The sequence below is a fragment of the Leptospira meyeri genome (assembly GCF_004368965.1).
In the GTDB taxonomy this organism is placed as follows: domain Bacteria; phylum Spirochaetota; class Leptospiria; order Leptospirales; family Leptospiraceae; genus Leptospira_A; species Leptospira_A meyeri.
In genome coordinates this window covers 1-57,671 of sequence record NZ_SORO01000002.1, presented here as the reverse complement: position 1 = coordinate 57,671, position 57,671 = coordinate 1, and the positions used below count along the sequence as shown (strand labels likewise).

The window sequence follows — 57,671 nt, the reverse complement described above, 5'->3', positions numbered from 1 at the left end:
TGGAAATATTGATGGTCATATTCGAGAGTTCAAAAGTCGCTCTCTTCTGTTCTTCCGTGGACTGTTGGATGGATTCTACAAGAGAGGTAATCTCTTCTATTTCCGCATAAATTTGGTCTGTCCTGGATTTTTGGTCTTGAATGAGAGGAACAATATCCTTTGCTTTTTCGAAAATGACAGAAACTTCTTTTATGATTTCCCGTAACAAATCGATGAGGTTTGTGACTTGGGTCCCTCCGTTTTGAATGGAATCCAATGCCTCACCAGATAGAGTATTGATTTGTGAAACCGACTCTGCTGCCTGAGAGGCAAGTTTTGAAATTTCTTCTGCTACTACTGCAAATCCTCTACCTGATTCCCCAGCCCGTGCCGCTTCAATTGCAGCATTTAACGCAAGTAAACTTGTCTTCTCGGAAATATTAGATATGACATCGGAAAATTCCGTGATAGCCAAAGATTTTTCTTGGATTTCTTCAATTGCTTTGGATGTGAGGCCGGCCATATTCCGTCCTTCTTCCGCTTTTTGATTTGCGGCGACTGCAATTTCTCCAAATGATTCCACTTCTATTGTGATATTTTGTACGAGCGTTTGGATAGCCTGTAGTGAATTGTGAATGGATTTGGAATTGTTTACTGCTTGTTCTACGTTGGTATTGATAGTTTCCGAAGAGGCGTTTAATTCTTCTACTGTGGCACTTGCTTCTTCAGAAGATGCAGCCTGGCTTTGCGCCAAGTCAGATAGTTCAATGATGGTGTTTTCCATAAATCTGGAAGTTTCCGTTAGATCCGAACCTGAAGTTTGAGCCACACTTAAGATATGTCGAATGTTTTCAATCATCGAACCCACAGCTTCCACTAAATGACTGATTTCGTCTTTATGATTGTCATTAATTTCTTTAGTTAGGTTTCCACTGGCAGCCTCTTTTGTGTAAGCAATCAAATTTTGTAGTCGGCTATCAACTAGTTTACGGAAGATAATGATATTAGCCAAAGTAGAAAATAAAATTCCAGTGATTCCTAATACTAAAGCGATCCAAAAAATAAATTGGATTTCATTTGTAATTTTTCCTTGAGGGTAAGAAACACGCAAAGCCCAAGGCGCTGTATTTTCAACGAGTTGGATGGGCAAACTGACATGAAAGTATTCAGAGTCAGAATAACTTTGTCTTTGTTTGGAAGACATGGCAAGGTTTACATAAACATCTTCTGAATCTTTCCATTCGGTTTCTTTTTTTTCTGGATGGAGCCCATTAAAAAGCACATACCCATTGCTTGCCACTAGAGTGATTTTTACAGTGCCTTCTAGGATTTTTAAATTTTGAAGATAGGTTCGAATGGTTTCTAAAGAAAGGTCAGCCCCTGCAATCCCTAAGAAGGTTTGGTTTCGTAACACTGGATATACAAGGGAGATCATCGTTACATCTTTGCCATCTACTTTATAATCAAAGGGAGGAATGAGCTCTACCTTCCGATTCTTTTTGGGAAGCTGGTAGAAGTCGGATTCAGGAAGATCAAATCCAACCACAGGTTCAATGATGATTTTCCCATTGGATTTCACAGAATAGGGAATCATTCGGCCTGAAAAATCATGGTTTTTTAAATTTCGATAGTTTGCATCTTTACCATCAAATGCATTTGGCTCAAATACAACATAGGTACCAAGAATGGATTCGTTTGAGGCGGTCATCACATTCAAAATTTTGAAAACACGTTCTCGATCCAAAATGTTTGATTCTTGCAGAATTTGTTTTAGTAAATATGCTTCACCCAGAGGTGCCGAGAGATAGTCACTGACATCGAGAGAAATTTTATCTGCAAGGATTGATATATTTTCCAAAGCATCTACTTTGGCATTTTTGTATATGACATAAGAGATTAATGTAAGGATTACACCAAATGAAAAAAGGGTAATGATGGATGAACCTAAGGCTAACTTTTGTTTAATGCTCATTCTCTCTCAGTTTACTTTCCTAAGTGAATGTTACCTTAAGTTTTTGATTTCTTTTCTCAACACATTTCTAATTTAGAAGGAGTTTTTCTGGATATTTGCTTACTCCTAAAAGATTTGATTCATGATCCAAAAAGTATACAGTATAATCCGTTTGGTCCTGGATTTTGGCTTGGTTTAAAAATTGAATCCATTCAGATCTTTTCGTTTCCTCCCATTGGAAAACAAGTGCACGGGGGGATTTTTTTTCTCCTTCTTCTAACATCAAAATGATGGAACCGAAATCGATCCATATGGAACGTACTGACCCAGTTTCATAATAAAATTCCTGTACTTTCTTTGCTCCTGGAATTTGGAGGTAAAACTCTGCTAAATTGGAAGGGTTCGGTGTTCCGATGGCAATGTGGTGGATCATTTTTTTGTTTTCAAATCCCTTTCTAAAAAAGAAGTTATCATGAAATCTATGTATCGGAGTTTTTCATGAAAAAATCCCTCATCCTTGTGCTCGCTCTCGGGCTTTTTTTGGCTAATTGTAAATCCAAAGTGTATACCCAAGAAGAGTGTGAGTCTGCTCTCGCTAGCACATTCACTCAAATTGAAGAAGAAGCTAAAAAGAATCCAGCAGCAGCACCAGTTCTCGCAGGATTACAACAAGGTAAACAAAAAATGATCGACCAGTGTATGGAAGGAAAATTTGATCCTAACTGTTTGAAAAATGCACCAGGTTTTGCTGGCATTATGGGTTGTGTAAAAAAATAATTTTACAAGTCTTACCGGGAGCGGTCGTTCCCGGTTTTTCCATCCTCTAAACTTTCAAACCCACCCGGTTCTGCATAACATCCATGCGATCTGTAGGGACCATCTTCAAAAAACCGAATTTCTTGTGCATATCGTTTCCCTTCCCGCAAACATTGTTTGCAAATGAATGGGCGAATGGCCCAGTCTTCGCATTCTTCTGGTCGGAAACTTGGGAACACCCGAAGGAAGGGTTTGGAAATTTCTTCTTCCGGTGTTGCTAAGAGAACAAAACAAAAAACCGCACTGAGGCCGAGAACTAAACTTAGTTTCATTCAATAAAACTATCGGAAATATCTTCGTTTTTCAGGATGGACTTTAGTGAAAGAAAATGTGAGTACAGAATGGAAAGGGGTGGTGCTTGTTCTCATTGGAGCCCTTTTATTTAGCGCAAAAGCTGTTGTTGTCAAATTGACATACCGTTATGAAATTTCGGCAATTGGGTCACTTTTTTTTCGAATGTTATTTGCATTTCCGTTTCTTGTTTGGATTGCTTGGAAAGCGGAACGAATGGAAGGAAAAACAGATCTTACCAAAAAAGATTTGGTGTACGTTCTTCTGATGGGAGTTGTGGGTTATTACCTGGCAAGTCTTTTTGATTTTCTCGGCCTTAAATACATCAGTGCTGGTTTGGAGCGAATCATACTTTTTATTTATCCAACTCTAGTTGTTCTTCTTTCCTTTTTGTTTTTAAAAAAGAAAATCCATTTGCGAGAAGTGTTTTCTTTGGGCCTGACTTATACCGGAGTTTTTTTAGCTTATGGACAGGATGTCCAATTAGGTTCTGCTAAGGATGTGAGTCTCGGTGCTTTTTTCATTTTACTTTCAGCACTCACATACGCAATTTATTTGATGGGAAGTGGTTCCATTATACCAAAGTTAGGTGCTAAAAAGTTTACTGCCTGGGCACTTATTATATCTTCGTTCGCCGTTTTCATTCATTTTGCAATTTTTGGAACATACAAAGAACTAATCCAACCATTCTCATTTTATGCACTGGCTTTTGTTATGGGGACTGTGAACACAGTGGTACCTGCGATATTTGTTTCAGAAGGAATCAAACGTGTTGGTAGCAAAACAGCTGCTATTGTAGGTTCGGTTGGACCTATGTCGACTCTTTTCCTTGCGTATTGGTTGCTTGATGAGCCCATCACTTTGCTACATGGGATTGGTACATTATTCGTACTCACTGGAGTTTTTTGGATTAGTACGGCAAAAAAAGCAAAAGAAGTGTCTGTTTAAGAGAGAATTTTTCTTTCCAATTGTTGAAAATGAGTAGAGAATACGGATCTATATGAAATTACGCAACCTCCTGCTTTTATTAGTATTTGTCACAACAGTCTCGCAATCGGAACTGTACGCACAATTTACTTGTGAAGGTTCAGCCTGTAGTTTTTTACCACCAGCATTGACAGAAGCTGGGAATGGTTCCTTAAAAAAATTTGAAACAGGTTACTTAAACGAAGTCCTTAAAACAAACTTAGAGGCTGGTTTTCTTGCCAATGTTGGTACAAGTAATATCGGCACAGGAACAGTTCGCAGAATTCAATTTGGTGTCAGTGCCTCTGCCGCTGGATATAAAAAAGATGACATCCAAATCCAAGACAACTTAATCAAATACCCGAAACTACCAAACGTTGGTGGTGCGGTCATTCCATCCTTTCATTTGGATTTTAATCCTGGTTGGTTGTTAGGAACATCAGAAGGAGGTTACATCCGTCGGATTGGAATTTTTCTTCATGGTATGAATGTCGCAGTGACGGAAGATCAAATCCAAGCTGCTTCTAATAATAAAAACTACGAGGGACGTATCGCCGTACGCTCGTACGGTGGGATGGTCCGTTACCAACTAGTGGAGAAAGAAGGTTTTTTAATGAACCTAATCACTTGGAATGGAATCAACGTAGGAGTGGGGCATCATGTGATGGAACAAAACATGAGCCTTAGTTATTTAGAAGGAAAGGCTTCTCAAATTGAGTTCCAAGGTGTAAAAGGAAAATGGGGTGGGGACACAAACTTCATTTTTAATACAAAAGTACAAACGACGAATGTGGATTTGCGGACAGGTCTTGGGTTGTTTTGGATTGCCAATGTGATTGTGGGTGGGGGTTATAGTTGGAACTCTGGGCATAACTCTGCCTCTCTCTCCAGACGAGGTCCTTTTCTCATTACTTTGAACGATTCTCTCCCTTTGGAACTTCCTAGAGAATACCAAGCAGCGCTCGACAAGGAACTCCTCGCCCAAAGCCCCAATGCCACTTTGGGATTTCGTGCTGGTGGAGAATCCAATTCCAAACGCGGGATTGGCTACGGAATTGTTGGTTTAGAATTGGATCTTTATTTATTGAAGGTCATTGCGGAAGGATTGTATGGTGGGAAAGACCTGTATTCCGCCAATCTAGGGGTGAAACTCTCTTTTTAGGAAAACTTCGGGGAAATCCATAAAACCTTGCCGTACGGATTGCGAAATTTACCCTACGTCTTAGGTCTAAGTTTCAATGAAGTTATACAAACGCTATGCTCGCGCTTTCACACTCGCCTCCCAAGTTTTTTCTTTGGGGATTGTGGTTCCCATCGGAATTGCTCTCATTCTTTTCTATGTTGATTTAAGTCCCACTCAGATCAAAACATTCATTGGAGCAACCATTGCAGCTGCTCTCGTGAGTTTACTCCTGCCATCGTTTATTTTTCCGAAAAAACTAAAAGCCATTAAACAAGGGCTCTTACGACTGGAGTCTCAAACAGAAAAAGATCCAAAAACCTATGTAGAAGTTTGGAACCTCATTGCAAAGATGCCGGTGATTGGAGCATCTGTCGGGAGTGCACAGTGGATTTTGGCACTTCCGATTGTCATTGGCCCTCTTTTATATCTTCCTGAAACAAGTAAATCGGATTCATTTTATATCGTTTGTGTTCTGATTTTAACGGCACTTCTCAATGTTGTATTTTCTTTTATCCTTTTGGAAAAAGCGTCTCATTTGGTTTTGGAAGATGATATTTTCCAAGCAGAACTAAAAGAAAGAATTTCTCCTTACTACAGAAACCTTCGAAGTACTGTTCCCATTATGTTTTCTCTTATGGTCATGGTTCTTTCTATTTTTCTTTTGATTTATGCCTTCAATGTCAATGCCAAGTCTTTAGAAAAAGCATTCTCAAACCAGTTGTATAATTTTAACCAAAGTAATGAAGCTGGGATCAATGTATATTTTGAATCGGTCGAAACCAATTTGAAAGAAATCAGTGGATTGCCTGTTGTAAGAAATGCGCTTGAAACAAAGAATTATAAACTGGCAGAGCCGATTCTTGCCAAAGTATTAGATGATTCTCAATTATTATTAGAAAATGCTTTTATCGCCTCCTTTGCGGAAGGTGTTCCCATCGTTGCTTCTGGTCTACCAAACGGGGCTAGTGTCGGTTATTCTTTAGCTTCTAACCCTGATGTTCTTGAAAATATCAATGCTGCCAAAGAGGGAAAAAACCACGTTGGGGTGGCTGTTAAGTCACCATTTAACGGGAATATTGTGATCATGGTGACAAGTCCTGTGAAAAGTGCAAATGGAACTGTGATTGGAATGGCTGGGATGCCGTTTCTTGTGGGAAAGGCGATGGAGTCTTTTCTAAAAAATGTAAAAATTGGAACTACGGGTTATTCTTTTCTTTTGGACAAACAATCCACCATGGTATACCACCCCAATCCGAAATACTTAATGCACAGCTTTAAAAACACGGAGTTTGAAGAACTGGCAAAAAACGCAGGGGAATCTGATTCCTTTCGCAATCCTTGGGAAGGTTCCACCTTTTTACTTAGAAGAAAGGTAAGTGAAAAATACGGTTTACAGTTTTTTTCTACGATCGATTTAAAAGAAATTGAGGTAGAAAGTCTTTCTTCCTTACGTGGGTTAACAATCATTAGTATTGTTGGAGCAGTTTTGATTGCTATCGCAATTTATCTTCTTTTTACTGCTAGGTTCAAACCAATGAAAACCATTGGGAAAATTTTGCAAGATATCGAAGTGGGAGACCTTCGACACAATGCAAAAATGGAATCTTCTGACGAGTTCGCAAGGCTTGCTCGTGGTCTCAATGCAACTTTAAAGCAGATTTCTGAAGTTGTAGGATCTAACCAAATCTTTTCGGAAGATCTGGCATCTTCCGCCGAACAAATGTCAGCTTCTCTTAATATGTTATCTTCTAATGCCCAAACACAAGCTGCCTCGGCGGAAGAAATTTCGGCATCCATTGAAGAAATTTCTGCTGCAGTTCAAAACGTAGATGCTCAGGCAGAAGATCAGTTCCGCAAAGTTGATTTTTTGAAATTAAAGATGGCAGAACTTTCTACTTTAATTGAAGCAACGGGTAGGCAAGTGGGTAAAGCTTCCAAAGATGTTACTTTAATTTCAGAAGAAGCAAAATCGGGACAGGCTTCATTGGACTCGATGAGGAATTCTATATCAAAAATTAGCAACAGTTCCCAAGAAATTGGAAGTGTGATTGAGATTATCAATAATATTTCGGAACAGATCAACTTACTTGCGTTAAATGCTGCGATTGAGGCGGCTAGGGCCGGGGTTTATGGAAGGGGATTTGCCGTTGTTGCTGATGAAATTGGAAAGTTAGCCGAAAAAACTGCCATTTCCATTAACGACATTGGGGAACTCATCCAAGCCAATGAAAAAGAAATTGAAAATGGTCGCGAGAATATTGAAACTACGATTTCTCTCATCCAAAGGATCATCCAAGGGGTTAGTTCTTTTAACGAAATGACAGATACCATTGAAGCCAGTACCCGGGACCAGCTCATCATCAACCAAAAGGTGGGAGAAGAGGTTGATAAGGTAAACCAAATCAGCCAAGCCATCCGCCTTTCTATGGAAGAACAAAAAAATGCGATTGGGGAAGTGGCTCAGGCAATTTTCAGCATCAATGATTTGACCCAAGGGACGGCCGCAGGCCTTGAGGAGATGACTGCCACCTCCAATGGGATCGCCAATTTAGCAGAAACGTTAAAGAAGAAGATTAATTTCTTTAAAATCTCCTAACCACGCCTTTTTTAGCCAGTCCAACCCAGAGCAGGCTAAAAAAACGCTTGCCGGGATCTACATATCAAGATTTCTTGATATGTAGATATCTTGGATATGCAGACCGAAACACTTTCTCAGTCTAGGCCCTCTGGTCATTTGCTTTCCGCAACCAAAGCCATTTCCGATGAAACTCGGGTTCGGATCCTCCATATCCTCAGTTTTGGGGCTTTTTCCGTGAATGAAGTGGTGGAGATTCTGGGGATGGGCCAATCTCGGATTTCTCGTCATTTGAAAATCTTAACAGAAGCTGGGCTGATTGGTTCACGCCGCGAAGGGAGTCTTGTTTATAGTTTTCTCCTTTCGGAAGAGGATCCCGGTTTAAAATTCCCGTTAGAACTCACCAAATTATTGTTATCATATAAAGAAGATCTACCTTCGCGAGAGAGAGACCAAAGAATGGTCCACCAAATCTTAGAAAATAGAGAAAAGAAATCGAAATCCTTTTTTGATGGAGTTGCAGAAAGTTGGGAAAAATTACAAGAAGAGACACTTCATCCCAAACTTTATCGCTCCTGGATTTTACAAGAGCTTCCAGCTTGTGAGAAGATTTTAGATTTAGGTTGTGGTCCAGGGGGTCTCATCCCTTTTCTTCTCAACAAATCAAAACATGTGATTGGAGTGGATAACTCCTCTAAGATGATTGAAAATGCATCATCACACTACGGCAAAAACCCGAGTGTCAGTCTCATCCAAACTCCTATGGAACATCTACCTCTTGCAGATAACTCTTGTGATGCGGTAGTTGCATCCATGGTGATGCACCATATTTCTCATCCACCTACGGTTTTGGAAGAGGTGGCAAGGGTACTAAAACCAGGTGGGGTTTTGTGTATTGTTGATTTGGGAAAACACAATGCAGAGTTTATGAGGGATAACTTTGCGGACCTTTGGCTTGGGTTTGAACCAGAACTTTTTGAGTCATGGCTTTCCAATGCAGGGTTTCGCGTTGGCTCAATGAATGAGATCCAAACAGAATCAAGTTTTAAAATTTTAACTATCAAAGCAACAAAGGAAGAAGGAGGACACTATGTCCACAGCAACTGAAACAAAATCGGAAAGATTGCCATTTAAAGTGAAGGATATCTCTCTTGCAGAATGGGGAAGAGAAGAGATCATTTTGGCAGAAAAAGAAATGCCGGGCCTTATGGCTCTTCGTAAAGAATTCGGAACTTCTAAGCCACTCAAAGGTGCTAGAATTTGTGGATCTCTTCACATGACAATCCAAACAGCGGTTTTAATTGAAACCTTGGCTGCATTAGGTGCTGACATTCGTTGGTCCTCTTGTAACATTTTTTCAACACAAGACCATGCAGCAGCGGCCATTGCAAAAGCAGGTATACCTGTATTTGCTTGGAAAGGCGAAACAGAAGAAGAATACTGGTGGTGTATTGAGCAAACGTTATTTTTTGACGGTGGAAAAGGACCAAACATGATCCTTGACGACGGTCATGATCTAACTCATTACATTCATGAAAAATACCCACAACTTCTAGCAGACATCAAAGGAGTTTCGGAAGAAACAACTACAGGTGTGATTGCACTTCATAAAAAATTAAAAGCGGGAACTTTAAAAATCCCTGCAATCAACGTAAACGATTCAGTAACAAAATCAAAGTTTGATAACCTTTATGGTTGCCGTGAATCACTTGCTGACGGAATCAAACGTGCAACAGACGTAATGCTCGCTGGAAAAGTAGCCCTTGTTTGCGGATACGGGGATGTGGGAAAAGGTTCTGCAGCTTCTCTTCGTAACTTTGGCGCACGAGTGATAGTAACTGAAATCGATCCAATTTGTGCTCTCCAAGCAGTGATGGAAGGATACCAAGTTCTTCGTGTAGAAGATGTGATTGAAAATGCAGACATCATTGTGACTGCAACAGGAAATGATGATATCATCTCGCTCGAACACATGAAAGCAATGAAAGACGGTGCGATCCTTTGTAATATTGGTCACTTTGATACAGAAATTCAAATGTCTCGTTTGAACTCTGAAAAGGGTGTTACTAAGAAAGAAATCAAACCACAAGTGGATAAATACACTTTCCCTAATGGAAGATCGATTATCGTTCTTGCAGAAGGTCGTTTGGTTAACCTTGGTTGCGCAACCGGTCACCCATCTTTTGTAATGTCTAGTTCTTTCACAAACCAAGTATTGGCTCAAATTGAACTTTATACAACAAAATATGAGTTAGGTGTTTATCGCCTACCGAAACATTTAGATGAGAAGGTGGCTGCCCTTCACCTAGAACAGTTAGGAGTCCGTTTGACAAAACTGACTCAAAAACAAGCTGATTATATCAGTGTTCCGCTCGAAGGTCCGTATAAACCAGACCACTACCGATACTAAAAAAACGCCCTTTTTGATAAAATTCAAGAAGGGCAATGGAGTTTCTCATGGCTTATGTTGTAACTGAAATTTGTGTTGATTGTAAATACACTAGTTGTGCAGCAGTTTGTCCGGTGGAAGCTTTTCATGAAGCCCCGGACACTCTGTACATTGATCCGGACACTTGTATTGATTGTAATGCTTGTCAATATGAATGCCCGATTGATGCGATTTTTCCTGACTATGATGTTCCGGAAAAACACAAACCTTCTATTGAAGTGAATGCAAAAGAAGCAACCAAATACCCGGTCATTGTCACTACCAAGCCACCTCTTAAAGGTGCAAAGTGTTCTGATCCGAGTAAATAAATGATTTTTAGGGTGTGTGGCTTCTTTTAGCCATATGCCCTTTCTCTATATACTGATATAATATTATGAAATTTGAATATACTAATCCTTCTGCTAAATCCCTATTAAAATTAATAAACGAGAGAATTCTCGTTTTAGATGGTGCTATGGGTACCATGATCCAAAGACATTCTTTGGAAGAGGACGATTTCCGTGGGGATCGTTTTAAGGATTGGCCAGTTTCCATTAAAGGAAATAACGATGTTCTTGCTATCACCCGTCCTGATATCATTGAATCAGTCCATTTAGAATACCTTGAGGCTGGCGCCGATATCATTGAAACCAATACCTTTAGTTCGAACATTGTTTCCCAGGCGGACTACCAAATGGAATCGGCAGTTCGTGATTTAAATTTAGCGGCTGTTGCTTGTGCCAAAAATGCCGTGACCAAATTCAAAGAAAAGACAGGGAAGACGGATGTGTTCATTGCTGGTTCCATCGGCCCAACGGTGAAAACTGCCTCCCTTTCTCCAGACGTCAATAATCCGGCATTTCGTGCAGTCACCTTTGATGAGCTAGTGGATTGTTTTTATGAGCAAGTATCGGCCCTTTTAGATGGGGGTGTGGATTTACTTTTACCAGAAACCAATATTGACACTTTAAATCTAAAGGCATGTATTTATGCGATTGAGAAAGTTTTTGAAGAACGAAACATTCGAATTCCTGTAGTACTTTCTGTTACCATTACGGATGCTTCTGGTCGGACTCTTTCTGGCCAAACCGGAGAAGCTTTTTATATTTCGATCAAACATGCCAAGGCCCTGGCTGTTGGCATCAACTGTGCATTAGGCGCAGGGGAAATGCGTCCTTATATCGAAGAACTTTCCCGAGTGGCCGATTGTTATGTGTCTTGTTATCCGAATGCGGGTCTTCCCAATGCATTTGGTGGGTATGACCAAACTCCGGAAGAGTTCGGTGGTTGGATGAAAAACTTTGCGGAAGCAGGTTTTTTAAATATCGTAGGTGGATGTTGCGGAACCACTCCTGCTCACATCCGAGCAGCAAAAGAGGCTGTTTCGTCTATGCCACCTCGACCTTTAAAAGAACAACCAAAACTGAGTTCGTTTGCCGGTCTTGAACCTTTGAAATTAACCAAAGACCAAGGCTTCATCAATATAGGGGAACGAAATAATGTCACAGGATCTCCTAAATTCAAAAAACTGATCCTAGAGGGAAATTTTGAAGAAGCGGTGCAAGTGGCTTTGCAACAAGTCCAAGCTGGTGCTAACGTTATCGATATCAATTTTGATGAAGCTCTTTTGGATGGGGAAGCCTCCATGACTAAGTTTTTAAACTTAATTGCTGGGGAGCCAGACATTGCCAGGGTTCCCTTTATGGTGGATTCATCCAAGTGGTCTGTATTACTCGCGGGTTTAAAATGTATCCAAGGAAAACCAATTGTAAACTCCATCTCTCTTAAAGAAGGGGAAGAGGTATTTTTAAACCATGCTCGTACCATTCAAAGATTTGGAGCGGCAGCCATTGTGATGGCATTCGACGAACAAGGGCAGGCGGCAACCAAAGATGATAAAGTGAGGATCTGTAAACGAGCTTATGATCTGTTGCTTGAAAAATTAGATTTTGATCCAACGGATATTATCTTTGATCCAAACATATTGACTGTTGCGACAGGAATCGAAGAACACAATAACTATGCGGTGGATTTTATTGAAGCCACGCGTGAAATTAAAAGAATCTGTCCTGGTGCCAAAGTCTCTGGGGGTCTTAGTAATATTTCCTTCTCTTTCCGTGGGAATAACCCGGTAAGAGAGGCAATGCACTCCGCATTTTTATACCACGCCATCCAAGCAGGTATGGACATGGCCATTGTCAATGCGGGAATGCTTGAAGTTTATGAAGAGATTCCTAAAGATCTTTTGGAACTTGTAGAAGATGTCCTTCTCAACCGCCGCCCTGATGCAACAGAGAGATTGATTGATTCTGCTGCTAGTTTTCACGGGGAAGCCAAGGTCCAAAAGAAGGACGATGCTTGGAGGAGTGGGTCCGTCGAAGAGCGACTAACGCATGCTCTTGTGAAAGGAATTGATGAATTTGTAACTCAAGATACTGAAGAAGCACGTGTCAGTTTCGCAAAACCGCTCGAAGTGATCGAAGGTCCACTTATGAATGGAATGAAAGTGGTTGGAGAATTATTTGGCGCAGGGAAAATGTTTCTCCCACAAGTGGTGAAAAGTGCACGTGTGATGAAAAAAGCCGTGGCTTACTTACTTCCATTTATGGAAGAAGAAAAACGGAATCAAAAAGATGAAAGTAAACAAGCCAAATTCCTCATCGCAACTGTTAAGGGAGATGTCCATGATATTGGAAAAAATATTGTGGGAGTGGTCCTTGCATGTAACAACTATGAGGTGATTGACCTCGGGGTCATGGTCCCTTGTGAAAAGATTTTAGAAACTGCCAAAAAAGAAAAAGTGGCTGCCATCGGTCTATCGGGATTAATTACACCTTCACTTGATGAAATGGTTTATGTGGCAAAAGAAATGGAACGCCAAGGATTTCAAGTTCCACTTCTCATTGGTGGGGCAACTACTTCGCCTGCACATACGGCTGTAAAAATTGCTGAACAATATTCGAAACCAGTCCTCCATGTGATGGATGCTTCACGAGTTGTGAATGTGATGAACAGTGCTCTCAACCCGCAGACTGCCGTGGATTATGCAAAACAGGTAGTGGAAGAACAATCTAAGATTCGTGAAGAATTTTATTCCAGAGAAAACGAAAGAAATATTTTGCCGATCCAGGATGCAATCAAAAACAAGTTCCAAGCTAATTGGGATTCTTATACTCCACCAAAGCCAAGTTTTACGGGAGTAAAAAAAATTGAGGATGTCACCTTACAAGACCTCCTTCCTTTTATTGATTGGTCTCCTTTCTTTTTGGCTTGGGAATTAAAAGGTAGATTCCCGCAAATCCTCAAAGATCCGGTGGTTGGAAAAGAAGCCACATCTCTTTACAATGATGCACAAATCATCTTAAAAGAAATGTTGGGAAATCAAAATCTCAAACCAAGAGCGGTCGTGGGAATGTTCCCTGCAGTTTCTCATGGGGAAGTAGTGGAAATCTTTGAAGATGATGGTAAAACCAAATCTTTAGGAACGTATCCAATGTTACGCCAACAAACGGTTAAAATGACAAACCAACCAAACTATAGTTTGGCGGATTTTATCGCACCAAAAGATAAAAACAAAAATGACTATATTGGATATTTTGCCGTAACAGCAGGACATGGGATTGAAGAATTGGCAAGAACCTATGAAGCCAAACAAGACGATTACAACGCCATTTTGGTCAAAGCACTGGCTGACCGATTTGCAGAAGCCTTTGCAGAATACATGCACCATCGTATGCGTGAGGAATGGGGATTTGGAAAGGAAGAAAATCTTACAAAAGAAGATCTGATCCGTGAAAAGTATCGGGGCATTCGTCCCGCTCCTGGGTATCCGGCTTGTCCAGACCATACGGAAAAAAAGAAAATTTGGAAACTTTTGGACGTGGAAAAGAATGCAGGAATCCAACTCACCGAGTCTTGTGCGATGTGGCCGGCAAGTAGCGTGAGTGGTTATTATTTCTCACACCCTGAGTCTCGATATTTTGCCATCGGTAAAATCAACGAAGACCAAGTGGTAAACTATGCTAAGGACAAAGAAATGGAAATTTCTGAAGTGGAACGTTGGTTGTCCCCAATTCTAAACTATGATCCTTCTCGTAAGTCTAAATCCTAAAGAGTACATTTAGGACTAACGGGAAAGGGGGATTCTGTGGGTTTCATTCAAAACAACCATAATCACGGCTGGAAATCTGTCGCCAAAGGAACGCTTGGTGATGGGTTTTCTTTCCATCCCAAACTTGCCACATGGTTACAGGACTATACCAATATCCCAGAAGAAACAGAACTTGAGATCCTAGAAGCGAGCTGTGGGGAAGTCAGTTGTCCAACAGAAGAAACTATGATTGTTTGGAAAGGACATGAATTTCGAATTTCTCGTAAAAAAGAAATGATTTCTAAAATGGATGTGGATTTGTCTTGGAAACGATTTGTGAGTAAAGAATAAGTTAAAGCTAATCCATTTTCTAGCGTTTGGTTTTAGCTGTGGAAAAAAAACTTTTTTTGCTTAGTCAAATCTATTTATTCCTTTTGGCGAATATACGAAATTCGCATAAATCACCAAAACAGTTTTGATTATCGAAGATCGTATATTTGTGTCACTGGCATTTGTCTTGGCCCCAAAATTGTTGTGATAGAAGGATTAATTTTGAATCAAATATTATTAGAAGTGATACCGAGAGATGTTCAAACATTGCTGAGTGAAGTAAGTTTTGTTAAAAATAATTTCAGTCAAATCTCAGGAATTAATATTCCGGATTTACTAAGATTTGAGACTAGAAGTTGGGTTGCTGCATCGAAAATTCAAAATGTTTTTCCAAATGTTATTCCGCACTTAAGAGCAATTGACTTTGATTTAGATCATTGTGGTCATATCATTGAATTTCTTCAAAAAAACAGCATATCTTCCGTTGTGGTCATCAAGGGAGATCCACCGACAGATATGTCTCAAAAAGTTTACCCGACAACTTCGATTAAACTGATCAAAAAATTAAAAAAAGAAATGAGTTCGCTAAAAGTCTACGCTGCTGTTGATCAATACCGCAGTGGGATTAAAGATGAATTTGATTATATCGAAATGAAAATAGATGCGGGAGCTGATGGTTTTTTAACTCAGCCATTTTTTGATTTACGTTTGATTCATATTTTTACTGAAAAACTTCGAGGAAAGGAAGTTTATATTGGAATTAGTCCAGTGACCAATGAAAAATCGCAAAGTTATTGGGAATCCAGGAATCGTGCTTATTTCCCAAGGGATTTCCAACTGACGATGGATTGGAATGTACAATTTGCAAAAGAAGTGATCGATTATTGCTCTAAAAATCATTTCAATATGTATTTGATGCCAATTCGGATTCCTCTCGAAACCTATTTAAGGGGTATATTTAAGTGAAAAAACATACAGATTGGTTGAATCGCTAAAATGCGATGTGCCATATGGAAAAAGGAAAAATTTACCGATGAAAAATCAAATTCTGTTTTTAAAAAACAATCCTAAATACATTTTTTTAATCGATGGCCTGGGTGCGATTCTCTCCGGTGTTTTGTTATCTCTCGTTTTACCACTATTTATTGATTCGCTTGGGATGCCAAAAAAGGTCCTTTCCATTCTAGCAATTCTACCTTTTGTTTATGCCGTTTATTCTTTGTTATGTTGTTTTGCAAATCCATTTCAGTGGAAGTTTTATTTACGTGTGATTGCGATTGCAAACTTTTTGTACTGTTTGATTACAATGGTTTATTTAGTTTTGAATTTAGAACAAACCACAGTGATATGTGAAATTTATTTTGTTCTGGAAATGATTGTGGTCGTAAGTTTGGCGACCTTTGAATGGAAGTTAACGAAGGACTGATTAGTTAGAATGGGAGGATGGTGCCACTGGCATATAGTATTTGAGACCTAAATTCCCTTGAATCTCAGGAGCCCAAAGTTCATCCAAAGTGCGACCCGCTTCCCTTGCGTTGATGGGAACCCGCACCATCCCTTCAAAGGTTAAGTTGCTATTGGAAATACTAATCCCTGGCGTTATGTAGACTTGTCTTCCTACAAAATTAGTTCTCGAAGGTTCTTGGGCACGAATGGATGTATTGAGACGACTATTGATATCGTTATCAAAACGGTGAAGTTCCGAAAGTTGTAGAAAAAGTTCCCAACGAGAGTTTTTGATAAATGAAAATAAGTTCCGATTGAGTCTGTATTTGATTCGAACCTTTGACTCGGCAACATCTACATATCCGGAAGCTCCTTGGTTCATCGACATTCCCATACTGAGCCCTAAATCAAAAGTAAATCCATTGCGATAATACACATAAGTTACGTTGGGCTGGTAAGAAAGCAGGGCCGAGTTCATTCTCTCTGGCCTGACATCATAGTTACCTTCTGGATTGCGGTAAGGATTGATTGTGGAGAAAGGAATAACGGAAGAAAAAATTTGAATGCCCGCCATGGGATCATCTGATTTGGGAAGTTTTCCATCATAACCAAGTTCCAGTTCCTTAGGGAAACGAAATGGAATTAGAATCGCCAAATTACCGTTACGTGATCCTCCAACTTGGAACAATGCGGCTCTTGGGTCTGAAAACGAATAACTAGAAAAGAACGGTAAACCTTGTGCAAAAATAGTAAGGCTCGTCATACTAACGAGAATGGTTGGTAGTACTATCTTTTTAAGCATCTAAAAGCATTTATGCCTGCTTTTCCTTAGTTTGGCAATGAAATTTGCTTTCTTCTCTCTCTTTTTTTGTTATAAGTTTGATCAATGAATGAAAATGATACCAAGGTTGAACAATTTGGTCCCTGCACCATTCCAAATCCAGCAGGGTATGATTACTGGACGGAAGACAACTCCGTCGTTCTTTTCCAAACGATATTTTCCGGCCCCGATGATGCAAAAAAAACCGTAGATACAAGCCCTGTATTCTTTGAACAAGCTGGACCTAAAGAAAAGATCTACTTTCGTCCAGAAGAAGTCACAGCAGGCATTGTCACATGTGGGGGGCTTTGCCCTGGGATCAACGATGTCATTCGTGCTCTTGTGATGGAATTGCATTACCGGTACAAAGTGCCCCGTATTCTAGGATTCCCTTTCGGTTACGAGGGTCTTGTGAAAAAATTTGGACATAGACCGGTGGAACTTACTCCAGACAAAGTGGCCCATATCATGAACTTTGGTGGTTCCATTTTGGGATCTTCTCGAGGGAACCAAAATATTGGAGATATGGTGGATACTTTATTCCTCTATGGGGTGAAGATGTTATTTTGTATCGGTGGAGACGGGACCTTACGTGGGGCCCAGGCCATCCAAGAGGAAGTTCGGAAACGAAAGGAAGACATTTCCATTGTGGGGATCCCGAAAACCATTGATAACGATATTAACTATGTCCAAAAAACCTTTGGATTCTCGACTGCTTTTAGTAAGGCGGTAGAGGCAGTCAATTGTGCACATGAAGAGGCCAAAGGCGCACCCAATGGGATTGGTCTCGTGAAACTGATGGGCCGCCATTCTGGATTTATCGCCGTCAATTCTGCACTGGCTTCTAAAAATGTTAACTTTGTCCTCATTCCAGAACTTGATTTTGATTTAGAAGGAGATGGTGCCTTTCTTACCGTTTTGAAGGAACGAGTCCAAAAACGAGGTCATGCCGTTGTGATTTTGGCAGAAGGTGCCGGGCAAAAGTTTTTTGAAGACAAAGGGGAAAAGGATTTATCAGGTAACAAGAAGTTGGCGGACATTGGTATTTTTATCAAAGATAAAATCACAGAGTATTTTAAAAAAGAAGGAGTTGGACTGAACTTAAAATACATCGATCCCAGTTATATCATTCGTTCTGTTCCTGCCAATGCTGAAGATTCAGTATTTTGTGGGTTCCTCGCACAAAATGCGGTCCATGCAGCTTTTGCTGGTAGGACAGGTTGTGTAGTAGGGATTTGGAACAATGTATTTACGGTTATGCCGATCTCCCTTGCCATTGCGGAGAGAAAGGTATTACGACCAGAGAGGAGTACTCTATGGAGGGCGCTTCTTGCTTCGACGGGTCAACCTAATTCGATGAAAGCAAAAAGCTGAAAATGATTTTGATTTTTCCCTTTCATTGGAATCGGGGTTTCGTCTAATTGGTAGAGAGTTCGTATGGATCGTAACCAAAATAAGGAACAGAAAATCGTCAGTGCCAGCGTATTGACTTCATTTGCCTTTGTTTTGGTTTGTACGGCGGGATTTTTCCATTGTCCAAAGTTAGGCGTATTACCTGGAAACAGCGAATCCGCAGCTTTTCAAGATTTTGCGATGCCTTGCCATGCGGAATCGAAGGGAGCTGAGGATCCTGAAAATTCCACAAATGGAAATTCATGCCAGTGTAACGAAGTTTCCAAATCGGAAGATTCTAGCTTTCAAATAGAGTTTTCCAAATTAGTTCGAATCTCCATTCAGAAAATTTATTTGCCTTTGTATTTGGAATTACCAATTACCAAATTAGTATTCCAAACGAATCATAAAAACTACTATATTTCTCAAAACAATCCCTTTTTTCTACAAAAAACTATAAAACTCCTCATATAAACCGATTCAATTTTTTTTAAATAAAAATTGGAGGTCATTCTATGAGGAATTATTATTTAAATATATTAAAATATTCTATATTTATGATTTATTGTTTGTTCAGTACTGAGGTGTATTCAGGTAGTCCAGACAATGTTGATAGTAAAATAAACGAATTATTAAAAAAACATCCAGAAGTATCTTTGAAATTTTTGGAAGCTAAAGAGAAAGAATTTCGATCCAAACATGCGGATGTTTACCCTGATCCCAAATTTGGATTTGCATATCGATCCTATCCTTATCGATCTGGATTTGATACCGATCGAGCAAGGCCTGATACACCCAGTATGACGGGAAAAGAATATTCTATATCACAAGAAATTCCTTTTCCTGGTAAATTAAATCTAGAAAAACAAATTTTGAAAACGGATTCGGAGTTGGATTATTGGAGCGGAGTTTGGGTCCAAAATGAATTTTTACGATCTTATTTTGAATTGGTTTTATCAATTGCTGCAATGGAAAGGGAATTAAACGACCTACTTAGCATTGAAAAACAACTGAATACAAAAGTCAAATTAGAATCTTCTCAATATGTTTCAGAACAATTTAAGTTATCAAACATAATCAAAACAAAAAATCAAATCGAAAGAATGAAAGACCGAGTGATTGAGAAAACGATAACATTGAAAGAATATAAACAATCCCTCGAGTTTTATGCGAATGATATTGGTGCCAATTTAATTACTGAAGAAGAGATTATTGGTTATTTGAAAAAGAAAGAAAGTAATATTGAACAAGAATTGTCTAGGGATTCGCTATCGAAGATTCCACTCATACAATTTGCTGAATTGAACCAGACAAAAGCGATGATTGAATCCAAAAAGGATGAGATTTTGCATTTCCCTGATTTTGAAATTTTTGTGAGTTATATGCAACGGAGACGTAAACCCTTCTTGCTTGATAGTGGCCCTTTGAACTTAAGCATCATGGATAATCCTGAGTTTGCTGGTGACCTCTGGAGTGCAGGTGTCACAATTCGTGTTCCTGTTTGGTCTTTATCAAAAGTAGATGAATTAAACCAATCAAATGCGATCAGAATCACAAGATTACAAAGAGAAAAAGAAAAGGAACAAATTCGACTTAAGTCAGAATACCAAGCAACAATCGAAGCATGGTTAGGGAATAAACAAAGATTCGATCATTTTAAGAACAATCTTTTGCCATCCTTCCAAAAGAACATAAAAACATCACTTTCATCATATGCTAAGGGAGAGAGCGTATTAGGAGAGAGTTACGATTTTATTGTCGAATCATTAGAAATGCAATCGCAAGTACATCAAATTCAATTCAAACGTTGGTCATCTGTTTTGAAGTTACTGCAACTAACAAATCACTTATTACCAGAAGGAGAAAATCATGAGGATTAAAAAAATACTTTTCCCTATCTTTATTGTGTCGTTATTCTTGGTTTCGTGCGGTGAAACTGTTCATAATCATAAAGATATTTATACTTGTCCGATGCATCCTCAGATCGAAATGGATCACCCAGGAGAATGTCCGATATGTGGAATGCAACTGGTGAAAAAGGAAGATCCACTACTTGAATCTGAACACAAAAATCGTTCTCTACAAAAAGAACCTGATCTTAAGTTATCAGAGAATAAACAATCAATTCTTAACTTAGATACGATTCAAGTTTCGAAGGGAACAATCAATAAAACAATTAATCTCAGTGGACAAGTTGCTTATGACCCTGAGATTTTTTCAACAGCTAATGAATATAAATCCATTGGTTCGGAGAATGAATGGGGGAAAGAAATTCGTGCCGGTATTCGTTTGAGGTTCACCAAGTTGGGATTAAGTGAGAAGCAGATCCAATACACTCTTTCTAAAAACTCAAACCTTTTTTTGACTGGAAGATCCAATCAATATGCCCTATTGGTTTTCCAGGTGTATGAGAATGATCTTTCATACTTAAAAGTAGGGAAGTTCATTGATTTAGTGAACCTCACAGAAACGAATGCTCTTCCCAAGGCAAAAATTGTGGCGATGGGAAATTTGATCAATCAAGACACAAGAACTTTGTCTGTTTGGTGTGAGGTGAAAGATCCTCTGGAATTGTTTAAACCTCAGATGTATGTACAAGGTACCTATGAAATTGAAAAAAGTAATGTATTGAGAATACCAAAAGAATCCATTCTCCCAACGGGAAAATCAGATTTAGTTTATAAAAAAACCGATACAAATCATTATATTCCAAAGAAAATAAAACTTGGGTTTTCCTCCACTGAATGGGTAGAGGTGATTGAAGGTCTGGAAGAAAATGATGAAATTGTATCCAAAGCAAGTTTTCTTTTAGATTCGGAATCAAAATTAAAGTTAGGTGGAGATAAAAATGATCAGCACAATCATTAAATTTTCAGCTAACAATCGGTATTTGGTTATTATTACAACTTTATTTTTTGTATTAATCTCAATTTTTGCCATTAAAAATATTCCTTTGGATGCATTGCCAGATATGTCTGATACTCAGGTGATTATCTATTCCAAATGGGATAGGAGTCCAGATATTATTGAAGACCAAGTAACTTATCCAATTGTCAGATCGTTACTTGGTGCTCCCAAGGTAAAAGCGATTCGAGGGTTTTCTGACTTTGGGTTTTCCTTTGTATATGTGATTTTTGAAGATGGAACGGATTTGTATTGGGCACGTTCTCGAGTGAATGAATACATTTCCCAATTACAAAATAATCTGCCAGCGGGTGTAAACTTAAGTTTGGGGCCAGATGCCACAGGTGTTGGTTGGATCTATCAATATGTATTAGTAGATGAAACAAAACAGATGGATTTGGCTGAAATTCGTTCATTTCAAGATTTTAAATTAAAGTATTTACTGAATTCGATTCCAGGTGTGGCGGAAGTTGCCACTGTGGGTGGATTTAAGAAACAATACCAAATCCAAATTGACCCATTAAAATTACAAATTTTTGGAATCGATATGGATCGAGTCATTGATACGGTTCGTAAATCAAACGATGACATTGGAGCCAGGTTACTCGAAATTGGTGGTGCCGAATATATGATCCGTGTTAGAGGATATGTTCAATCCAAAGAAGATATCGAACAAATATCGTTAGGTGCAAATTCAATTGGAACTCCTGTTTATTTATCGCAAGTTGCCACTATCGTAGATGGTCCCGACTTAAGGAGAGGTGTTGGGGATTGGAATGGTGAAGGGGATCAAGTCTCTGGTATCGTCATCATGAGGCATGGGGAAAATGCCTTACGAGTGATTGAATCGGTACAAGATAAAATCAAATCCATGGAAACTTCCTTACCCAAAGGTTTAAAAATCAAACCGGTATACGATCGTTCCATCCTCATTAACGAAACGATTCGTGTATTGAAAGAAAAGTTAACAGAAGAAATCATTGTTGTTTCCATCATCATTTTGATTTTTTTGTGGCATATCCCTTCTGCGATTGTTCCGATCCTTACAATCCCAATTGCAGTGATCCTTTCTTTTTTACCTATGTATTTGGCTGACATTGGTTCTAATTTAATGTCCCTTGCAGGGATTGCCTTATCGATTGGTGTACTTGTGGACGGAGCCATCGTAGAGGTGGAAAACGCTTATAAAAAATTGGAAGAATGGGAAACATCGGGTCGAGTAGGTGACTTCCATGCAATTCGACTCGAAGCACTCCTAGAAGTGGGACCTTCTGTTTTCTTTTCTTTACTCATCATCGCTGTTGCTTTTTTCCCAATTTTTACACTGGTTGACCAAGAAGGGAAATTATTTAGACCGCTAGCAATTTCAAAGAACCTTACCATGGCGATTGCTGCAATCCTTGCCATTACAGTTGATCCTGCATTTCGTATGTTGTTCACTCGTATGGATCCATTTTCTAAATTTACACCTGTTCTCAATTCCATACTCACAAGTATCTTTGTAGGCAAATACTATTCAGAGAAAAACCATCCGATTAGCAAACGTTTGTATGCAATATATGAACCTGTAGTGAAATTGGTTTTTGACTCATCCCAAAAAAACAATCGTCACTGCGGTATTGTTATTTCTCTTTACTGTTCCCATTTATTTTAAGTTAGGGACAGAGTTTTTGCCACCATTGAATGAAGGTTCTATTTTATATATGCCAACAACTCTTCCTGGGATTAGCATTGGCGAAGCCGAGCGAGTATTAAAAATCATGGATCAGAAGTTGGCAAGTTTTCCTGAGGTGGAATCGGTTTATGGAAAAGCTGGAAGAGCAGATACTTCCACTGATCCATCTCCAATCTCAATGTTTGAGATCATAGTCACTCTCAAGCCAAAAAAAGATTGGAGGGATGGATTTACCAAAGAAGACCTTGTGAAACAAATGAATGAACAAATGGAAATTCCTGGATTTTCTAATGCATGGACGCAACCAATTCGTGCTCGGATTGATATGTTGTCTACGGGGATTCGAACGCCGATCGGCATAAAAGTGTTAGGTGAAAATCTTGAAAAAATCCAAGAAGTTGGAATCAACATAGAAACCGTTCTAAAAAAAGAAAAAAATGTTCGCTCCATATTTGCAGAGAGAACATCCGGCGGATATTATATCGATATTAAAATTAGGAGGGAGCTCGCTGCCAAGTATGGCTTAACCATTGAAGACATCCAAAAGACAATCCTTTCTGCTTTGGGTGGAGAGACAATCTCCACAACAATTGAGAAAAGGGAAAGGTATTCCATTCAAATCCGTTATCCCAGAGAATACCGTGATAGTTTGGAAATGATTTCAAAAGTTTTGATTCCGATTTCAAATCGAGGTCATATTCCTTTGAGTTATTTGGCAACTCTTGAATACAACGTAGGACCTACTATGATCCGAGATGAGAATGGATTTTTAACCGGGTATGTTTATGTAGATACAACGGACAGTGATTTACTTGGATTTGTGGATCGGTTGAAGTCAATCGTAGATTCTGAAGTGGATCTTCCTAAAGGTGTATTTTTAGAGTGGAGCGGACAGTATGAAAATATCGTTCGTGTACGAAATAGGATGATGATTGTGGTTCCCATTACACTCGTTTTGATTTTCTTTCTTTTGTACATGAATACCAAATCCATGATGAAAACGGCAATTGTATTAACTGCAGTTCCATTTTCTATGATCGGCGCCTTTTGGTTGTTATTTGTTTTGGATTACCAAATTTCTGTTGCCGTTTGGGTGGGAATTATCGCACTACTAGGGTTAGATGCGGAAACAGGGGTTTTTATGTTGATGTACCTAGATCTTTCCTTTGAGAAACATAAAATCCAAAATCCGGATATGAATATATCTGAACTAAAACTAGCGATCATTGAGGGGGCAGTGCACAGAATTCGACCCAAGATGATGACGGTTCTTTCAGGTTTCATTGGGTTATTGCCAATTATGTGGGCAACGGGATCAGGTTCTGATCTAATGAAACGGATTGCTGCTCCGATGGTTGGAGGGCTTGTCACAAGTTTTGTATTGGAACTTCTGGTTTACCCAGCCATCTATTTTCTTTGGAAACAAAAAGAGATTGGGCAAAAGAATCGTATTTTGGCCGAGTTTGTGTAATGGGAAAAAATAGCTGAAGAGGAAACTTCAGCTATTTTCTACTTTTTTCTGGAACTTGAGAATATTGTCCCGGATCTCTTCTTCTTTTTTATGGAGTTCTTTTAAGAATTCCGTATCCAAAATCATTTCTGGTTTTTTGATGAATTTACTTTCATCGTAATTGTCAATTTCGTATAACAGGTCTTCGATGTTTGATTCTACTTTGACCAGACTTTGAATGGATTCCACAACCTTTTTGTTTACAAAGAGAATTTCTTTAAATCGTAGAATATAATGTTGGAATCTGTTTTCGCGGATCATGGCTTGGCGTTGCATTTCGCGCACCACTTCCCGTTCTTTCAGAACTTCTTTTTTTTCCACAAGGATCTGGTTTTTGAATATTCGAATTAAATTTTCAGTTTCTAGTTTATAATTTTCAAAACTACTGTTGTGATTGTTTTGTAAATCTTCCATTTGTTTGCGAAATTCTTTTTCTCGCAAACGGTCTTGTTCCTTTCGAAGTTTGTCAGATGTTTGTAATGCGTTTTTGACACGTGTTTCGATGACAGCATCTAACATGGCTTTGTGCAGTTTATCCAGTCGTAAGGTCACTGCCATTGCATATAAAATGCGTTTCATAAAAACTCCTTTACTATTAGTTTAGACGAATAATAAAGAGAGAAAGGTCATCGTGCGGCTCTGCTTCTCCCACAAATTCACTGACTTTCTGTAAAATAGCTTGTCTGATCACTTCTGGAGGATCGTTGATATGAGATAAGATCACCGATTCTAGCCTCTCTTCTGAAAAAAGTTCTTCTTTCATATTCATGGCTTCTGTGACACCATCTGTGTAAAGCACAAGCAAATCACCTGGTAAATAACTTACTGTATGTTCAGAAAACTCACAATTTCCAATTCCCATTGGTTGACCTTTGCCAGAAAGATGCTGGATTTTATGGTGTTTTTTACGATAGATGATTTGTAAATTATGACCAGCAGAAGAATAAGTTAATTCTTTTTTTGTCATATTGATTCGCACAAGCATCGCTGTGACAAACATTAAGAAACCAGATTTGTCTTGTAAGATTTGATTGGCATTGAAGAGAGCTTCACTTGTGGAGCTAGTCTTCGAAACTTCTTGTTGTAAGACCGTTTTAGAAAATTCCATAAAAAGGGCAGCTGGTGTTCCTTTCCCAGACACATCGGCAATGATTACAGAAACTTCATCTTTTCCGTGAACCACCATATCATAGAAGTCTCCCCCAATTTCTCTTGAAGCTTGGTAGTAGGTATCAAATTCTAATAATGAATATTGTTTTGGGATGATGGGGAGCGAATGTTTTTGGATCATTGCCGCCACTTGCATATCACGGTCGATGTTTTTCAAGCGTTCACTTTGTATCTTAACTTGTAAGGCAGTGTAAGCTTCGCCTACTTGGTTGGTAAGTGTTCTTAAAATTCGAATGTCCATCTCATCGAACCGAGTACGAGATGTTTTGTCAGAAACAACAAGAGAACCTAACCATTCTTTGTTTTTTAAGATAGGGAATAGGATCATACTATGTTGGAATAAACCTTTGTGAGTAAGTTGGATTCCTTGTGGAGAATTTGCTGTAATGATTTTATACCCTTTGAACATCCAATCGGCTTTATCAGCAAATAATAAAACTTCTACATCTTCGTCATGAATTTGATCGGAAAAGCCTTTGGATTTGGTTCGGGGAAGTCCTTTTTTTTCGATCTTTTCAAAGTGAAGGGATACTCGGTCTACCTGCAAAACTTCGGAAATGGTTTTGACTGCAAGATCCATAAATTCATCTGAACTTTGGATATTGGCAAGTGCTTGGGAAATTTGGAACAAACCATTCAGTTCGTTTGCTCGTAAATTGAGGCTATCAATCAGTAGCCGATTTTTAACAGCAATCGCTGCTAAGTTCGAAAGATACTTTAAAATTTTAATATCGGTATGATTAAAATCACGATTGTCGAGAGAATTTACTGCTTCGAGTACACCTTGTACTTCTCCTTGCGCAATCATAGGAACACAAAGTAAATTTCTAGTAACATAACCTACTTTTTGGTCAATGGCTTTGAATATCCTAGGGTCATTAGCAGCATCGTTGACTATTTCTGGTTTGAGGGTTTCCAAAACCATTCCTGCAATTCCTTTCCCTCTAGGAACAGTTAGGTGGGCAAGAGATTCTTCTTTTAAGCCACTGGTTGTATTAAAAACCAACTGATCATTTTCTTTATCATATAAGAGTAGGGAAGAACCTTCGGTTTGGAGAACGTCACGAGTGATCCCCATTATCTCTCCGAGAAGTGTATTTAAATCTTCCTGAGAATTGATGCGGCTGGTTATGTCTGAAATCAGACTTAATGTCAGTAATTTTGTAGGCATCCGAATCTATCCTTGTTCGATCAAACTTCCAATCCCTTGGTTGGTTAAAATTTCAATTAAGACGGAATGTGGTACTCGACCGTCAATGATGTGGGCTCTTTTGACTCCAGAGTCAATGGCTCGCAAACAACATTCTACTTTTGGTATCATGCCACCAGAGATCTGTCCAGTTTTTATATACCCGTGAATATCCCCTTTTTTGAGACCCGTTACCAGTTGGTCGTTAATGAGGATACCAGGAGTGTCGGTGAGTAAAATGAGTTTATCCGCATGAAGGGCTTCGGCAATGGCACCAGCCATTGTATCTGCATTGATATTTAAAGTTTGTCCTTCTTTGGACATGGCGACCGGTGAGATGATCGGGATAAAACCTTCACGTTGTAAGGTGAGTAAAATATTGGGATCTACTTCTGTCACTTCTCCCACAAGGCCTAAATCCACTTTTTGAACCTTACCGTCTTCCCCTTCCACTTCCATCAGATATTTTTCCGCAACTGCAAGCCCACCATCTTTTCCAGAGAGCCCAACGGGTTTTCCACCCTTTTCTTGGATGAGAGATACTATTTGTTTGTTCACTTTTCCAGTAAGAACCATCTCCACCACTTCCATCGTGGCTTCATCAGTAACCCTATGCCCACGAATGAACTGGGTATTTAGGTTGAGTGACTTGATTAGAGCATTGATTTCAGGTCCACCACCATGAACCACGACAGGATTGATCCCTAAATATTTGAGGAGTACAATATCTTCAGCAAAAGACGCTTTTAATTCTTCTTCCACCATGGCAGCCCCGCCATACTTGATGACAATGGTTTTACCAGAATATTTGATCAAATAGGGAAGAGCTTCCAAGATATGATTGATTTTTTCGGAATGGTGGTTCATAAAAGTCCTCATTTATGATAATGAAATTTAAAGCCGCCGCAGTGCAAGTCACAAGTACAGCAAGAATCTCAAATAACCTAACTAAGTGTAGGCAACTTGTGGAAGAGGCGGCAAGTGCTGGTGCCAAAGTCATAGGCCTTCCCGAAAATTTTTCCTTTATGGGAAGTGAGTCAGAGAAAAAAAATCTCCTTGGGCAAATTGAAGAAGAGACAAATGCCTTTTTGCAAGAAACAGCAAAAGACCTGGGAATCTTTCTTCTTGGAGGTGGTTTTCCTACTAAGGCGCCAACAGGAAAGGTTTACAACACTGCTGTCATCACAAGTCCAGAAGGAAAGGAAATCTTTCGGTATCATAAGGCACATTTATTCAATGCAGTGGTGGGCGATGGATTCAATTACAGTGAGTCAAATTCTACAGAGAGTGGAGGCAAGGTTCCTGATGTCATCCAAACCGAGTACGGAAAAATTTCTTCTGCCATTTGTTACGACATTCGTTTCCCGGAACTCTTTCGTAGTCTTTCTGAGAAAGGAGTAGAGCTTTGTTTTTTGCCGGCAGCTTTCACAGTTCCTACCGGAGAAGCCCATTGGCATGTTCTCCTTCGCGCACGTGCAATTGAAAATTTTATGTATGTTTTGGCACCTGGACAAACAGGAATTCATGACCCGCATGGGAATCGTAAAACCTTTGGACATTCGCTCATCATTTCCCCTTGGGGAGAAATTTTAGATGAAATAGACAAAGAAGAAGGATTTGCTATCGCCGAAATCGACTTACAAAAGTTAAGCGATATTCGAAACCAATTACCGAGCCTAAATCATCGTCTATTTTAGAAAAAAGACTTCTTTGTAGAAGAAGATTTTTTCATTAGAAGAAAGTCTTTCATCACTTTTTCAGCAGCCTTTTGTTTTTCCATATGTACAAAATGTCCGCATTCTGAAAATAAAACTGCTTTGACATGAGGGGTAGTCCTTTCGAGTTCCATCACATCCTTTCCAGGTATGATGGGATCTTCTTCTCCACGCATAATCAGCGTGGGGACTTGGTTCCCAAAAACAATGGGTCGAATGTCGGTTCTATCTAACATCTCTAGGATCATTAGAATTTGTCTTGGGTTCAAACATTCGAATTGTGGGTTATAGTCTTTGAGGAATTGTTTGATATCTTCACGGGCATGAAAGGCAGAAGAATCATACACTCCGTAGGAAAATCCAATTTGTAGAGCTTTCGGTAGTGATTTCCCGATTTTAAATCCAAAGTCAAAAAAACTCCCTAAGTTTGCACGAAGGCCCACCACACCAATTTTCAAAACCCCAGGGACAGGTCCATGGACATAAGGTGCGATTGAAATGACTTGTTTGATCCTTTGCGGAAATAAAGAAGCGATTGCAAGGACTGCCATCCCACCTGTCGAATGGCCCACAAGGGTGATGTCTTTTTCTCCGGCTGAGGCCCAAATTCCTTGGGCTTGCGTTTCTAAAAAGTCTTGGAGGGTGAGTCCTTTTTTTTGATCAAAAATTTCAGCTGGATAATGTCCAACTAAGTCTAGTTCGATGACATCTCCAAACTGACGAAAAAAAGGAATGTTGAGGCCCCAATACCCAGCTGCCGAACACCAACCACCGATGAGAACAATTGTTTCTTTGGCTTTGGGATTGAGAGACTTGTGTTTCACATAAGTGAGTCGATGATTTTTCCAATTATAAATTTGTCTTTCTGACATAAAATCCTCTAGTCTTCAATGATACGAGGGAATGATCCCAAAATTCTTGTGACCACTTCGTAGTTGATGGTTCCTGTCCAAGCTGCATGATCATCTGCGGAAATTATCTCGTTTCCTGACTTACCCAGAATCACCACATCATCACCTAGTTTTGCATCTGGGATATGAGTGATATCAAGCATGGTCATATTCATACAAATTCTTCCTAAAATTTTAGCCCGTTCTCCTCGAACGAGCATATACCCGTGATTGGAAAGTTTTCTGTCGAGTCCCTCATAGTATCCGACGGGAACAACTGCCAATTTCGTATCGTGTGTGGTTTTATAAGTGGACCCGTACCCAATAAATGTACCTTGGTTTAGGTTTTGTATGTGTTGGATCTGGGTTTTCCAACTGAGTGCGGGTTTTAACATCCCCACATCTTTTTTCATAAGAGATAAAGATAGTTTTGTCTCTAAACTTGGCCAAAGTCCATAAAGAGAAATTCCCACACGAACCAAGTCCATCCTTGCTTCGGAAAATAACATGGCAGAGGCAGAAGAGGCACAATGGCAAATTAGGTCGATAAACCCGTGTTTAGCGAATGTATCGATGGTTTCTTGAAATCTACTGAGTTGTAACATAGAATAACTATGTTCTGTAAAATCTTCTGTGCTGGCAAAGTGAGTGGCGATTCCCGAAAGAGGGAGTTTTTTTTCAAAAATTTCTTTGGCTAAAACTTCAGCAGTGTTTGTTGGGATTCCTAAACGAGACATTCCCGTATCCACTTTCAAATGGATTTTGGGAGTGGGGGAAAGTTTGGATAAAATTTCGATTTCTTCGATACGAGAGACCATCACCCAAAAGTTTTCATCTGCCAAAGATTCTTTTCTTTCTTTTAGATCGGGAATACTTCCCATAATGAGGATGGTGGCTTTGGTGAATACACGTCGAATGGACAAAGCTTCTTCTAAAGAGTTGACCCCCAAATAGTCGGCACCCGCATCGAGTGCGATGGAGGCTGTGGCAAGGAGCCCATGTCCATAGGCATTGGATTTGATGATGGCAGTAAACTTGGTTTTTGGCCCAATCAGTTTGCGAAATAAGGCGATATTATGGCTAAAGGCCGAACGTGAGAGGTAAATTCGAGATGAGAGCACGGTCCCATTTTTTTTTACTTTTCTCTTCTGTCGCTTCAGATATTTCTATTTTTGAATGTCTCCTAATCACACTGAACTTCCTTCCTTTCCCCCTTTTCATTCTTGGAAAGGGATCTCCCTGTATTTCCCCGTACAGAATGATTCCGTTTGGTTGAATTATTGTGGGACCACACCTGTTTCCACCTACGCCACCCAGATGATGAATCTCTACTTTCAAGAATATGCAAGGTTTGGTATCTTTGCCCCCAGTTTTGCCGAACCAACGATCAAAGCCGCCATCCGTGGTTACATCGCAGAAATTTTGCATTGTGATCCATCCGAGATAGGAATCGTACATAACACAAGTGAGGGGATGAATCTTTATTCCCATAGCATCCAAATTCCAAAAGGAAAACGGATTCTTGTTTTAGAAAACGAATATCCGAGTAATGTATATCCTTGGGAACATTGGAAAGAAAAGGGAGTGGGTTTAGAATTTATACCTGTGGGAAAAACCCCTGATGAATTTCTTCTCAACCTCAAAAACGAATTAGAAAAGGGAGACGTATCTATCCTTAGCCTATCACCTGTTCATTGGTGTACGGGAGTGGTTTTTGATATGGATGTTGTTTCTAAACTTTGTGAAACTCATCACACGAAACTTGTGATTGATGGTAGCCAAGCTGTAGGTCATATCCCACTCGATTTTGGGAAACTGAAAGTGGCTTTCTGTGCTTTTGCCGCCTGGAAGTGGTTACTTGGACCTCTGGGACTCGGAGTGGTGTATTTATCAAAAGAGGAATCCAAAGGTTTCCAACTGATTTTCAAAGGCCAGGCCAGCGTGGTGAACGATTCCAGTTATTTTCCCTATCGGGATGAATGGAAACCAGCTGCTGACCAATTTGAACAAAGTACAATTAACTTCAATGATTGGATTTATTTTTATGCATCTTTAAAAATGTTGTCCACCCTTGGTTTTTCTCGGGTGAGGGAGCGGATTTATGAAGTGGCGGGGATGTTTAAGGACGCTCTTCATGAGTTAGGTTTTACTTTAGAATCAGATGCTTTTCCAAATGTGAAAACGGGAATCATTGCCATCACAGGTCATAAAAATCCATCCAAGTTCCAACCAGAAGCCATCCAAGCCTTTTTAAAACAAAGGAAAATTACGGCTGCGGTGCGACTGGGCCGACTCCGAATGGCTCCTCATATTGCGATTGAAGAAGAACATGTGGCCCGAGTGAAAGAAACCTTAAAAGAATACCTAAGTCAAAGTTAGGTGAAAGGTTAATTTGATTTCAAAATGATCACTAAAATTTCTAAACTGATTGTCACTGCTTTCCCAGCTGTCCTTCTTTTCATTTCTGCCATTGGATTTGTATTTCCTGAAAAAATCATTTGGTTCAAAGGCCCTTGGATCACCTATAGCCTCGGTGCGATTATGCTTGGGATGGGACTCACACTCGAAGCAGAAGATTTTATCAGAATCTTAAAACAACCAAAACCAATTCTCATTGGAACTGTATTGCAATATACGATTATGCCAATACTCGGGTTTTCGCTTGGGTATATGTTCCAACTCCCAGAATCCTTTGCTGTAGGACTCATCCTTGTCTCTTGTTGCCCGGGAGGAACCGCGTCCAATGTAATTACGTTTTTATCCAAAGCAGATGTTCCTCTAAGTGTTACCCTAACCTCTGTCTCCACGATCCTTGGGATCATGATGACACCATTTCTCATCGCAGTGTTGATTGGCAGTCGGTTGGAAATTGACAGATGGGGTCTTGTGTTAACGACATTCCAAGTGATTTTAGTTCCTGTTGGTTTAGGATTATTTTTAAAATCAATTTTCCCAAAACTCACAAAAGAGATCCAAGATTTTTTTCCCGTACTTTCTGTACTCTTAATTGCAATGATTGTAGCTTCGATCATTGCCAGTGGAAAAGATACCATCCTAAACTCCGACTTCCGAATCTTCTTTGCAGTCATCCTTTTGCATCTAGGTGGGTTTGGACTCGGTGGAATTTTTAGTTGGTATCTGACAAAAGATGCAAAAACGGCAAAAACCATTTCGATCGAGGTGGGGATGCAGAATTCAGGGCTTGGGGCAGTGTTAGCAAGGACACATTTTCTCGATCCGAACACGGCAATTCCTAGTGCTTTATCGAGTTTGACCCACTCCCTTCTTGGGAGTTTATTTGCGACCTATTTCAGAAGGGAACCGAAAAAACCTGCTATTGTCGATTGACTATATATGGGGTCGGTACGTCATGGCATAAATTATGAGAGAAATCATAAAACTAACCTGTGTCCCATGTGCGATCCCTGGGCGGTCAAATTACTTCCAGACTAAAAACAAGAAGACAAAGTCGGAAAAACTTGTGACTAAAAAATATTGCAAATTTTGCAAATCCCATACAGATCACAAGGAAACCAAAGTCTAAGGAATAAGATGCCGAAACCAGCTGCAAAATCTTCATCCGAGAAGGGAGTGGACAAAAAGTTCATTGAAGAGGTGCGTGAGCTCCTTCAAGAGAAAAAAGAGTCCCTCTTAATCAAACTCAACCAATGGGAAGACACTAGCTCTCCATCTGGATTGAAGGAGATGGGGGATATTGCGGACATCGCATCCGAACTCAATTCAGAGGCCTTAACTTCTGTTTTGACTGAAAACGAAATTGAAACTTTACGCGAGATCGAACTTGCGTTAGAAAAGATTGAAAACGGAACCTACGGGATCTGCGAAGGGACTAAGAAAAAAATTCCAATCGCAAGACTCAAGGCAATCCCGTGGACAAGATTTACTGTGGAATTTGCAGAACAAATGGCGAAGAGCCGCAACCGTGCTGGTGGATACCGTATGGACTCTTTATCTGCTTATCCAGTCACCGGAATGGATGTGGATTCTCTCGATTAAGAGAAATCCCTTCGTCCTTTTCCTAAAAGATCTTCCGAATTCTCCCTGATCTTATAAATTTGCATTTGCTTTGCCGTGCCTTACTCTAAACTCTTTCTATCGTGAGTTTTCCAAACCGGCTGCGCTCCTTACCGTTCTTTGATCTTTTCTTTTTCTCCATCCTAACGTACTCCCTTTGGAGCCTTCATCGGTATGTGGAACCGGTTCCCGGTAATTATTTTTATCCCTCCTTTCTCTTACAATTTGCCTTTGGATTTTTCCCCCAAATGTACCAACGGAAATGGGGTCGAATCTTTACGGCTCTTGGAGTGTTTACTTTCTTACGATTGCCTTATTTGTCGGGACTCCCGATGGTGGGTTCCTACCAACTGGTCGGTTTGTTTTTAGGTTCTATTCTTGGGATCTGGACAAGAGAGATCATCCTTATCCTTCTGGGAAGAAACGAAATCGCTCTTCCCAAACAATCCGAACAGATTCTTACAGACTGGATGATTCGAAATCCCACCGGAAAATCCAATCTTCCCATTTGGTATTCTACTTACTTTGGATTTATTATCTTTTTGTTTTTCCTCGCTTTGCTTTGTCTTTTCCAATACCAGGGATTGGGTTTGGTCTCTGGTCTTGGGGTCCAGGAGTATTTGTATTTTCCTTCTCTTTCCTCTAGGGAGGCGATGGGGCTCTCTTGCAAAATTTTAGTTCCCACTGCCTTTGTGGTTTTATATCTTTTTTCGGAAGAAAGGTCCATGCCAACACCATCTAAGGATAGTTTGTCGGAGCAATTGCGGTTTGGAATTTTTATAGGTTTTGGGATTAACTTACTTGTTATGTTCATCCAATTCGTTTGGAGTTTGGAGTTTTTTTCTGAAGGAACTTTGGAAAGTGTCAAAGTAGGCCGTACAACTGGACTTTTACAAGACTCTGGATCAGCTTCCTGGATCTTCCCGATTCTATCCCTTCTTTGGATTTCAAAACTCGTTAGCATTTGGCGAAAATCCAAAGAAAGATTTAGTTTGATTCTTGCCATTCTATCTTTTCTTTTTGTGACTTGGCTTGGAGTCAAACAGGGAAAGGCTTTTTGGGTGATATGGATTATTTGTAATGCCGTTGGAATAATTCATTTAACAACGGATTTGTGGATAGTTTCTATTACCAAAAAAAGAATCATAAGGATTAGTTCTTACTTCCTCCTACCTTTGTTTTTTTTCCTTATTCTATACGGACTTAGTTTTTTAAAAAAAGATTGGGATTTGGTAGAATTGTCTAAACGTTCTATGGATTCAATTTCCGTTTGGAAAACGGAGCCTTATTTGGCTTTAAAACGAATGGATTTAGTTCGTGCGGAACTTCTTACCATTTGTATGGAAGGTATAAAAAACAATTTGTGGTTGGGGAATGGAATTGGTTCTTTTCCACTTGGTTTGCTTGATCCTCTGCGGGTTGGAACCAAAACTTCCAACGGGATGATTGATTTTCCACCTAACTTTTATTTATGGCTTATCCATGATTTAGGAATACTTGGAACCACTGTTTTTTTGTTTTATATCGGAGTTTTTTTATGGGAACGCGGGTTATGGAATCAGAGTTTGTTACTCATCATCCCTCTGTTTTTCGGTGTACAAATTCAAAACTCTGATGGGGCATTTCTCTGTTTTTATTTAATCCTACTTGGTGAAAAAGGATCTGGTTTTTCTCCTTCGTTTGATAAATTCCGAAAAACAATTTGGTTTTCACCCTTGTTACTAATCCTTTCGGTAGGTCTTCCCCTCAATTATGCTCTTTTTTATTCTGGAAAATTTTGGGATTTGGGGATTGGTTCTGAATTTAGAAAAAACCAATTAGGAGAATACCAATCAGCTGCGACAATTCCTCCAAAGCCGCCTAATTATGAATATGAATTTCATGGGAAAGTTTGGGAATGGAAACTTTCTGAATTTGGTCCTTCACGAGCAGGAAGGATTGTCTTAGAAACAAAAAGTAAAAGTTTAGTTGTCGAAATTCTTTTTTTAAACTCGGATAGGGTTATCATTAAACAAGAGTTATTTTCTGAGACTAATCAAGGTTATACTTGGTCAGGAGAATGTCCGAAAGGTGCGTCTTTTGTCAGACTTAAGTCCAGGTCTCGATTGGAATTTCGATTGCCCCGGTCCAGTTTTGACGGAAACAATCGAATCCAGTTTTAATATTTAGACCAATCTTCGGATATATAAATCCTTAGTGATTTTGGCGACGGTTTTCCCATCTTCACCAATTACTTCTGTTTCATAAGTTCGAATGGTTTTTTTCTCTTTTTTCAAGAGTTCTTTTAAATCCTCAAATTCACTATTGGGGATATGAAAGGTTGCAGTGACCGTACCTTCTCCGGGTTTTACAAAATCAATTTTTGCCCCTTTGTCCCAAACCATATAATCTTTTCCAAGATTCATCATTAGTAAAAACATAAAAAATGGATCACACATCGAATAGAGTGAACCTCCAAAATGGGTTCCCACATAGTTTGTGTTTGATAAAATAAGAGGCATAGACACTACCATTGTATTTTTGTCTACGAGTTGTGGTTGAATGTTGGCACCTTCATAGGGTTTGAACATTCGAAATGCTTGTTCAAAGCCATAGGTCTGCTCTAAAAACTGCCATAAGGGATGGACTTTGTATTCTAAAAGTATTTCTCTGTGTCTCATAATCACAAGAATGAAAATGTGGAATGATCGGTCTACATTTTCTTATTCTTTCAAAAAGGAAAAATCAAACTACACTCAAAATTTCATCTGTTTGATTGGAAATATTTTTGAGTTGTCCCTTTAAGTTTTCTGTCAGAAGTAAAATTTCTCGTTGAGCGCTATGAATTTCCTCACATTCCTGTTGAATGGTATCAGATAGTCCTTGGATATCTTCCAAACTGGTATGGATGGTAACAATTTCGCCATAAACCTCTCCAGATGTATCTCTCACACGTTCCGCAACAGCATCCAAAGTTTTTCCTTTTGAAAGAATGGCTCCACCTCTTGATTTCAATTCCTGAATGGATTGAATGACTTCAGCAATGGTTCCGTGAACAATATGGATTTCGTCAGCGATGAATTGAAATGCATTACCAGATTCAATACCTAATTTTTCTGCCTTATCGTAATCATTAATATTTTCTTTTAAAATCTTTGTGATTTGTTTTGCGTTGTTAGCGGTCACAGATGATAACTTGCCGATTTCATCTGCGATCACTGTAAATCCTTTACTTTCAGATCCGGAATGTGTGGCTTCGATGGCTGCATTGATAGCGAGAAGGTTAGTTTCTTTGGAAACTCCATTAATAAAATCAATTAACTTCAAAATATTTCCGGAGGATTCAGTGATTTTTTTAATGGTTTTATTTGTATCAGCTACCTTGATTCGTCCATCTTTGCTTAAAAAAACTAAATTTTCCATAGTCTCATTTCTACTTTGGATTTCCGCAATAACTACATTCACAATATCAAACATGATATCAATTTCTTCTGATGTTTTGCCAACAGCTTCCATAAGTTTTACTTCTTCCGTTGCAAGTAGAGAAACGATTTGATACACTCTGTCTATGTCTTCTCCTGTAGTATGAATTTTGTCATTGAGATCGATGATATGTTGGTTGATTGCATCTAACCGCATATGGAGTGAAGAACAATTTTCTAATAAAGATTCGGAATACTGTTGGATATCAATTCCATAACCTGCCAGTAAAAGCACAGGATCTACTTTTTGAAACCTTTCGCCAGCCCATGTTTTTGCGATTTTTCTTTTTTGGAAGAATAGATAGAAAAAAATTAGAGTACATATAGAAGTAATGACTCCAATTAAAATAGGAAATGGAGAAGGAAATGTCCCCATTATGAATTGTGAAATGATCATTATCACAAATCCAACTAGTATTGTTACTAAAAATCCATCCAAACGAACCAATTGTTTTGCGATCTCATATTTTTCGTTGGTAACTTCGAACTTATTTTTATTATTTCCCATTTGTTGATTCAGTTTTTTTTATTTTTTTTGGAGGAATTGGAACATTCCCCAATCTAATGGGTTAGACTATGATATTTACCAAAAGGGAAATCGAAGAACATTATCCTCTGGAAGAACGTTTGCGTTTGGAAAAAGCTAAATCGCAGAACTCAATCATTTACTGGATCAACGAACTTGTCCGCAGCCAAGTGAATGGTGCGGAAGATGTAACCAGTCTGATTGAAGTGACAAAAAATTTAGTGACTCAAGTTGAGGCATTGTACTCAGAAAAAGAAAATTCTTTTTCTAATTCAGATACAGGTCAGTCAACTCCAGCAGATATTCAGTCGATGGAAGAACAACTATCTAACTTGTATGAAGAACAAGCGAAGTTGTTTCGAAAAACAAAAACCAATTCTATGGAAGAAGTATACGCACTCATCCAGGGAATGGAAGAACAATTGAATTCAATGTATTCAGAATACGAAACATAAAAAATATAATAACTAGGAACGAAATTAATGAGCAAATTCATAGACCAAAATATCATTGGAAAACTTGGAACATTAACGCAATCCGAAGCAGATGCGGCATCTTTTGGCATTGTAAAGGTTGATGGTAGTGGGAAAATATTATTATACAATAAATATGAGTCAGAACTTGCAAATGTCCCCATCCAAACGGCAGTGGGTAAAAACTTTTTTACCGAAGTTGCCATTTGTACCAATAACCGAATATTTTATGGAAGATTTAAAGAAGGTATGGTTTCAGGAGACTTAGACATTGCGTTTAATTACGTTTTTACATATAAAATGAAACCTACAAACGTAGTGATCCATTTGTATCATGACAATCCTTCTAATACCAATTGGATTTTCGTAAAATTAAGATAATAGAAACTCATTATAATAAATAGAGTTTCTCCTGTATATATTCTTCGATCCCGGAAGCACTAGAAAAATAACTAGTGCGTTTGTCTTCTTCTGGGATTTTGTGTTTTATTTTTTTCTCTAATTTTAAAATCAAATCAGCATATTGAATCGAATCCATTCCATAATCATAAATTAAATGTTTATCCGGATCAGGTTGTATTCCCAATATGGTTTCTAAAATTTCAGGAATACTAGATTGAAAATTAATTGGTTTAGAACTTTTTGTATTTAACTTTTGCGTTTGAATCTTTTGGAATTCCAGGTTGCATAGTTTAGTAATCGTTGGATAATCAGGTTTGCTATTTGGTAGTTTCGGTAAAGAGAGGTTGGAAAGTACAACCTTCGGTATATGGCTTTCTGGTAACTCCATTCTCAAAATTTTTAAAATTTCTGGTCCAGACAAAGAACTTGAAGAAAAAAGGCCAATCGTTTCTCCCAATTCGTCTGATACAGGAACACAAACAAATTCACCTTCTAATCCTAAACCTAAAATTTCTGATTCAATTCGATCTAAGGATACTCGTTTCCCATTGTGTTTGATGATTCTGTCTTTTCTTCCAAGAAGAAACCATCCTAATTCGGACAAGTTTCCCAAGTCTCCTGTGGAATAATATTCGCTAGGTGATATGATCTGTTTTTCCCAACCTTTTTCTTTCAATAAAAAAGATTTATGAGATAAAAATGGACTTCGGATTTGGAGTTCCGTTTCTGCGATTCCTTCTTCAGAACGAATTTTTGTTTCTATTCCTTCTAAGATTTGGAATCGATTTTGTCGGAGTGGGTCACGTACACCAATTCCTCCTGTTTCTGTTGAACCGTATATTTCTGTGACAGAGATTTCGCCTAAATCACGAAGGTGGCGAGATAGTAGGACTGGAAATTTCATTCCCGATACAACCGCCGCACGGGGAAGTGGGTTTTGGGAACTTACTGTTCTCTGCAGAAATGGTGCCGATGTGATCCATAAATCACTTCCTTCAGGGTTGTTCCATTGAACCTTGATTCCCAATTGTTTTGGAATGAAAAATCCCCAAATGAGTCCGTACAAGTGGCAGAGAGGAACTTGCACATACACTTTGGTAGCACTAGTAAAAAGAGTTTGGATGTCCTGTTGGTTTACCCAATAGGAAACTTCTTTTTCAATTTCGTCCCATTCTTTCCAAACCATTTTAGGAAGGCCAGTAGAACCAGAAGTAACAAGACAAAAGGATTGTTCGGACGTAAGCGTAGGTAACGAAAAATGGTTTAGGTGGGTTTCGAGTTTGGTTCCTTTCCAGAGTGGATCCACAAGGATAGGATTTTGGGATTTTAAATCAGAATCAAAGTTTCCAGAAAGGAAATATTCGTTGGTTGCAAACCGAAGGATTGAGGCCATAAAACAAAAAATCCTCCCCCCATGGAATGAAGGAAGGATTTCTTTTGTAGGTTGGATTCTCTGTTAAGTTAAGCTGCTTGTTTTTTTTCCAATCGCTTTTTCATGAGGAACCCAAGGGCAGCTCCCACGACTATCAAACTTGCTGAAACTTCCCATGCGTTTTTGCGAACTGCTTTGATGAGGTAAGCCGAAAATCCATTATCAGCATAAAAATCACTGACGCGAACCACATAAGATGGGCGGTTAGGTGCCGGGATTTGATCCACATGTAGATACCAATCTTTATGAGCCACTCCATTGGATTGCATCCAAGAGTTAAAGAAGATATAACCGGAAGTAGACGAATTGCGAATGTCTGCACCTTCTGTTGGGTGGTTGAAGATCCCTGGGACAATGATAGCCCATGGGAAACCATTTTTATCGATAAAGGAATCTTTCCCCTTATTATCTACAAAATAACCTGGACGGTAAATTTGTCTAAAAACTCCATCTGTCTTTTGGTTGATGGCAAGGAAGTAGTTGAGATGACCACCTACAAGGTTTTTAGTCGCATTCAAATCTACTGGTTCTTCAAAGGTAATTGTCACCTGAGCCGTGACACCACGAACAAAATCATTGATCGTAAAAGTGGAACCTGCTTTCGGAGCGTTTTTGCTACCAAAAAGAGTTTTGTCAGAACTTGGAAGAATCAGAACTCCTCGTTTGAGTTGTGCTGCGTTTAAAGTTCCACCAGTACAATCTCCCGCTGCATTGGCAGTGTATTTAGAAGCAGCCGCACATCCATTCCATGGTTTGCCACTCCCATCAAGATAATTCACCTGCACTGTTGCATTGGTTGGGACATCTAAAGAAAGTCTTAATTCATGGTTGTATCCTGCACCTTTCGCTACATGGGTATAAGTTCCACGAAGTGTCTTTACTTTGTTTGTTGGAGTTTTGTCCATCTCTGTGCTAAAAACAGTTGAATGGTCATTTAAATCCGCATCTCCTGCGGAAGGATACATATCTTCAAAAGCAATGGTATATCGACCAGAGCGCGCTGTTGTTGCAAGGCTAGGATCTTCTGGGAATTCGTCGTAAGCATTTGCTACACCATCACAATCAGTGTCTACTGCCTGCACACAACCATTAACTGGTTGAAAGTTAGTTGTATCGACATTGATCACTGGGGCGACAACAACTGTTCCCGATTCTGATCCAGAACCAGTTGCTGGAGCTGGTTGTTGTACTGGAGCTGATCCTGTAATTTCGACTACTTCTCCAGTTGTTGGATTCACACCGATCACACTAATTTCAACGGTTGTGACAGTTGGAGGTACACTAATCGGAATCGTAACTGAACCGTTCGAATCTGTTGTTCCCACTCCAACTACATTTGGATCACCTGTGGTGCTTGTTTCCGTGATCGTCACTGGTGCATTTGCCACTGGTCCTGCTTCGTTTTCAACCACTACAGTGACTGGAACGGTAACATTGGTTTCAAAATTGAAATTTCCACCGTTAGTTTGGTCTACCACTACGACTGTTGTTTCATTGTTCACAGTAGTCGGTGTGGGAGTTGGAGTTGTCACAACCGGTGCAGTGGGTGGTGTCGTAACTACCGGATCAGGACTTGTTGTGGTTTGGTCACCAGTCGTAGCGCCACCGTCTGTGGTACCACCGGTTGTTTCTGTCGGAGCGGTGACTTGGTTTGGGTCAGTGGTTTCTAATCCAACCACTGTGAATGTTCCATTACCGGTATCGGCTGAAGACGCAGAAGCTTGTTGTGTGCTTCCATCACCTAAACCCAAAAATGGGAGGAGTAATAAACCTTTCTTTTTATTGGAACAGTCCAACAGCAAAAGGGGAATTGTGAAAAGAACGAACCATCGTTTCATGTTGAGAAATCCTACCTGCATAGGGAATTAAACGACAAAATACCTAAAAAAACAACGCCGATTTAATCAAATTTAGGGAAATCCATTGGATTTTTGGGGAGATGTACGGACATCGATTAAAAAAAAGAACCAATCACCAAACAAATCAGACATAAATCTGATTTGTTACTATTTAATCTTAGTTAGTTGCTACGTGTGCTACGGCATTACCAAATACAAAGTTCTGAAACCTGACATTTCTGAATCCAAGTTCTGTGAGAATTTTTGCAAGGGTTTCTTGGTCGGGATAGGTTTTTGAGGAATGAGGGAGGTAATCAAACATCTCGTTTTCCTTTCCATAGAGCAAATACCCGAATAGGGGAACAATTTTGAAAAAATAGAAATCGGCAAAGAATTTTAAGAATTTTGGTCTCACACGCCCAACATCCAAATTCACAAAAACTCCATCTTTCTTTAACACTCGTTTGATTTCCAAAAGACACTTTCGTAAGTCCGACACATTGCGAAGTCCAAATCCCATCGTTACAATATCAAAACTACCGTCGGCAAATTGTTTTAGGTTCATTGCATCCCCAATTTGGAGTTCGACTTTGGGCTGATTTGGTATTTTACGGAAGGCAAAAGACAACATTTTCTCTGAAAAATCAAGGCCTACCACACGATTCAGGTTTGGGTCATTGGAAAGCCTAAGGGTAATGTCCCCTGTCCCACAACAAAGGTCTAAGGCGGATTTTGCAGAAGGAACGCTCTTCCGAGCCTCTCTTACCACCCAATCTTTCCAAATCCTGTGGAGAAAAAAGCTATTCCAATCGTTGAACCGATCATAAGCCTTAGCGATACCATCAAAATTGGTTCTTACATATTCCGGTTTCTTTTCTTGGGATGGGAGTTGGTATTGGTTCATAGAGGTCGATACATCCATGAATTGGACATTTTCAATTCCCGCAATTTTGATTTTTATTCTTCTTTTTTGTTTTTCCCTGACTTCCTTCTATTTTTTCTTCCGAATCGTATTGGGACTTCGAAAACTAGAGGATTCTGATTATCGTATTTTACTTTTTCCCAAAGAGCCAACGGATGAAGAACTAGAATTGTTTTTTTCTCCTTTGGAAAGGACCATTCATTGGCTGCCTACGATTGCTTCTCTCTCCATGCTTCTTGGATTACTTGGTACGGTGATTGGAATCAATTCCGCTTTCGGAGCAATGGAATCACAAGGGAAGGTCAGCTTGGAAGTGTTAGCTGGAGGGATCAAAGATGCACTCAACACAACGATTGCGGGTTTACTTGTGGCAATCCCTTCACTTTATTTTCACAGATTCGCCGAAAATAAAATTCGATACATTTCGGAACTTTTGGTAAAGGATTTTTCGAACAAAAATGAAACTCCGTAAATCAAGTTCAAATGCACTGATTGATATCAGTAGCCTGATTGATGTTTTATTTATTTTGCTGATTTTTTTAATGTTGGCAGTTCGCTTTACAGAAACTACGTCCACTTTGCAACTCGACCTACCCAAATCTAAAACGGAATCGATTGGGGAAGAAACGCCAAAGTTTAAAATTTTAATCAATCATTTAGGTGTTATCTATTTTGATGGAAAAGAAACTTCAAAAGAATCTCTATTTCAGTTGGTTCCTAAAAACCAAGACGGTGATTCTAGTGTAGTTTTGGAAGTTGATAAACGGGCTTTGTTTGAATCTTTTGTTTTTGTGACTGATGTATTAAAAGCGAATGGATATCAAAAAATTGATATCATCACTCGGAAGGATTAGAGGATTGAACCAAATCGATTAAAAACTTATATTTTTTGTTTTTTACTTTTTGTTCTAGGATCAATTTCCCTTTGTCTTCGGTTTGGATCGCATCTAGAACACCTATGAGTTGCCCAAAGTTTTGAATCCTGATCAGTTGTAAGATTTCTTTTTTTAAGTTTTGTGGTGAAGTGTTTAAAAAGTTTTGAACAAACTCTACTTCTGACTCATCCTGTTTTGCGATTTGGCCCAGTTCTTTTGTATGGACTGGACCTATCTTCGATTTTTCTACTAGTTCATTCGAAATGGTTTCTAACCGAGTCAAAGGAATTTCAAATCCGAATTCTGATCCTTTCCCAATGGTACTTTTAACGTAGATGGTTCCTCCTAAAAATTCAACTAACTGATGGCAGATGGATAAACCAAGTCCCGTTCCTTCTTTATAAGAACTTCCTTGTTCAGTTTGTTGGAATGCTTCAAAAATAGAATGTAATTGATCATTTGGAATTCCTATCCCTGTATCTTTAACGATAAACAACACCATATCAAAAGAATGTTCTGGATTCCGAGTCACCTTGATTTCTAAACTGACAGAACCTTGGCTTGTAAATTTCAAAGCATTCCCCAGTAAATTGACAAGTATCTGGCGAATTTTTTGTAAGTCAGATTCATAAAAACAGGACTCGATTGCCGAGGAATTCAACAGTTCAAAACTAATTGATTTTTCGGAAAACCGATAAGAAAACATAGAGAACAATGTGTCCCAAAGTTGGGAGAGAGAAAAAGACTCTCGGGTCTCCGTCATTTTTCCTGCTTCGATTTTTGAAAGATCTAAAATGTCATTGATCATTCCTAAAAGATGGACTCCGTTTTCATATAAAGAATCAACATAACCTTTAAGATGATTGGGAAGGTTTGGATCCTTCTCTAAAATTTGTGAAAACCCGATGACTGCATGAAGTGGAGTTCTCAATTCATGTGTGATTTTTGAAAAGAAAACCGATTTTGAACGATTTGCATTGATAGCAGCTTCTACTGCTTTTTGTAATCGTTTGTTTTGTAATTGGATTTTTTGAGAATAATCGTTTAACTTGTCTTCTGCAAGTTTGCGATCTGTGATATCGAAAACAGTCGACTTATTGATTACAAAATTGCCCGCTTTGTCAAAAGTAGCCGTTGAATTTAAACTAACAAAAAAAGTAGATTTGTCCTTTCTTAGAAATTCTAATTCTACGCCTGTTAGGTTTTCATTTGGGAAAGACTCGGTAATGAGTCTATATTTATCTTGACTGCTTTCTGTCATTAAATCGCTAAATTTAAAATTCCCTACAACTTCTTCTCTCAAATAACCTAACCAGTCGAGTTCAGTATCGTTGATGGAAACAATAGTATTGTCTTTGTCGAGAGAGTGATAACCACAAGGAGCATTGTTGTAGAGATCTAGGATTCTCTCATAAGACTTCATTAAATTTTCTTCAGCTATTTTTCGGTTAGTGATATCATTCCCAATGGAAAGTACTTCGTAAGGATATCCGAATTCATTTTTTAAAATTCGATTTGACCAGGTAACAGTGCGTTTATCATTTTCTCCAATGAATACATCATATTCTTGACGGATATTTTGTTCTGGTCTGTGAAAGATATTCCATAATTGGGACTTAACTTCGTTGGATTTATCGAAAGGGATTTGAAATAAATCCAATACCACATCCTTACCTTCGGCAGAGTCTTTTCCTATTTGAAAAAATTCTTCTGCATAAGGATTGATCGAATGGATTTTAAAATCTGGACTCCAGCGAATGATGATAGAGTTTGCTGTATCATAAATATCTTGGTATTGTTTTTCTTTTTCTCGGATGGTGCGTTCAATTTCTTCCGAATTACTTAAATTTTTTCTAAAGAGGATTAACCTTAGTTTTTTTTCTCTTCGATATGCATTGTGATAATAGTAGGCTACAAACAGCAAACCAGATGCAATCAAAATGGCTAAAAACTCGTCAATCATTTGATTTCCAAAAGCAACATTGTCATGTCGTCTGCTACTTTCCCACCAGAATAAACCAAAACTTCATCTTGAATGGATTCCAGAAATTCTTTTGAAGGAAGATGAATTCTTGTTTCGATTATTTCTGCGAATTTTTGGTCTCCTAAGTATTCTTCTTTTTCATTAGGAACTTCAAACATACCGTCAGAAAATAAAAACAATCTGTCTCCCGAATTTAGAAAAATATCTTCGTTTTCCGCATTGAGTTGATCAGGAAACATCATAAGGCAAAATCCCTTTGTTCCAAGTTTGATGATTTTATTTTCACGAATCAAAAACATATGATGGTGGCCAGCCATGGAATAGGACAAAAGATTTTCTTCCGCTTTGTAACGTAAATAGATTGCGCTAATAAAATGAGTGCTGATGAGAGGTGTTAGTGTACTATGAATCCAATATAAACTTTCACTCGGTGATAAAAAAGATTTATCCATTGTTTTGAAAGTAATAATAGCCATAAGAGAAACCATAGCAGCCGCAATCCCATGACCAGTTACATCTCCAAATAAAATGTCTAAATCGCCGGAAGGTAACAAATCGTAGGTGATCAAATCTCCACCGACTAATTCCATAGGCTTATAAGATGTATAAATTTGATAAAGTGGGGAAGGTGGGAATTGGAAGGTGACTAAATTTTCTTGGTTTGATTTTGCAAGTTCCAGGTCTTTTTGAATGGCTTGTAAAAGATCGATTCTTTCTTTTTCTAGCGTTTTGATTTTGATATGAGTTCTGATCCTTGCTAGAATTTCGGATTCTTGGAATGGTTTTGTAATGTAATCAACAGCTCCTGTTTCTAATCCTTTGACTATATCGCTTGTTTCATTCAATGCAGATAAAAAAAGAATGGGGGTGTTTTTTGACCTATCCATTACAAGTAAACGTTTGGCAACATCAAGCCCACTGATCCCTGGAAGTAGAATATCCAATAAAATTAAGTCAAAGTCAAGTGCCTCCGCCAATTCTAAAGCATATTCACCATCGTAAGCAACCGCCACCTCATATCCTTGGCCAAGTAAAATATGAGTGATAATCTCAATATTGGTTTCGTTATCATCGACCACCAAAATTTTCGGTGCTTGTTTTGTGTTCACAATTCATGAAGGATTCGTTGCAAAAAACATTTGGCAAGAGATTTTTGATAAAGTTTGATTTGGTTATACAAGAGAAATGAAAAAGATCATCCACATTGATATGGACGCATTTTATGCATCTGTAGAACAAAGAGATTTTCCCGAAATGCGTGGGAAACCTGTCGTTGTGGGTGGTTCTCCGCATTCAAGGGGAGTGGTATGTGCGGCAAGTTACGAGGCTAGGAAGTTTGGTGTTCGCTCTGCTATCCCTTGTTTTCAGGCTTACAAACTTTGTCCAGATGCCATTTTTACTCCACCAAGATTTGAAGTGTATAAATCAATCTCCAAAGAAATTCGTTCTATATTTTTGGAATATACCGACTTAGTGGAACCCTTGTCATTGGATGAGGCTTATTTAGATGTCACATCCAACAAATTACAAATTCCTCTAGCAAGTACGATCGCAAAAGAAATTCGGAAAAAAATATTTGATCGAACGGGACTTACTTGTTCTGCGGGTGTTGCTCAAAATAAATTTTTAGCAAAAATGGCATCGGAAAAAAATAAACCTAACGGTCTATATGTGGTTCTTCCGGGAGAAGAAGAAAAATTTTTAGATGACATCCCGTTGTATAGTTTTTTTGGAATTGGGAAAAAAACTTACGAACGCCTTTCGCAATTAGGATATACCAAAGGATCAGAATTACGAAAGGCGGAAGAGTCTTTTTTAGTTGGGGAATTTGGAAAAATGGGTGCCGTGTTTTATCGGATGGCAAGGGGGCTCGACGATCGGGAAGTCATTCCTTTTAGAGATCCCAAATCGATTGGGGTCGAGACAACTTTTTCGCACGACTCAGAAGATTTTGCTTATTTGTTACTCACATTAGAGAATTTATCTAAAGAATTAGAATTGAGAATGGGTAGGAAAAATAAACAAGGAAAAACACTGACTTTAAAAATCAAATTTGAAGATTTCACTGTGAAACAAAAATCTATTTCTTCCGAATCTGTTTTCTACTTGGCAGACAACCTTTTCCAACAATCCTCGAATCTGTTGGCAAATGTTTGGAAGGAAAACACAGAACCAATGAAGAAAATAAGGCTTTTAGGAATTTCTGTGACGAACTTTTCTTCCGATTCAAAAAATGAGGACCAACCTTCACTTTTCGGTTAAACTATGTTAGATAATGAAAACGATTTAGAATCCCTCGGACCTTTACAAGTCCGTCGAGTTAAGGGAGATTCAGATGCACCAACGGTAGTCTTGTTTCACGGTTATGGTGCCAGTGCCTTCGATTTATATCCCATCCATGAAGTGTTAGTGACTGACCAAAAATTCAATTGGGTTTTCCCACATGGGCATTTGAGTGTACCTCTTATGCCAGGTTATTCAGGCCGAGCTTGGTTCCCAATTGATATGGCCGCTTTGGAAGAAGCAATTCGTAAAAATGATTTTAGAAATTTTGCCGACAAAGATCCAGAAGGAATGGATGTTGCTAGAGAAGCCGCTTATTTAATGTTAGATGCTCTTGGTGTTCCGTGGGATCAATTAATCCTTGGCGGGTTTTCCCAAGGTGCTATGCTTGCAACAGATTTAACACTTCGAAAAGAAGAAGTCTCCAAAGGACTTATGATCCTTTCAGGTGCACTTGTAAATGAATCACTTTGGAAAGAATTGGCTCCAAAAAAATCAATTTTACGTTTTTTCCAATCTCATGGAGAATTTGATCCTATTCTTGGTTATGCGAATGCAAAAAAACTAGAAAAGTTGCTTCGTAATTCAGGTCTCCTTGGAGAATTCATTGCTTTTAATGGGGGACATGAAATCCCCGCACCGGTGATCCAGGGGATTAGCCGTTATTTGAATAGTTTATCGTAAATTTTCTGGTTCGTAAATTGGTTTAGTTCTGTCTAAACAACGGGTGGTTATCATGAAACAGTTTCTTATTATATTTCTTTGTATTGGATTATGGCAAGGGACCTTTGCCCAAAGTTTTGATCATAAACATTCTGTTTGGGATTCCATTCTTAAAAAAAATGTAAAAAACGGACTTGTTTCTTATAAAGGAATTCAGGCAGAAGAAGGTTCCTTAAAACAATACTTAGAATCTCTTTCTAAAGTGACCGAGGCTCAATACCAAGGATTCAACGAAAAAGAAAAAATGAGTTTTTTAATCAATGCATACAATGCCTTTACTGTGAAACTCATTTTAGACCACTACCCAATAGAGAGTATTACTGAAATTGGATCTCCTTTTTCTAAGATTAATTTAGCGCGCGGGATCCCTTGGAAAAAAGAATTTTTTTCTCTCCTAGGAAAGTCTAGACATTTGGATTGGATCGAACATGAAAAGTTAAGAAAGGATTTTAATGAACCAAGGATTCACTTTGCAATTGTTTGTGCATCCATTGGTTGTCCTTTTTTGGTTTCAGAAGCTTACACCCCCAATTCTTTAGAAAAACAACTCCAATCTGCCAAACTTGGATTCTTAAAAAATCCAAAAAAGAATTCTTATGATAAAATAACGAACACTCTGTACTTAAGCAAAATTTTTAATTGGTTCCAAACGGACTTCACAAAAAAAACAACCCTCATTCAGTATGTGCAGGAAGGCTTTGAAGAAACCATCAAACCAGATGCCAAAATTGTTTATAACGAATACAGTTGGGACTTAAACGAATTAAAATAAGGCGAGGCCAAGGGATTGTTTAAGGAACTAATTCAAATTCGTAAGTGATTTTTGCGGTTTTTTCTAATGTTTTGGCTACCGAACAGTATTTTTCTAAACTCAGATCAATGGCACGTTTTACCTGTTCTTCTTTAAAATCTCCCTTCACTTTGAATTTCATATGAATGTTTTTAAATAGATTGGCTTCTTCAACTTTTTCCCTTTCTGCATCTACTTCTACTGAGTAGTCGAGGACTTCAATTCTATGTTTTGTTAAAATCATTAGAACATCAATGCTACTACAACCAGCAAGTCCCATAATCAAAAGTTCCATGGGCCTTGGGCCAGAATTTTTTCCGCCGATCTCGGGAGAAGCATCGATACGAATGGAATTTCCAGATTCATTTGATGCTTCTAAAACATAAGGAGTTTCAATACGACTCAGTTTGATATGCATAAGTATAAAATAGGCGGGTGGGAGAACCCGCCAAGTTTAAAATTTACTTATTTGGTTGCGGTGTGTAACGTAAATAAGGTTTGATCGTGCGAAATCCTTTAGGGAATTTTTTCTTTGCATCCTCATCAGAAACAGAAGGAACGATGATTGTGTCTTCTCCGTCTTTCCAGTTTGCAGGAGTTGCGACACTGAATTGAGAAGTGAGTTGTAATGAATCAATCACTCGTAAAAGTTCATCAAAGTTCCTTCCGGTGGATGCAGGATAAGTAAGAGTTAGTTTTACTTTTTTGTCAGGTCCAACAACAAATACAGAACGAACTGTAGTGGTTTCGCTGGCATTCGGGTGAATCATATCGTAAAGGTTCGATACCTTACGATCTGCATCCGCAATGATTGGGTAGTTGACTTTGGTTCCTTGTGTTTCGTTGATATCGGAGATCCAACCTTTGTGGCTGTCAACAGGGTCAACCGAAAGTGCGATCACTTTCACATTACGTTTTTCGAACTCTGGTTTAATTTTTGCTACGTATCCAAGTTCTGTTGTGCAGACTGGAGTGTAGTCTTTTGGGTGAGAAAATAAAATCCCCCAACCTTGTCCTAAATATTCATGAAAGTCAATTTTGCCTTCAGAGGTTTCCGCTTGGAAATTCGGTGCTTCGTCGCCTAAACGTAGTGCCATGGTTTGTCTCCTGTAAGATGAGTGATTCCAATTCTAAAAGTCACCTCTGAAAATGCAAGAATTTGTTATACTTTATTGGATGAAATTTCCATTTTATTGAAATATTTCGTAGATTTCCTACTTTTTTGTCCTTGTAAAAGCACCATCCCAATCCGGTTCAGGGGGAGTTTCTAAGTAATATTGGCAACGTTCCCAGAGGAGTTTACATGCCTCATCCCCAGTGGTGGTCAGTAGAGAGTAGAATTTTTTTCCTGCTTCCTCAAACTTCCGGTTCAAATAAGAGAAAAGGGCAGCTTCATAGGCTTCCACAAATTGATGATCCTCTTCCGACTCATCTCCTTTTTTAGTTCTGACTTCATAGAGAGTGACTGGTTTTGTTTTTCCCTTCACACGCACAATATCCAACTTTCTTGTGAAAAAATGATCTTTGACTTCATCATGAACAAATTCGGAAACCAAAATACAAACTCCATAGTCTTTTCCAGCAGCCTCTAAGCGTGCTGCTAAATTGACAGTATCACCCATCATCGTATAAGAAGCCAGGGCATCGGTGCCCATAAAGCCAACCTTCGCATAACCCATGTTTAGTCCAATACGGAACTTCATAGTATGGGCTTCGGGAATGTATTTATTCTTTTCGATCCACTCTGCCTTTAAGATTTCGAGTTTATCTCGCATTTCTACACTGGCAGAAACGGCTTTTAAACAATGATTCTCCACATCAAGTGGGGCGTTAAAAACTCCTACAATGGCATCCCCGATGTACTTATCCAAAACACCATCATGGTGTTTGAGGATGATGGTCATTGCAGACAGGTATTCGTTTAAAAGATTTGCAAGTTCTTTGGAATTTAATTTTTCGGAAATCGTACTAAATCCAGCAATATCAGAAAAGAAAGCAGTGATGATTTTTTCGCTTCCTTGTTTTAGTTTTTCTAAATCTTTGAGGGCTTCTCCCACTACCACGGGGTCCACCATACTTCCGAGGACCCCTCGCATTTTTTCACGTTCTTTTAATCCAGACACCATCTGGTTTAATGCGACTGTGAGATTCCCAAATTCATCGTTCCCACCATCATCAAAATGGACATGAAGATTTCCGTGCCCAACGTCTTCAGCACTTCGAATGATGTTTCGAATTTTTTGGACCACCACACCCGAGATAAAAATAGCAAATAAAATTGCCACCAAACAGATGGTAATGGCTGTGAATACAATTTGATTTCTATTGTCTTTGATTGCACGAATTCCATCGGTTCTATCGACCAGTGTTCGAATGAGTCCAGAAAAATTATCACGTAGTACAAGATTCGGAACATTTTCCGATTCCAAAAGATGAGTCCCATCTAACTTCCACATGATTTCTTCTGATTCACTTCGGGAATGACCAAAACTTCCATCTGGGAATAGTTTTTTTAATTCTTTCGTAGGAGTTTCTTGTTCGGCAGTGAGAATCCATTTGCGAATGGCCTTCCAACGATTCCTTTGAATTTCCCGTGCATCAGGATCTTGGTAATAACGTTCGTATTCGGTGGGATCTGTTTTGAATTTCATCAAAACCCAATCTTCTAAGGTTACATCGCGCAAACTACGTAATGCTTCGATTTTTTCCCAAGTTTCCAACGGTATGGGATAGTTTGTGGTGACTTCATCAAAGATTTTATCTCTTTCATCGATCAGTTCCGCATAAGATTTATAGAAACTGGTAAAAAGTTTGTCCTTTGCGGGAGGGATCGGTGGTTTTGCATTTTTCAAAAATTGAATGCGTTCTCTTAGTTTTGGAATGAGTTCCGAAAGTTCATTTGTGATCCGATAGTCTTCTTTGATCACTTCTCGATAGTCTCCTAAGCTAGATTTAACACTACTTAGGTTGAAAGCTCTTTTCGTTGAGTTTTGATGACGAAAAAGGGGAGAATGGAGGGCTTGGATTTCTCTTTCTTCCCATTCATAAACATATTGTTTTTCGTTTTCATCAAGTGAAGAAATATCATCTGAAAATCGTTGGAAAGATTCTACTAAACTCTCTTCCATCTGATCAAACTGATCCATTTTGGCGAGTGGGGATGTATTATCTATGATCTGCGTATCAAAAGAAGCAAGGGATGTTTCCCCTTGGATCATTGCAGAAAGAGGGAAGGTTTGGATCCGAAAGAGTTTGGTATCAAGCCCAAGTTCTTCTAGTTTTCTTTTTTTAGAATCTGCATAGAACTTGGCTATAAAAAGGTCCAATTGTGATTTATGATTTCGAATTTCTTTTTTTAAATTTTTAACATTGGTTTCCCAATTTGTTTTTGCCTCTGGATCTTCCGGTGGAGTTTGTTTTTGTATCTCCAAATACTTTTCTTCGTTTCTTACATAAGAAGATGCAAGGCTAACAAGGGTATTCCATTCTCTTTCACTGATATTTCTGTTGGCTGCTTCTCGGAGTTGGTGGCGAATTTCACGTTCTAAAACATCAACATCATCCTTTGTTAAATAAACGGAAAAAAAAGTGTCTACTTTCTTCACTACTTTGGAAGTGCCAAGTGATCCAAAAAGATTAGTTTGGAACCCAAAGACAGAAACTGTTTTTTTCTTGGTGACCACTTTCGCAGTTCGATACTTTTTTAGTTCTTCTCTTTGCCTTTCGATCCTTGATTTGAATTCTTCTATCCGAATTAAGTTTTGCGATATATTCTCAATTTCCATCACCAAACTTGCGATGAAATTTTTGGAGACTGCCGCTTGTTTTTCATAACTCTCGGAGAGGATGGCCGTCTGTTGGCGAACTGTGATAATAGAAAGTAAAAGAATTGTAAGTGCAATTAGGGTGCCAGTAAACCATGCAAGTTTGGCTCTAATTCCTTCGGAAAGGATTTTCCAGACGGAAGTAAGTCCAGATTGGATCATTTTAAAGAATTCCATAGGGATGGATGAAACATGAGACCATGAGTTTTCAAAGCAAGATATTTTGTATTTCATGTAGTACTTTGTTAGGTGAAAAAGACGAAGAACGGGACTCCCGATTTGTTTTGTCAATTTTTCCTTGCTATTTTTCACTTCGTCGGTATTGTTTTTTTAGCAAATGTCCATCAATCGTTTTGATTTACTCGCCATCGGGGGCGGTCCTGCCGCGCAAAAAGCTGCTATCCAAGCAAGCAAAATGGGAAAAAAAGCAGCCATTATAGAAAAAGACCCTTACTTGGGTGGAGGTTGTGTCCATTATGGAACCATCCCCTCCAAATCCTTACAAGAAACAAGTCGCTTCTATCGAAATTTAAAATTGTCCAATCTACACGGATTACAATCACCACAACCAGCGATGCTTACTTTACAGGAGCTTATGTTTCGTGCCTCCACTGTGATTGAAAAAGAAGAAGATGTCACCCGGGAACAAATGATCCAAAACCGAGTCACTACTCTTACCGGTTGGGGGAAGATCGTCGATTCCAATCATGTAGAAGTGACAGACTCCGCCGGTAGAAAAAAAGTCTATGAAACCGAGAACATTCTCATTGCCACGGGTAGTAGTCCTCGTAGGCCCACAAACGAAAACATTCCTTTTGAAGATGGACTGGTCTACGACAGTGATGGGCTTTTTGCGATGAAAAAGATGCCTGCTTCTTTAGCCGTAGTTGGTGCAGGAATCATTGGGTCGGAATACGCTACAATTTTTGCTCATATCGGCGTGAAAGTTCATCTTTTTGATTCCCAAAGTCGAATCCTTGGTTTTCTGGATGAAGATGTATCGGGTGAAATGACTCGGATCATGCAACAATCAGGGATTTCCATTCATGTGGATTCTTCCATAACAAAATACAACAAACTTCCGAATGAAGAAGGATTCGAACTCACAACTAACAAAGGAGAGGTGGTTCGAGTCAATCAAGTTTTGATTTCTCGTGGCAGATTGGGGAATGTAGATAACTTAGGATTAGAATCAGTTGGAATCGTTCCAAACGACAGAAAACAAATTGTGGTAAATGAAAATTACCAAACCAATATTTCTAATATCTATGCTTGTGGAGATGTCATTGGATTTCCTAGTTTGGCATCTGTCTCCATGTACCAAGGAGCTTATGTCGCAAAACATATGTTTGGTCACCCATCGGTGCCTGTAGATGCAGAAGAATTCCCCATTGGGATTTATACATTGCCGGAAATTGCCACCATTGGACCAACGGAAGAAGCTCTCAAAGCCCGTGGAGTTTCCTATGGAGTGGGAATGGCAAGGTTTGATACCATCACCCGCGCTCAGATCAGTGGAGACCAAGTGGGTCTTCTAAAAATCATTTTTGATAACCAATCGAGAAGAGTTTTGGGAGTTCATATCATTTCTGATAAAGCAACAGAGCTCATTGCTCTTGGGCAGTGTGTGGTAAATCTCAAGGCTCCGATTGAGTATTTCACCGAACACATTTTTAACTACCCAACAATGATTGGTGCCTATAAAAATGCTGCAAATGATGCCCTTTTAAGAGAAAAATAATCTAGTTCCTTGAGAATCTGACCTGTCCCGTTTGTTTACTTTTACAGAGAGGAACGGGATTTTACTTGTCAGAGACTCGGTTTTACCAACACATACAAGATTGTGTCAGACAAAACTGTCTCAATGAGTCAAATTTATGAAAGAAGCCATAAACGGATTTATGACTTCCTCTACAAGTACACTCAAAATGCGGACACGGCAATGGATTTGATGCAAGACAGTTTCTTAAGTTTCCATAAACATTATGGTAACGCTGGCCTTTCGGAAGAGAAGTCCGTCATGGTTTTGTACACAATTGCCCGCAATTTATCGATTAATTATGCTAAAAAGTTTTCTACAACAAGAGAGATTGTTTCCGATGAGATCGAGTTTCATAGCCACAATCCAAAACTCGAAACCAAAGCGGAATACCAAGACTTAGAAGATCGGCTTTATTCCTTTTTGGGAGAACTCTCGGAAGAAGAGCGGTCTGCCTTGTTACTCAAAAATGTGGAAGGGTTTCAGCTTGTACAAATTGCTGAGGTCTTAGGAGTTTCGGTTTCTACTGCTTCTCGTTTGGTCATTAGGGCCACTGAGAAAGTGTTGGCCATAGCCAAAAGAGAAAATCTGGTACCGGATTAGAATCAATGAACGAATTTGATAAGCAACATACAATCGCTAAATGGGAAGAACTCCTTCGGAAACCCGCCAAAAAGACGGAATCGGTTGTTTTTCCTTCCTGGGAAACTGTATCAAAACGTCAGATCCAATTCGAATACAGACCAGAACCAATTTCTAGCAATAACGTAATTTCTTTTTTCCGCAAACCTATGGGGCTTGCATTTGTTGGAGGGTCAGCTTTATCTCTTGCGGCGGCTCTTTTCTTTGTTTTTTTCCTAAATCCATCTGCACCAGATCGATCTGAAGTGGCAGTTTCTGCAGCCAAAGAATCCAAACCGGTGGTTTCACCTCTAAAAGTTCTTGTTTCTTCAGTGAAGGGAAAGGTTTCCGTTCTTCCGCAAGGAAGTTCCAAACCTGTTCCTCTGGTAAAACTCTACCAACTAGCGTCCGGAGATATTGTCATTACGGAAGGGACTTCGCAAATTGATCTGGATTTTGAAACTGGTTCTTGGATGCGGATTACTCCTAATTCAGAAGTAGTGATGGACGTAATCGAAAAATCAAATGATTCTCAATCGCAAAAGTTCTCTGTGAAAAAAGGGAAGATCTTTGCTTCCGTTTCTAAACTTTCTAAAGATAGCCATTTTGTTGTGCAGGCTGGTGAACATCTTACACAAGTTAGAGGAACTGTTTTCAGCGTCCAATTTGATGGACAATCGGAAATTGTGGCAGTGCGAGAAGGTTCGGTGGCAGTAGGGGATCTCATTCTTAATTCCCGACAACAAACGGTGATCAAACTTGGAGAAACATTGCCTTTCTCTTCATCTGCGTTGCATTCGAAAGAAGAGAAAGAACTCAAAGCATTTCAAACACAAACCATTCTTGCTCGTGAGTCAATGCTGTACGAAGAACACGCAAGATTAGAACTTGTACGATTGGAAGATGGAACAGAATACCGAGGAGTCATTCTTGGTCAGTCAGAAACACACCTTCACTTCCAAGGATTAGAAGGTTTGATTGAAATACCGATCCAAAAGATCTTAGAAACAGAAAAAATTCGTTAATCTCTATAAGTTTTTGACAATATTGTCTTTTTCTGAGAAGGTCTTCCTGAACGCCCTAGGGGAATACCTTAAAAGAAACCATGTCTCAAAATCACAAAAAAACCTTTCGTTTTCACTATCTCATCGATAAGGAATTCCAATTAAAGTTTTTAGCTCATTATTCTTTGTTATTTATATCTGGGGTACTTGTGACTTTAGGTTTTCTCTATTGGTTGAACCAAGCCAAGTATGATGGAGGTGCCGTGTTTCGTCTTCGCCAGGATGCACAAACTGTGTTTTGGAAAGTAGAAAACGAAGATCCATCTCCTGGTGAAACAAAAGAGAAGTTTGTCCCTCGCGAGATTTACCTTCCTAGTTATGACCACCAACTGAATATGTATACCATTCAGTTTGATGCAGTTGTCACACTTTCTATCCTGTATTTACTTTTGATCACTGTATTTTCTGTTTTCAAATCACATAAAATGGCAGGGCCTGTTTTTAGTATCAAACGATCTTTACAGCGTATGGCATCGGGAGATCCCATTGAAACCATTCGCATTCGAAAAGGTGATGAGTTCCAAGAATTGGTGGAAGTGTTGAATGAAGTCATTCAAAAACGAGTGGCTGGTTCTCCCAGTCGTAAGTAAACACAAATCAACTATGTCGCTTGGCCAGAAAGTCCCCAACTAATTTTGGGGACAGGGGTCAAGATTCCTAAAATTCTTTTGCACATTTAGAACCATTCCATTTCGAAAATTCTTTCGATTTGACTTTCTATTCAGAATCCATATGATTTCTGAATTATGAAAATGAACCAAACCTATTTCTTTTCAAATGTCCTCCTCATCTTAATGAGTTTTGGAATTGGATGCAGCCAACCAACACTTGCTAGGTTGAGTTCTGATAATATCCTTGGTGCAGATGCGAAAGCAAAACTGTTAGAAGCTTCACGTAGGATTGATGGAGTCAAATTTGCGCCACTGGGTGTCGGTTCGGCTGGAGCAGAAGCCTCATCCTCCTTATTGAATGGAGTTTTAATTCCAATTCTTGCCGAGATCAACCCAGACAAATACTACAAACGAGACACCGTGGACTCATGTGAAAAGAATATCTACCTTTTGGGTTTGGCACTCCCAAACTATGCCTCCGTTGAACTTTCTTGCGAAATCAAAGAGGTAACAACTTTCGATTTTTAGATGATGCAACGACTGGGGTTTCTTTGTAGATTCTTATGTGAGACAATATGTGACTTCCCATAATTGATCTTATGTCGCATTACGGGAACGGTGTTTTGTATGGAAAGGCACATCGGTAACACATTAGATCACTCACATGGGTTACACTTTTGCTAGTCAATTCTATACAATATTCTCTGGTATTTCAACACTTTACTTGT

At 39.0% G+C, this 57,671-nt stretch carries 52 protein-coding genes and 1 pseudogene (1 of these 53 running past the window's edge); 34 read left to right on the top strand and 19 right to left on the bottom strand.

Annotation, left to right across the window (positions count from 1 at the left end):
• Both CLV96_RS14365 and CLV96_RS14360 read right to left on the bottom strand, forming a co-directional pair.
• On the bottom strand, window positions 1–1,951 hold the 5' portion of the coding sequence (locus CLV96_RS14365; protein WP_004787878.1) for a methyl-accepting chemotaxis protein. 110 nt of this gene lie to the left of the window's left edge; only the first 1,951 of its 2,061 coding nucleotides appear in the window; its start codon is at window positions 1,949–1,951; its stop codon lies off the left edge, out of view.
• Window positions 1,952–2,018: 67 nt separating this feature from the next.
• Window positions 2,019–2,363: a VOC family protein gene (locus CLV96_RS14360; RefSeq protein ID WP_004788122.1), complete on the bottom strand. Its 345-nt coding sequence runs from the start codon at window positions 2,361–2,363 to the stop codon at window positions 2,019–2,021.
• A gap of 65 nt (window positions 2,364–2,428) precedes the next feature.
• On the opposite strand from CLV96_RS14360, the gene CLV96_RS14355 reads away from it, so the two are divergent.
• Window positions 2,429–2,707, top strand: coding sequence for a TIGR04454 family lipoprotein (locus CLV96_RS14355; RefSeq protein ID WP_004788211.1), 279 nt, complete (start codon window positions 2,429–2,431; stop codon window positions 2,705–2,707).
• Between the two features lie 11 nt (window positions 2,708–2,718).
• Here CLV96_RS14355 and CLV96_RS14350 read toward each other — a convergent pair whose 3' ends face one another.
• Complete coding sequence (locus CLV96_RS14350) at window positions 2,719–3,018, bottom strand: hypothetical protein (RefSeq protein ID WP_004787970.1); 300 nt, start codon at window positions 3,016–3,018, stop codon at window positions 2,719–2,721.
• 46 nt (window positions 3,019–3,064) lie between these two features.
• On the opposite strand from CLV96_RS14350, the gene CLV96_RS14345 reads away from it, so the two are divergent.
• The 10 genes from CLV96_RS14345 (at window position 3,065) to CLV96_RS14300 (ending at window position 16,035) form a co-directional block, all read left to right on the top strand.
• Window positions 3,065–3,985, top strand: coding sequence for a DMT family transporter (locus CLV96_RS14345; protein ID WP_004788095.1), 921 nt, complete (start codon window positions 3,065–3,067; stop codon window positions 3,983–3,985).
• 52 nt (window positions 3,986–4,037) lie between these two features.
• Complete coding sequence (locus CLV96_RS14340; RefSeq protein ID WP_004788239.1) at window positions 4,038–5,165, top strand: Lsa36 family surface (lipo)protein; 1,128 nt, start codon at window positions 4,038–4,040, stop codon at window positions 5,163–5,165.
• A gap of 76 nt (window positions 5,166–5,241) precedes the next feature.
• Complete coding sequence (locus CLV96_RS14335; protein WP_004787938.1) at window positions 5,242–7,782, top strand: methyl-accepting chemotaxis protein; 2,541 nt, start codon at window positions 5,242–5,244, stop codon at window positions 7,780–7,782.
• A 96-nt stretch (window positions 7,783–7,878) separates the two neighbouring features.
• Window positions 7,879–8,868 (top strand): ArsR/SmtB family transcription factor, encoded by a 990-nt coding sequence (locus tag CLV96_RS14330; protein ID WP_004787981.1) that lies wholly within the window; start codon window positions 7,879–7,881, stop codon window positions 8,866–8,868.
• Complete coding sequence (ahcY, locus tag CLV96_RS14325) at window positions 8,852–10,171, top strand: adenosylhomocysteinase (RefSeq protein ID WP_004788105.1); 1,320 nt, start codon at window positions 8,852–8,854, stop codon at window positions 10,169–10,171. The genes CLV96_RS14330 and ahcY overlap by 17 nt, the downstream gene beginning before the upstream one ends.
• Before the next feature lie 47 nt (window positions 10,172–10,218).
• The gene (locus CLV96_RS14320; RefSeq protein ID WP_004788267.1) at window positions 10,219–10,518 is read left to right on the top strand and encodes a ferredoxin family protein; all 300 of its coding nucleotides are present in this window, start codon (window positions 10,219–10,221) and stop codon (window positions 10,516–10,518) included.
• 65 nt (window positions 10,519–10,583) lie between these two features.
• Window positions 10,584–14,300: a methionine synthase gene (gene metH / locus CLV96_RS14315; RefSeq protein ID WP_004788204.1), complete on the top strand. Its 3,717-nt coding sequence runs from the start codon at window positions 10,584–10,586 to the stop codon at window positions 14,298–14,300.
• A gap of 36 nt (window positions 14,301–14,336) precedes the next feature.
• Complete coding sequence (locus tag CLV96_RS14310; RefSeq protein ID WP_004787847.1) at window positions 14,337–14,630, top strand: hypothetical protein; 294 nt, start codon at window positions 14,337–14,339, stop codon at window positions 14,628–14,630.
• 201 nt (window positions 14,631–14,831) lie between these two features.
• Window positions 14,832–15,575, top strand: a complete 744-nt coding sequence (locus tag CLV96_RS14305) for a methylenetetrahydrofolate reductase (protein ID WP_004788159.1) — start codon at window positions 14,832–14,834, stop codon at window positions 15,573–15,575.
• 67 nt (window positions 15,576–15,642) lie between these two features.
• Entirely contained in the window at window positions 15,643–16,035 is a 393-nt protein-coding gene (locus tag CLV96_RS14300) for a hypothetical protein (RefSeq protein WP_004788260.1), read from the top strand.
• Here CLV96_RS14300 and CLV96_RS14295 read toward each other — a convergent pair whose 3' ends face one another.
• A complete protein-coding gene (locus tag CLV96_RS14295; RefSeq protein ID WP_035983472.1) occupies window positions 16,036–16,857 on the bottom strand; it encodes a hypothetical protein in 822 nt (273 codons plus the stop codon).
• Window positions 16,858–16,941: 84 nt separating this feature from the next.
• Here CLV96_RS14295 and CLV96_RS14290 point away from each other — a divergent pair, with 84 nt between their 5' ends.
• From CLV96_RS14290 to CLV96_RS14270, 5 genes and pseudogenes are all read left to right on the top strand, one after another.
• Window positions 16,942–18,249, top strand: coding sequence for an ATP-dependent 6-phosphofructokinase (locus CLV96_RS14290; protein ID WP_004787862.1), 1,308 nt, complete (start codon window positions 16,942–16,944; stop codon window positions 18,247–18,249).
• Window positions 18,250–18,312: 63 nt separating this feature from the next.
• Window positions 18,313–18,741, top strand: coding sequence for a hypothetical protein (locus tag CLV96_RS14285; protein WP_004787953.1), 429 nt, complete (start codon window positions 18,313–18,315; stop codon window positions 18,739–18,741).
• A gap of 41 nt (window positions 18,742–18,782) precedes the next feature.
• The gene (locus CLV96_RS14280; protein WP_004788014.1) at window positions 18,783–20,147 is read left to right on the top strand and encodes a TolC family protein; all 1,365 of its coding nucleotides are present in this window, start codon (window positions 18,783–18,785) and stop codon (window positions 20,145–20,147) included.
• A complete protein-coding gene (locus CLV96_RS14275) occupies window positions 20,137–21,135 on the top strand; it encodes a heavy metal-binding domain-containing protein (RefSeq protein WP_004788156.1) in 999 nt (332 codons plus the stop codon). The genes CLV96_RS14280 and CLV96_RS14275 overlap by 11 nt, the downstream gene beginning before the upstream one ends.
• Window positions 21,116–24,317, top strand: a pseudogene (locus CLV96_RS14270) (efflux RND transporter permease subunit). The gene CLV96_RS14275 and the pseudogene CLV96_RS14270 overlap by 20 nt, the downstream one beginning before the upstream one ends.
• A 27-nt stretch (window positions 24,318–24,344) precedes the next feature.
• Here the strand turns inward: CLV96_RS14270 and CLV96_RS14265 are convergent.
• Genes CLV96_RS14265 through argB form a run of 3 tightly spaced genes read right to left on the bottom strand, consistent with a single transcriptional unit; the run spans window position 24,345 to window position 27,582 of the window.
• Window positions 24,345–24,935 (bottom strand): hypothetical protein, encoded by a 591-nt coding sequence (locus tag CLV96_RS14265; protein ID WP_004787860.1) that lies wholly within the window; start codon window positions 24,933–24,935, stop codon window positions 24,345–24,347.
• A 16-nt stretch (window positions 24,936–24,951) separates the two neighbouring features.
• Entirely contained in the window at window positions 24,952–26,697 is a 1,746-nt protein-coding gene (locus tag CLV96_RS14260; protein WP_040917466.1) for a SpoIIE family protein phosphatase, read from the bottom strand.
• Between the two features lie 6 nt (window positions 26,698–26,703).
• Window positions 26,704–27,582 carry an acetylglutamate kinase gene (argB, locus tag CLV96_RS14255; protein WP_004788114.1) on the bottom strand — a complete coding sequence of 293 codons (879 nt, stop codon included), beginning with the start codon at window positions 27,580–27,582 and terminating at the stop codon, window positions 26,704–26,706.
• A 20-nt stretch (window positions 27,583–27,602) separates the two neighbouring features.
• Between argB and CLV96_RS14250 the strand changes: the two genes are divergently transcribed.
• On the top strand, window positions 27,603–28,412 hold the full coding sequence (locus CLV96_RS14250; protein WP_004787874.1) for a carbon-nitrogen hydrolase family protein: 810 nt from the start codon (window positions 27,603–27,605) through the stop codon (window positions 28,410–28,412).
• Here CLV96_RS14250 and CLV96_RS14245 read toward each other — a convergent pair.
• Together CLV96_RS14245 and alr are read right to left on the bottom strand one after the other, a co-directional pair.
• Window positions 28,409–29,302: an alpha/beta fold hydrolase gene (locus CLV96_RS14245; protein WP_004788155.1), complete on the bottom strand. Its 894-nt coding sequence runs from the start codon at window positions 29,300–29,302 to the stop codon at window positions 28,409–28,411. The genes CLV96_RS14250 and CLV96_RS14245 overlap by 4 nt on opposite strands.
• An 8-nt stretch (window positions 29,303–29,310) precedes the next feature.
• Window positions 29,311–30,441 (bottom strand): alanine racemase, encoded by a 1,131-nt coding sequence (alr, locus tag CLV96_RS14240; RefSeq protein ID WP_004788041.1) that lies wholly within the window; start codon window positions 30,439–30,441, stop codon window positions 29,311–29,313.
• Window positions 30,442–30,496: 55 nt separating this feature from the next.
• Here alr and CLV96_RS14235 point away from each other — a divergent pair, with 55 nt between their 5' ends.
• From CLV96_RS14235 to CLV96_RS14215, 5 genes are all read left to right on the top strand, one after another.
• On the top strand, window positions 30,497–31,699 hold the full coding sequence (locus CLV96_RS14235) for an aminotransferase class V-fold PLP-dependent enzyme (protein ID WP_004788234.1): 1,203 nt from the start codon (window positions 30,497–30,499) through the stop codon (window positions 31,697–31,699).
• A gap of 24 nt (window positions 31,700–31,723) precedes the next feature.
• Window positions 31,724–32,668, top strand: a complete 945-nt coding sequence (locus tag CLV96_RS14230; protein WP_004787995.1) for a bile acid:sodium symporter family protein — start codon at window positions 31,724–31,726, stop codon at window positions 32,666–32,668.
• Window positions 32,669–32,702: 34 nt separating this feature from the next.
• Window positions 32,703–32,864 (top strand): 50S ribosomal protein L33, encoded by a 162-nt coding sequence (gene rpmG, locus CLV96_RS14225; RefSeq protein WP_081581570.1) that lies wholly within the window; start codon window positions 32,703–32,705, stop codon window positions 32,862–32,864.
• 8 nt (window positions 32,865–32,872) lie between these two features.
• Complete coding sequence (locus tag CLV96_RS14220) at window positions 32,873–33,337, top strand: TraR/DksA family transcriptional regulator (RefSeq protein WP_004788004.1); 465 nt, start codon at window positions 32,873–32,875, stop codon at window positions 33,335–33,337.
• A gap of 194 nt (window positions 33,338–33,531) precedes the next feature.
• The gene (locus tag CLV96_RS14215; protein WP_004788060.1) at window positions 33,532–35,517 is read left to right on the top strand and encodes a hypothetical protein; all 1,986 of its coding nucleotides are present in this window, start codon (window positions 33,532–33,534) and stop codon (window positions 35,515–35,517) included.
• A gap of 3 nt (window positions 35,518–35,520) precedes the next feature.
• On the opposite strand, the gene CLV96_RS14210 is transcribed toward CLV96_RS14215, so the two are convergent.
• Both CLV96_RS14210 and CLV96_RS14205 read right to left on the bottom strand, forming a co-directional pair.
• Window positions 35,521–36,015, bottom strand: coding sequence for a YiiD C-terminal domain-containing protein (locus CLV96_RS14210; protein WP_004788131.1), 495 nt, complete (start codon window positions 36,013–36,015; stop codon window positions 35,521–35,523).
• Window positions 36,016–36,079: 64 nt separating this feature from the next.
• Complete coding sequence (locus CLV96_RS14205; protein WP_004788197.1) at window positions 36,080–37,324, bottom strand: methyl-accepting chemotaxis protein; 1,245 nt, start codon at window positions 37,322–37,324, stop codon at window positions 36,080–36,082.
• A gap of 68 nt (window positions 37,325–37,392) precedes the next feature.
• Here CLV96_RS14205 and CLV96_RS14200 point away from each other — a divergent pair, with 68 nt between their 5' ends.
• Window positions 37,393–37,797 (top strand): hypothetical protein, encoded by a 405-nt coding sequence (locus CLV96_RS14200; RefSeq protein ID WP_004787850.1) that lies wholly within the window; start codon window positions 37,393–37,395, stop codon window positions 37,795–37,797.
• Window positions 37,798–37,824: 27 nt separating this feature from the next.
• Window positions 37,825–38,196, top strand: a complete 372-nt coding sequence (locus tag CLV96_RS14195; protein WP_004787871.1) for a PAS domain-containing protein — start codon at window positions 37,825–37,827, stop codon at window positions 38,194–38,196.
• 10 nt (window positions 38,197–38,206) lie between these two features.
• On the opposite strand, the gene CLV96_RS14190 is transcribed toward CLV96_RS14195, so the two are convergent.
• The 3 genes from CLV96_RS14190 to CLV96_RS14180 form a co-directional block, all read right to left on the bottom strand.
• Window positions 38,207–39,610 (bottom strand): AMP-binding protein, encoded by a 1,404-nt coding sequence (locus CLV96_RS14190; RefSeq protein ID WP_004788138.1) that lies wholly within the window; start codon window positions 39,608–39,610, stop codon window positions 38,207–38,209.
• A 68-nt stretch (window positions 39,611–39,678) separates the two neighbouring features.
• Window positions 39,679–41,487, bottom strand: a complete 1,809-nt coding sequence (locus CLV96_RS14185) for an LruC domain-containing protein (RefSeq protein WP_040917463.1) — start codon at window positions 41,485–41,487, stop codon at window positions 39,679–39,681.
• A gap of 178 nt (window positions 41,488–41,665) precedes the next feature.
• A complete protein-coding gene (locus CLV96_RS14180; RefSeq protein ID WP_004787841.1) occupies window positions 41,666–42,391 on the bottom strand; it encodes a ubiquinone/menaquinone biosynthesis methyltransferase in 726 nt (241 codons plus the stop codon).
• A gap of 16 nt (window positions 42,392–42,407) precedes the next feature.
• Between CLV96_RS14180 and CLV96_RS14175 the strand changes: the two genes are divergently transcribed.
• Together CLV96_RS14175 and CLV96_RS14170 are read left to right on the top strand one after the other, a co-directional pair.
• On the top strand, window positions 42,408–42,881 hold the full coding sequence (locus CLV96_RS14175) for a MotA/TolQ/ExbB proton channel family protein (RefSeq protein ID WP_196795754.1): 474 nt from the start codon (window positions 42,408–42,410) through the stop codon (window positions 42,879–42,881).
• Entirely contained in the window at window positions 42,868–43,263 is a 396-nt protein-coding gene (locus tag CLV96_RS14170; RefSeq protein ID WP_004788057.1) for an ExbD/TolR family protein, read from the top strand. Before CLV96_RS14175 ends, CLV96_RS14170 begins: the two co-directional genes overlap by 14 nt.
• Here the strand turns inward: CLV96_RS14170 and CLV96_RS14165 are convergent.
• A complete protein-coding gene (locus tag CLV96_RS14165; protein ID WP_004787954.1) occupies window positions 43,247–45,247 on the bottom strand; it encodes a PAS domain-containing sensor histidine kinase in 2,001 nt (666 codons plus the stop codon). The genes CLV96_RS14170 and CLV96_RS14165 overlap by 17 nt on opposite strands.
• On the bottom strand, window positions 45,244–46,377 hold the full coding sequence (locus CLV96_RS14160) for a PP2C family protein-serine/threonine phosphatase (protein WP_208325409.1): 1,134 nt from the start codon (window positions 46,375–46,377) through the stop codon (window positions 45,244–45,246). Before CLV96_RS14160 ends, CLV96_RS14165 begins: the two co-directional genes overlap by 4 nt.
• A 76-nt stretch (window positions 46,378–46,453) precedes the next feature.
• On the opposite strand from CLV96_RS14160, the gene dinB reads away from it, so the two are divergent.
• The 3 genes from dinB to CLV96_RS14145 are packed head-to-tail and all read left to right on the top strand — an operon-like array spanning window position 46,454 to window position 49,046.
• Window positions 46,454–47,530 carry a DNA polymerase IV gene (gene dinB / locus CLV96_RS14155; protein WP_004787992.1) on the top strand — a complete coding sequence of 359 codons (1,077 nt, stop codon included), beginning with the start codon at window positions 46,454–46,456 and terminating at the stop codon, window positions 47,528–47,530.
• A gap of 3 nt (window positions 47,531–47,533) precedes the next feature.
• Entirely contained in the window at window positions 47,534–48,235 is a 702-nt protein-coding gene (locus tag CLV96_RS14150) for an alpha/beta hydrolase (RefSeq protein WP_004788106.1), read from the top strand.
• Between the two features lie 52 nt (window positions 48,236–48,287).
• Window positions 48,288–49,046 carry a DUF547 domain-containing protein gene (locus tag CLV96_RS14145; protein WP_004787975.1) on the top strand — a complete coding sequence of 253 codons (759 nt, stop codon included), beginning with the start codon at window positions 48,288–48,290 and terminating at the stop codon, window positions 49,044–49,046.
• Between the two features lie 19 nt (window positions 49,047–49,065).
• On the opposite strand, the gene CLV96_RS14140 is transcribed toward CLV96_RS14145, so the two are convergent.
• The 3 genes from CLV96_RS14140 to CLV96_RS14130 form a co-directional block, all read right to left on the bottom strand.
• Window positions 49,066–49,482, bottom strand: coding sequence for an OsmC family protein (locus tag CLV96_RS14140; protein WP_004788023.1), 417 nt, complete (start codon window positions 49,480–49,482; stop codon window positions 49,066–49,068).
• Between the two features lie 43 nt (window positions 49,483–49,525).
• Window positions 49,526–50,161 carry a peroxiredoxin gene (locus tag CLV96_RS14135; RefSeq protein ID WP_002975579.1) on the bottom strand — a complete coding sequence of 212 codons (636 nt, stop codon included), beginning with the start codon at window positions 50,159–50,161 and terminating at the stop codon, window positions 49,526–49,528.
• A gap of 117 nt (window positions 50,162–50,278) precedes the next feature.
• Window positions 50,279–53,050, bottom strand: a complete 2,772-nt coding sequence (locus CLV96_RS14130) for an adenylate/guanylate cyclase domain-containing protein (protein ID WP_004788232.1) — start codon at window positions 53,048–53,050, stop codon at window positions 50,279–50,281.
• A gap of 175 nt (window positions 53,051–53,225) precedes the next feature.
• Between CLV96_RS14130 and sthA the strand changes: the two genes are divergently transcribed.
• From sthA to CLV96_RS14105, 5 genes are all read left to right on the top strand, one after another.
• On the top strand, window positions 53,226–54,629 hold the full coding sequence (sthA, locus tag CLV96_RS14125) for a Si-specific NAD(P)(+) transhydrogenase (RefSeq protein WP_004787863.1): 1,404 nt from the start codon (window positions 53,226–53,228) through the stop codon (window positions 54,627–54,629).
• 123 nt (window positions 54,630–54,752) lie between these two features.
• Window positions 54,753–55,250: an RNA polymerase sigma factor gene (locus CLV96_RS14120; protein ID WP_020777109.1), complete on the top strand. Its 498-nt coding sequence runs from the start codon at window positions 54,753–54,755 to the stop codon at window positions 55,248–55,250.
• 5 nt (window positions 55,251–55,255) lie between these two features.
• Window positions 55,256–56,293, top strand: a complete 1,038-nt coding sequence (locus tag CLV96_RS14115; protein WP_004788078.1) for a FecR domain-containing protein — start codon at window positions 55,256–55,258, stop codon at window positions 56,291–56,293.
• 80 nt (window positions 56,294–56,373) lie between these two features.
• On the top strand, window positions 56,374–56,922 hold the full coding sequence (locus tag CLV96_RS14110) for a HAMP domain-containing protein (protein WP_004787883.1): 549 nt from the start codon (window positions 56,374–56,376) through the stop codon (window positions 56,920–56,922).
• A 162-nt stretch (window positions 56,923–57,084) separates the two neighbouring features.
• On the top strand, window positions 57,085–57,471 hold the full coding sequence (locus CLV96_RS14105) for a TIGR04452 family lipoprotein (RefSeq protein ID WP_243836505.1): 387 nt from the start codon (window positions 57,085–57,087) through the stop codon (window positions 57,469–57,471).
• Window positions 57,472–57,671: the final 200 nt, after the last annotated feature.

What these genes read in the sequence shown, in the direction of transcription:
- CLV96_RS14235 (WP_004788234.1), top strand. Translation starts at nt 30,497, where the DNA reads ATGTCTCCTAATCACACTGAACTTCCTTCCTTTCCCCCTTTTCATTCT.
- CLV96_RS14360 (WP_004788122.1), bottom strand. Translation starts at nt 2,363, where the DNA reads ATGATCCACCACATTGCCATCGGAACACCGAACCCTTCCAATTTAGCA.
- CLV96_RS14115 (WP_004788078.1), top strand. Translation starts at nt 55,256, where the DNA reads ATGAACGAATTTGATAAGCAACATACAATCGCTAAATGGGAAGAACTC.
- sthA (WP_004787863.1), top strand. Translation starts at nt 53,226, where the DNA reads ATGTCCATCAATCGTTTTGATTTACTCGCCATCGGGGGCGGTCCTGCC.
- CLV96_RS14350 (WP_004787970.1), bottom strand. Translation starts at nt 3,018, where the DNA reads ATGAAACTAAGTTTAGTTCTCGGCCTCAGTGCGGTTTTTTGTTTTGTT.
- CLV96_RS14275 (WP_004788156.1), top strand. Translation starts at nt 20,137, where the DNA reads ATGAGGATTAAAAAAATACTTTTCCCTATCTTTATTGTGTCGTTATTC.
- CLV96_RS14300 (WP_004788260.1), top strand. Translation starts at nt 15,643, where the DNA reads ATGAAAAATCAAATTCTGTTTTTAAAAAACAATCCTAAATACATTTTT.
- CLV96_RS14230 (WP_004787995.1), top strand. Translation starts at nt 31,724, where the DNA reads ATGATCACTAAAATTTCTAAACTGATTGTCACTGCTTTCCCAGCTGTC.
- CLV96_RS14130 (WP_004788232.1), bottom strand. Translation starts at nt 53,050, where the DNA reads ATGATCCAATCTGGACTTACTTCCGTCTGGAAAATCCTTTCCGAAGGA.
- metH (WP_004788204.1), top strand. Translation starts at nt 10,584, where the DNA reads ATGAAATTTGAATATACTAATCCTTCTGCTAAATCCCTATTAAAATTA.
- CLV96_RS14180 (WP_004787841.1), bottom strand. Translation starts at nt 42,391, where the DNA reads ATGAACCAATACCAACTCCCATCCCAAGAAAAGAAACCGGAATATGTA.
- CLV96_RS14335 (WP_004787938.1), top strand. Translation starts at nt 5,242, where the DNA reads ATGAAGTTATACAAACGCTATGCTCGCGCTTTCACACTCGCCTCCCAA.
- CLV96_RS14195 (WP_004787871.1), top strand. Translation starts at nt 37,825, where the DNA reads ATGAGCAAATTCATAGACCAAAATATCATTGGAAAACTTGGAACATTA.
- CLV96_RS14140 (WP_004788023.1), bottom strand. Translation starts at nt 49,482, where the DNA reads ATGCATATCAAACTGAGTCGTATTGAAACTCCTTATGTTTTAGAAGCA.
- CLV96_RS14135 (WP_002975579.1), bottom strand. Translation starts at nt 50,161, where the DNA reads ATGGCACTACGTTTAGGCGACGAAGCACCGAATTTCCAAGCGGAAACC.
- CLV96_RS14340 (WP_004788239.1), top strand. Translation starts at nt 4,038, where the DNA reads ATGAAATTACGCAACCTCCTGCTTTTATTAGTATTTGTCACAACAGTC.
- CLV96_RS14145 (WP_004787975.1), top strand. Translation starts at nt 48,288, where the DNA reads ATGAAACAGTTTCTTATTATATTTCTTTGTATTGGATTATGGCAAGGG.
- CLV96_RS14330 (WP_004787981.1), top strand. Translation starts at nt 7,879, where the DNA reads ATGCAGACCGAAACACTTTCTCAGTCTAGGCCCTCTGGTCATTTGCTT.
- rpmG (WP_081581570.1), top strand. Translation starts at nt 32,703, where the DNA reads ATGAGAGAAATCATAAAACTAACCTGTGTCCCATGTGCGATCCCTGGG.
- CLV96_RS14165 (WP_004787954.1), bottom strand. Translation starts at nt 45,247, where the DNA reads ATGATTGACGAGTTTTTAGCCATTTTGATTGCATCTGGTTTGCTGTTT.
- CLV96_RS14280 (WP_004788014.1), top strand. Translation starts at nt 18,783, where the DNA reads ATGAGGAATTATTATTTAAATATATTAAAATATTCTATATTTATGATT.
- CLV96_RS14170 (WP_004788057.1), top strand. Translation starts at nt 42,868, where the DNA reads ATGAAACTCCGTAAATCAAGTTCAAATGCACTGATTGATATCAGTAGC.
- dinB (WP_004787992.1), top strand. Translation starts at nt 46,454, where the DNA reads ATGAAAAAGATCATCCACATTGATATGGACGCATTTTATGCATCTGTA.
- CLV96_RS14175 (WP_196795754.1), top strand. Translation starts at nt 42,408, where the DNA reads ATGAATTGGACATTTTCAATTCCCGCAATTTTGATTTTTATTCTTCTT.
- CLV96_RS14190 (WP_004788138.1), bottom strand. Translation starts at nt 39,610, where the DNA reads ATGGCCTCAATCCTTCGGTTTGCAACCAACGAATATTTCCTTTCTGGA.
- CLV96_RS14210 (WP_004788131.1), bottom strand. Translation starts at nt 36,015, where the DNA reads ATGAGACACAGAGAAATACTTTTAGAATACAAAGTCCATCCCTTATGG.
- CLV96_RS14285 (WP_004787953.1), top strand. Translation starts at nt 18,313, where the DNA reads ATGGATCGTAACCAAAATAAGGAACAGAAAATCGTCAGTGCCAGCGTA.
- CLV96_RS14185 (WP_040917463.1), bottom strand. Translation starts at nt 41,487, where the DNA reads ATGAAACGATGGTTCGTTCTTTTCACAATTCCCCTTTTGCTGTTGGAC.
- CLV96_RS14355 (WP_004788211.1), top strand. Translation starts at nt 2,429, where the DNA reads ATGAAAAAATCCCTCATCCTTGTGCTCGCTCTCGGGCTTTTTTTGGCT.
- argB (WP_004788114.1), bottom strand. Translation starts at nt 27,582, where the DNA reads ATGAACCACCATTCCGAAAAAATCAATCATATCTTGGAAGCTCTTCCC.
- CLV96_RS14200 (WP_004787850.1), top strand. Translation starts at nt 37,393, where the DNA reads ATGATATTTACCAAAAGGGAAATCGAAGAACATTATCCTCTGGAAGAA.
- CLV96_RS14295 (WP_035983472.1), bottom strand. Translation starts at nt 16,857, where the DNA reads ATGCTTAAAAAGATAGTACTACCAACCATTCTCGTTAGTATGACGAGC.
- CLV96_RS14245 (WP_004788155.1), bottom strand. Translation starts at nt 29,302, where the DNA reads ATGTCAGAAAGACAAATTTATAATTGGAAAAATCATCGACTCACTTAT.
- CLV96_RS14320 (WP_004788267.1), top strand. Translation starts at nt 10,219, where the DNA reads ATGGCTTATGTTGTAACTGAAATTTGTGTTGATTGTAAATACACTAGT.
- CLV96_RS14265 (WP_004787860.1), bottom strand. Translation starts at nt 24,935, where the DNA reads ATGAAACGCATTTTATATGCAATGGCAGTGACCTTACGACTGGATAAA.
- CLV96_RS14260 (WP_040917466.1), bottom strand. Translation starts at nt 26,697, where the DNA reads ATGCCTACAAAATTACTGACATTAAGTCTGATTTCAGACATAACCAGC.
- CLV96_RS14205 (WP_004788197.1), bottom strand. Translation starts at nt 37,324, where the DNA reads ATGGGAAATAATAAAAATAAGTTCGAAGTTACCAACGAAAAATATGAG.
- ahcY (WP_004788105.1), top strand. Translation starts at nt 8,852, where the DNA reads ATGTCCACAGCAACTGAAACAAAATCGGAAAGATTGCCATTTAAAGTG.
- CLV96_RS14250 (WP_004787874.1), top strand. Translation starts at nt 27,603, where the DNA reads ATGAAATTTAAAGCCGCCGCAGTGCAAGTCACAAGTACAGCAAGAATC.
- CLV96_RS14150 (WP_004788106.1), top strand. Translation starts at nt 47,534, where the DNA reads ATGTTAGATAATGAAAACGATTTAGAATCCCTCGGACCTTTACAAGTC.
- CLV96_RS14290 (WP_004787862.1), top strand. Translation starts at nt 16,942, where the DNA reads ATGAATGAAAATGATACCAAGGTTGAACAATTTGGTCCCTGCACCATT.
- CLV96_RS14105 (WP_243836505.1), top strand. Translation starts at nt 57,085, where the DNA reads ATGAACCAAACCTATTTCTTTTCAAATGTCCTCCTCATCTTAATGAGT.
- CLV96_RS14220 (WP_004788004.1), top strand. Translation starts at nt 32,873, where the DNA reads ATGCCGAAACCAGCTGCAAAATCTTCATCCGAGAAGGGAGTGGACAAA.
- CLV96_RS14110 (WP_004787883.1), top strand. Translation starts at nt 56,374, where the DNA reads ATGTCTCAAAATCACAAAAAAACCTTTCGTTTTCACTATCTCATCGAT.
- CLV96_RS14120 (WP_020777109.1), top strand. Translation starts at nt 54,753, where the DNA reads ATGAGTCAAATTTATGAAAGAAGCCATAAACGGATTTATGACTTCCTC.